48 protein-coding genes and 1 tRNA gene (1 of these 49 running past the window's edge) are annotated in these 57,671 nt (G+C 39.9%); 27 read left to right on the forward strand and 22 right to left on the reverse strand.

Annotated features, from left to right (window positions below; all coding sequences use genetic code 11):
• Positions 1–116: 116 nt before the first annotated feature.
• Positions 117–1,178 (reverse strand): LacI family DNA-binding transcriptional regulator, encoded by a 1,062-nt coding sequence (locus HQN86_RS10380; protein ID WP_172660910.1) that lies wholly within the window; start codon positions 1,176–1,178, stop codon positions 117–119.
• Positions 1,179–1,665: 487 nt separating this feature from the next.
• On the opposite strand from HQN86_RS10380, the gene HQN86_RS10385 reads away from it, so the two are divergent.
• Positions 1,666–2,883, forward strand: coding sequence for a TPR end-of-group domain-containing protein (locus tag HQN86_RS10385; protein ID WP_172660911.1), 1,218 nt, complete (start codon positions 1,666–1,668; stop codon positions 2,881–2,883).
• Between the two features lie 533 nt (positions 2,884–3,416).
• On the opposite strand, the gene HQN86_RS10390 is transcribed toward HQN86_RS10385, so the two are convergent.
• Both HQN86_RS10390 and HQN86_RS10395 read right to left on the reverse strand, forming a co-directional pair.
• Positions 3,417–4,715 carry an alpha/beta hydrolase family protein gene (locus HQN86_RS10390; protein WP_172660912.1) on the reverse strand — a complete coding sequence of 433 codons (1,299 nt, stop codon included), beginning with the start codon at positions 4,713–4,715 and terminating at the stop codon, positions 3,417–3,419.
• A gap of 153 nt (positions 4,716–4,868) precedes the next feature.
• Positions 4,869–6,254 carry a glycoside hydrolase 5 family protein gene (locus tag HQN86_RS10395; protein ID WP_172660913.1) on the reverse strand — a complete coding sequence of 462 codons (1,386 nt, stop codon included), beginning with the start codon at positions 6,252–6,254 and terminating at the stop codon, positions 4,869–4,871.
• 149 nt (positions 6,255–6,403) lie between these two features.
• On the opposite strand from HQN86_RS10395, the gene HQN86_RS10400 reads away from it, so the two are divergent.
• Positions 6,404–7,102 carry a hypothetical protein gene (locus HQN86_RS10400; RefSeq protein WP_172660914.1) on the forward strand — a complete coding sequence of 233 codons (699 nt, stop codon included), beginning with the start codon at positions 6,404–6,406 and terminating at the stop codon, positions 7,100–7,102.
• A gap of 305 nt (positions 7,103–7,407) precedes the next feature.
• Here HQN86_RS10400 and HQN86_RS10405 read toward each other — a convergent pair whose 3' ends face one another.
• The gene (locus tag HQN86_RS10405) at positions 7,408–8,529 is read right to left on the reverse strand and encodes an ATP-binding protein (RefSeq protein ID WP_172660915.1); all 1,122 of its coding nucleotides are present in this window, start codon (positions 8,527–8,529) and stop codon (positions 7,408–7,410) included.
• A gap of 724 nt (positions 8,530–9,253) precedes the next feature.
• Here HQN86_RS10405 and HQN86_RS10410 point away from each other — a divergent pair.
• Together HQN86_RS10410 and HQN86_RS10415 are read left to right on the forward strand one after the other, a co-directional pair.
• Positions 9,254–9,754, forward strand: coding sequence for a helix-turn-helix transcriptional regulator (locus HQN86_RS10410; RefSeq protein ID WP_172660916.1), 501 nt, complete (start codon positions 9,254–9,256; stop codon positions 9,752–9,754).
• 1 nt (position 9,755) lies between these two features.
• Positions 9,756–10,397, forward strand: a complete 642-nt coding sequence (locus HQN86_RS10415; RefSeq protein WP_172660917.1) for a nucleotidyl transferase AbiEii/AbiGii toxin family protein — start codon at positions 9,756–9,758, stop codon at positions 10,395–10,397.
• 359 nt (positions 10,398–10,756) lie between these two features.
• Here HQN86_RS10415 and HQN86_RS10420 read toward each other — a convergent pair whose 3' ends face one another.
• The 5 genes from HQN86_RS10420 to HQN86_RS10440 all read right to left on the reverse strand — a co-directional run bounded on the left by HQN86_RS10420 (position 10,757) and on the right by HQN86_RS10440 (position 18,295).
• Positions 10,757–12,331: a hypothetical protein gene (locus tag HQN86_RS10420; RefSeq protein ID WP_172660918.1), complete on the reverse strand. Its 1,575-nt coding sequence runs from the start codon at positions 12,329–12,331 to the stop codon at positions 10,757–10,759.
• Positions 12,332–13,087: 756 nt separating this feature from the next.
• Complete coding sequence (locus HQN86_RS10425) at positions 13,088–15,796, reverse strand: outer membrane beta-barrel protein (RefSeq protein ID WP_172660919.1); 2,709 nt, start codon at positions 15,794–15,796, stop codon at positions 13,088–13,090.
• A gap of 10 nt (positions 15,797–15,806) precedes the next feature.
• Positions 15,807–16,832, reverse strand: a complete 1,026-nt coding sequence (locus HQN86_RS10430) for a FecR family protein (protein ID WP_172660920.1) — start codon at positions 16,830–16,832, stop codon at positions 15,807–15,809.
• Between the two features lie 80 nt (positions 16,833–16,912).
• Positions 16,913–17,527, reverse strand: a complete 615-nt coding sequence (locus HQN86_RS10435; RefSeq protein WP_172660921.1) for an RNA polymerase sigma factor — start codon at positions 17,525–17,527, stop codon at positions 16,913–16,915.
• A 279-nt stretch (positions 17,528–17,806) separates the two neighbouring features.
• On the reverse strand, positions 17,807–18,295 hold the full coding sequence (locus HQN86_RS10440) for a DUF3592 domain-containing protein (protein WP_172660922.1): 489 nt from the start codon (positions 18,293–18,295) through the stop codon (positions 17,807–17,809).
• Between the two features lie 382 nt (positions 18,296–18,677).
• Here HQN86_RS10440 and HQN86_RS10445 point away from each other — a divergent pair, with 382 nt between their 5' ends.
• Positions 18,678–19,604, forward strand: coding sequence for a hypothetical protein (locus tag HQN86_RS10445; RefSeq protein ID WP_172660923.1), 927 nt, complete (start codon positions 18,678–18,680; stop codon positions 19,602–19,604).
• Here the strand turns inward: HQN86_RS10445 and HQN86_RS10450 are convergent.
• The 6 genes from HQN86_RS10450 to HQN86_RS10475 form a co-directional block, all read right to left on the reverse strand.
• A complete protein-coding gene (locus tag HQN86_RS10450) occupies positions 19,511–19,975 on the reverse strand; it encodes a mobile mystery protein B (protein ID WP_216854374.1) in 465 nt (154 codons plus the stop codon). The genes HQN86_RS10445 and HQN86_RS10450 overlap by 94 nt on opposite strands.
• Before the next feature lie 15 nt (positions 19,976–19,990).
• Positions 19,991–20,449 carry a mobile mystery protein A gene (locus tag HQN86_RS10455; RefSeq protein ID WP_172660924.1) on the reverse strand — a complete coding sequence of 153 codons (459 nt, stop codon included), beginning with the start codon at positions 20,447–20,449 and terminating at the stop codon, positions 19,991–19,993.
• Between the two features lie 686 nt (positions 20,450–21,135).
• Positions 21,136–23,433: a GAF domain-containing protein gene (locus HQN86_RS10460; protein ID WP_172660925.1), complete on the reverse strand. Its 2,298-nt coding sequence runs from the start codon at positions 23,431–23,433 to the stop codon at positions 21,136–21,138.
• 174 nt (positions 23,434–23,607) lie between these two features.
• On the reverse strand, positions 23,608–24,549 hold the full coding sequence (locus HQN86_RS10465; RefSeq protein ID WP_172660926.1) for an alpha/beta fold hydrolase: 942 nt from the start codon (positions 24,547–24,549) through the stop codon (positions 23,608–23,610).
• Positions 24,550–24,812: 263 nt separating this feature from the next.
• A complete protein-coding gene (locus HQN86_RS10470; RefSeq protein ID WP_172660927.1) occupies positions 24,813–25,859 on the reverse strand; it encodes an aldo/keto reductase in 1,047 nt (348 codons plus the stop codon).
• Positions 25,860–25,898: 39 nt separating this feature from the next.
• A complete protein-coding gene (locus HQN86_RS10475) occupies positions 25,899–26,477 on the reverse strand; it encodes a TetR/AcrR family transcriptional regulator (protein ID WP_172660928.1) in 579 nt (192 codons plus the stop codon).
• Positions 26,478–27,108: 631 nt separating this feature from the next.
• Between HQN86_RS10475 and HQN86_RS10480 the strand changes: the two genes are divergently transcribed.
• On the forward strand, positions 27,109–27,684 hold the full coding sequence (locus HQN86_RS10480) for a protoglobin domain-containing protein (protein WP_172660929.1): 576 nt from the start codon (positions 27,109–27,111) through the stop codon (positions 27,682–27,684).
• A gap of 83 nt (positions 27,685–27,767) precedes the next feature.
• On the opposite strand, the gene HQN86_RS10485 is transcribed toward HQN86_RS10480, so the two are convergent.
• Genes HQN86_RS10485 through HQN86_RS10495 form a run of 3 tightly spaced genes read right to left on the reverse strand, consistent with a single transcriptional unit; the run spans position 27,768 to position 29,365 of the window.
• Positions 27,768–28,553 (reverse strand): MBL fold metallo-hydrolase, encoded by a 786-nt coding sequence (locus HQN86_RS10485; protein WP_172660930.1) that lies wholly within the window; start codon positions 28,551–28,553, stop codon positions 27,768–27,770.
• A gap of 18 nt (positions 28,554–28,571) precedes the next feature.
• Positions 28,572–28,889 (reverse strand): hypothetical protein, encoded by a 318-nt coding sequence (locus tag HQN86_RS10490; protein ID WP_172660931.1) that lies wholly within the window; start codon positions 28,887–28,889, stop codon positions 28,572–28,574.
• 50 nt (positions 28,890–28,939) lie between these two features.
• The gene (locus HQN86_RS10495) at positions 28,940–29,365 is read right to left on the reverse strand and encodes an OsmC family peroxiredoxin (protein WP_172660932.1); all 426 of its coding nucleotides are present in this window, start codon (positions 29,363–29,365) and stop codon (positions 28,940–28,942) included.
• A gap of 555 nt (positions 29,366–29,920) precedes the next feature.
• On the opposite strand from HQN86_RS10495, the gene HQN86_RS10500 reads away from it, so the two are divergent.
• Genes HQN86_RS10500 through HQN86_RS10510 form a run of 3 tightly spaced genes read left to right on the forward strand, consistent with a single transcriptional unit; the run spans position 29,921 to position 31,932 of the window.
• Positions 29,921–30,772 (forward strand): alpha/beta fold hydrolase, encoded by an 852-nt coding sequence (locus tag HQN86_RS10500; RefSeq protein WP_172660933.1) that lies wholly within the window; start codon positions 29,921–29,923, stop codon positions 30,770–30,772.
• Positions 30,773–30,783: 11 nt separating this feature from the next.
• Positions 30,784–31,398, forward strand: coding sequence for an isochorismatase family cysteine hydrolase (locus tag HQN86_RS10505; protein WP_172660934.1), 615 nt, complete (start codon positions 30,784–30,786; stop codon positions 31,396–31,398).
• 3 nt (positions 31,399–31,401) lie between these two features.
• The gene (locus HQN86_RS10510; protein ID WP_172660935.1) at positions 31,402–31,932 is read left to right on the forward strand and encodes a hypothetical protein; all 531 of its coding nucleotides are present in this window, start codon (positions 31,402–31,404) and stop codon (positions 31,930–31,932) included.
• A 2-nt stretch (positions 31,933–31,934) separates the two neighbouring features.
• On the opposite strand, the gene HQN86_RS10515 is transcribed toward HQN86_RS10510, so the two are convergent.
• Positions 31,935–33,317, reverse strand: a complete 1,383-nt coding sequence (locus HQN86_RS10515) for a sigma-54-dependent transcriptional regulator (protein WP_172660936.1) — start codon at positions 33,315–33,317, stop codon at positions 31,935–31,937.
• Between the two features lie 359 nt (positions 33,318–33,676).
• Between HQN86_RS10515 and HQN86_RS10520 the strand changes: the two genes are divergently transcribed.
• From HQN86_RS10520 to HQN86_RS10535, 4 genes are all read left to right on the forward strand, one after another.
• Positions 33,677–34,741: an alpha/beta hydrolase gene (locus HQN86_RS10520; RefSeq protein ID WP_172660937.1), complete on the forward strand. Its 1,065-nt coding sequence runs from the start codon at positions 33,677–33,679 to the stop codon at positions 34,739–34,741.
• 237 nt (positions 34,742–34,978) lie between these two features.
• Entirely contained in the window at positions 34,979–35,356 is a 378-nt protein-coding gene (locus tag HQN86_RS10525; RefSeq protein ID WP_172660938.1) for a catalase-related domain-containing protein, read from the forward strand.
• A gap of 38 nt (positions 35,357–35,394) precedes the next feature.
• Entirely contained in the window at positions 35,395–36,177 is a 783-nt protein-coding gene (locus HQN86_RS10530; RefSeq protein ID WP_172660939.1) for an alpha/beta hydrolase, read from the forward strand.
• A 103-nt stretch (positions 36,178–36,280) separates the two neighbouring features.
• Positions 36,281–39,379 carry a histidine kinase dimerization/phosphoacceptor domain -containing protein gene (locus HQN86_RS10535; RefSeq protein ID WP_172660940.1) on the forward strand — a complete coding sequence of 1,033 codons (3,099 nt, stop codon included), beginning with the start codon at positions 36,281–36,283 and terminating at the stop codon, positions 39,377–39,379.
• Between the two features lie 229 nt (positions 39,380–39,608).
• Here HQN86_RS10535 and HQN86_RS10540 read toward each other — a convergent pair.
• The 3 genes from HQN86_RS10540 to HQN86_RS10550 form a co-directional block, all read right to left on the reverse strand.
• Positions 39,609–39,682: transfer RNA gene (locus HQN86_RS10540), tRNA-Arg, on the reverse strand.
• 112 nt (positions 39,683–39,794) lie between these two features.
• Positions 39,795–40,259 (reverse strand): redoxin domain-containing protein, encoded by a 465-nt coding sequence (locus HQN86_RS10545; RefSeq protein WP_172660941.1) that lies wholly within the window; start codon positions 40,257–40,259, stop codon positions 39,795–39,797.
• A gap of 92 nt (positions 40,260–40,351) precedes the next feature.
• The gene (locus HQN86_RS10550; RefSeq protein WP_172660942.1) at positions 40,352–41,254 is read right to left on the reverse strand and encodes an SDR family oxidoreductase; all 903 of its coding nucleotides are present in this window, start codon (positions 41,252–41,254) and stop codon (positions 40,352–40,354) included.
• Positions 41,255–41,493: 239 nt separating this feature from the next.
• Between HQN86_RS10550 and atpD the strand changes: the two genes are divergently transcribed.
• The 14 genes from atpD to HQN86_RS10620 all read left to right on the forward strand — a co-directional run.
• Positions 41,494–42,999: a F0F1 ATP synthase subunit beta gene (gene atpD / locus HQN86_RS10555; protein WP_048903946.1), complete on the forward strand. Its 1,506-nt coding sequence runs from the start codon at positions 41,494–41,496 to the stop codon at positions 42,997–42,999.
• A gap of 25 nt (positions 43,000–43,024) precedes the next feature.
• Positions 43,025–43,267: an ATP synthase F1 subunit epsilon gene (gene atpC / locus HQN86_RS10560; protein WP_048903945.1), complete on the forward strand. Its 243-nt coding sequence runs from the start codon at positions 43,025–43,027 to the stop codon at positions 43,265–43,267.
• 607 nt (positions 43,268–43,874) lie between these two features.
• Entirely contained in the window at positions 43,875–44,765 is an 891-nt protein-coding gene (locus HQN86_RS10565) for a branched-chain amino acid transaminase (RefSeq protein WP_172660943.1), read from the forward strand.
• Positions 44,766–44,815: 50 nt separating this feature from the next.
• Complete coding sequence (gene ilvD, locus HQN86_RS10570) at positions 44,816–46,513, forward strand: dihydroxy-acid dehydratase (RefSeq protein ID WP_172660944.1); 1,698 nt, start codon at positions 44,816–44,818, stop codon at positions 46,511–46,513.
• A 34-nt stretch (positions 46,514–46,547) separates the two neighbouring features.
• Positions 46,548–48,287, forward strand: coding sequence for a biosynthetic-type acetolactate synthase large subunit (gene ilvB / locus HQN86_RS10575; RefSeq protein WP_172660945.1), 1,740 nt, complete (start codon positions 46,548–46,550; stop codon positions 48,285–48,287).
• 9 nt (positions 48,288–48,296) lie between these two features.
• Positions 48,297–48,914, forward strand: coding sequence for an acetolactate synthase small subunit (ilvN, locus tag HQN86_RS10580; RefSeq protein WP_172660946.1), 618 nt, complete (start codon positions 48,297–48,299; stop codon positions 48,912–48,914).
• 37 nt (positions 48,915–48,951) lie between these two features.
• Positions 48,952–49,419: a DinB family protein gene (locus HQN86_RS10585; RefSeq protein ID WP_172660947.1), complete on the forward strand. Its 468-nt coding sequence runs from the start codon at positions 48,952–48,954 to the stop codon at positions 49,417–49,419.
• Positions 49,420–49,452: 33 nt separating this feature from the next.
• On the forward strand, positions 49,453–50,934 hold the full coding sequence (gene ilvC / locus HQN86_RS10590) for a ketol-acid reductoisomerase (RefSeq protein WP_048903939.1): 1,482 nt from the start codon (positions 49,453–49,455) through the stop codon (positions 50,932–50,934).
• A gap of 72 nt (positions 50,935–51,006) precedes the next feature.
• Entirely contained in the window at positions 51,007–52,413 is a 1,407-nt protein-coding gene (locus tag HQN86_RS10595; protein WP_317171692.1) for an ATP-binding cassette domain-containing protein, read from the forward strand.
• The gene (leuB, locus tag HQN86_RS10600; RefSeq protein WP_172660949.1) at positions 52,410–53,501 is read left to right on the forward strand and encodes a 3-isopropylmalate dehydrogenase; all 1,092 of its coding nucleotides are present in this window, start codon (positions 52,410–52,412) and stop codon (positions 53,499–53,501) included. The genes HQN86_RS10595 and leuB overlap by 4 nt, the downstream gene beginning before the upstream one ends.
• 11 nt (positions 53,502–53,512) lie before the next feature.
• Positions 53,513–54,676 (forward strand): 2-isopropylmalate synthase, encoded by a 1,164-nt coding sequence (locus HQN86_RS10605; protein WP_084498188.1) that lies wholly within the window; start codon positions 53,513–53,515, stop codon positions 54,674–54,676.
• Between the two features lie 42 nt (positions 54,677–54,718).
• Positions 54,719–56,125, forward strand: coding sequence for a 3-isopropylmalate dehydratase large subunit (leuC, locus tag HQN86_RS10610; RefSeq protein WP_048903936.1), 1,407 nt, complete (start codon positions 54,719–54,721; stop codon positions 56,123–56,125).
• Between the two features lie 19 nt (positions 56,126–56,144).
• Complete coding sequence (gene leuD, locus HQN86_RS10615; protein ID WP_172660950.1) at positions 56,145–56,741, forward strand: 3-isopropylmalate dehydratase small subunit; 597 nt, start codon at positions 56,145–56,147, stop codon at positions 56,739–56,741.
• A gap of 156 nt (positions 56,742–56,897) precedes the next feature.
• Positions 56,898–57,671: the 5' portion of an alpha-isopropylmalate synthase regulatory domain-containing protein gene (locus HQN86_RS10620; protein ID WP_172660951.1), read on the forward strand. The gene runs 744 nt beyond the window's last position; 774 of the gene's 1,518 nt are visible here — the first part of the coding sequence; the start codon lies at positions 56,898–56,900; the stop codon falls past the right edge of the window.

The following is a 57,671-nucleotide window of genomic DNA, read 5'->3' on the forward strand; positions in this document are numbered from 1 at the left end:
ACGTATGAGAATGATCAACGTTAACGTACACGAATAAACAAAACATTTTTTGGAATTCCAAATCAGGGTGGTGATATTGCTTTTTGAAAAAAAGTAATAATCAATGAAATAATGGCTTAATTGATGTAGAAGTCACAGTTCTCGCTTGTGATGATATCGATCGGCATAAAGTTATTTTTTTCACCAGTTTTGGAATGCACGACAAACTGATATAAGGCCATTAGCCCTTTGTACCCCTGCTCTCTGGGCTTCTGACAGATTAGAAAATCAATGTCCCCCTCCTTAAGGAAAGCAAGATTCTCTTTAGTATAATCAAATCCGATTAAAATTCTATGTTGATCTCCAGTCTTTGCCAAATATTTGGCAACGGTTGAAACCCTCGAATTGGTTGCGAAAATAGCAGCGATCTTATGGCTTTTTAACACCTGCTCAAGTGAGTTGCTTATATAGGTATAGTCAGTATGCTTGATATCAATTTTTACGATGACATTTTCAAGCTTATTATCGCTAAAATAGTTCCTGAATCCTTGCTCTTTACGCAATAGATGATGCTGGTTATCTATTTCTTGTGAAATGTTAACGATTAGAATCTTATCTTCCTTTTTAAGGAGGTATTTCATGAGGTGGGCAGAAAGGTAACCACTTTGATAAAGATCAGGACCGAAATAACTTAAGCTTTCGTGCCCCTGAATATCTGAATTGATGAATACATAAGGTATTTTTCTGATTTCAAGCTTCTTTACAAACTGTTCAGATTCTTCAATAAAACTTGGCGCCAAAAGAACACCCTTTACCAAGGAAAGATCTATAAGTTTGATCTGCTCAAGGAAGGAGTTTTTATCGTTGACATCATATAAATATTTCTGTAAGACAATGCCGTAAGGACTGATCTCTGCTCCCGCCTGGTCTATACCAAGAAGTGGTGCCTCCCAATAATTGGTTTCTTGTGAAATCTTTGGAATCAGAACAGCAAAAACGACCTGCTTTTTAGACGCCAACCTTCGCGCGAAGATATTAGGTTGATAATCGAGCTCTTTAATAATTGCATTAATCTTATCCTTGGTATTTTGCGATACCCCTTTGCGATCATGGATCACACGGTCTACTGTTCCAATTGAAACATTTGCCCTTCTTGCGATTTCCTTTACACCTGTTAATTCAATATCTTTTGCCGACATATGCTTAAAAAATTATATAAAGATAACAGATTCTATTTTCAAAAGTTCAAATTGTCTAGTCGTTCATACATTGCTCGTCATTGAAGCAAAGTAAAAATCAAAGCAAAAGAAACAAAGGCCTATTCTCTTGCATCACCAAAAGAACAAGATCCTGTGGCTTTGAAATTAAGAATACGATTTTTCAGATTAAACCCCGGCAACCTTATTAAAATCATCCACTTGGGAACAACAGGCTAACATTTCAGATAGAGTAAAAAAACTTCTTTATTAGTGAAATGAGTTTATGATAATCAGTCGTTAAGGTATCAGGATTTGGAAGTGTTAAAGAAGATATAACTCAAATATTTCTAGCCAGCTTATTTATCAAATATTGAGGGAATAATTGTTATACCTTTCTGTCAAAAAGTGTTAAACAACAGTTAGTCAGCTACATCGGCTTAAAAGTTTCGGGTTGTTTTGTTAGATTAGAACATTAAAAATATTTTGAATGAAAAAAGCATTACTCACAATATTGTTAATTGTGCCTATAATTAATTCAATTGCGCAGAAAAAACCTTCTGTCACAACAAAAAGCTTCAAAACATACACTTCTGCATTGGATAATAATCGGCGCATTGCTGCTGACAATAAGAACTACATTGAAGCAGTTAGTCTCATAAACGAGTGGTTGGTTAAATATGAAGAAGCTGCTGTAGATACCCAGGCTACTGTTAAAAACTGGTACCCGAGCATGTACTATAATCTTGCCTGTTATCAGAATTTGTTAGGAAGTACTACACAAGCCCTTGCTGCGTTTGACAAATGCGTAAAATTGGGATATAGCAATTATTACAACACCATACAAGATACAGATCTAAAAAGCCTCCATGGTAACAAACGCTTTGAAAAAGCCCTCTTAAGTATCCGGGAAAGGGGCGACATGAATTATATCTTAAAAACCTCACCCCCATATCTCAATGGTAAAGTAACGGCGTTGCCCCCTTTTATTTATCAATCTCCAGATTCAAAGGAGCTTGTGGACTTAAAAGTTAAATTTAATTTGGATTCAGTAGCAGGCAACGGTAACGAGATCAGCAAAATAAAAAGACTATTATTTTGGGCTTACAATATAGTGCCCCATCAAAACGGTGACAATCCACCTTCTAGAAATGCAAATGATATAATTGAGGTGTGCAAACGCGACAAACGGGGCGTGAATTGTCGAATGAAAGCTACCATTTTAAAGGATGCGTTGCACGCTGAGGGATTTAAATCCAGGATGGTTACATGTATGCCAAAAGATACTGCCGACACTGATTGCCATGTGATAAACGTTGTGTGGTCTAAAACCCTTAATAAATGGCTATGGATGGATCCAACTTTTAATGCCTATGTGAGTGATAATAAGGGTGAATTATTAAGCGTCGAAGAAGTGAGAACTCACTTAATTAATAATTCGGAACTCCTTTTAAATAAGGATGCATTTAGAAACAAGGAATTTTATCTTGATTTTTATATGTCAAAGAACCTTTATTGGTTACGCTGCCCTGTTAATAGTGTTTGGGATGTGGAGACTTACTCGAAGAATAATACTGTGGTTCAGTATGTTAATTTATATCCTGGTCGTTTTAATACTGTTAACTCGTCCAGAAAAACTTCAAGTGATACCAAGGTATTTGAAATTACCAATCCAAATTATTTCTGGCAAAAGCCTCTTGATAATTAATAGCATTTGGAAAAAGAAAAATAATGGCTCATTAGTTAAATAGACAACCTTGAGGTTGGCCATAAAGTACACGTTGGTTTTCTTGTTAAGGCAGGTAAGATGATTCCTCTGAGCAAACAGCTTTTGAAGAACCGGAACTGAGATTCGGGTCTTCAAAAACTTCGATAATATTACTTTAGGAATTGATATAGCAGGTAAATATAGATTTAATTGTCCATGAGCTAGGAAAAGCTACGCACGATACAAACTGTGAAAAACTGTCTCTTAGAAATAAACGTCAGCCCTGCAACAGAATTTAACTTTGTTCTTAGGCTGGCATCTCAGATTCAAATAAGGCCAATAAGTTTTGATAGGTTCCAATTATCAAAAAAAATGTGGAATAATGATAATGAGTTACACGAATACCTTCGTTTTTCTGTAATACAAATTTTAGACTTATATAAGATCTTTGTCTATATGTTAGTTCTAGCGAACGGTACCTTTAGCTTTTCGCTCAATTACCCCATCTTTTAATTCAATGGTTTCTTCGAGTTTTATTTTTTTATAAATTCAAATATTGAACTGAAAAATTCCTGAGGTTGTCTTTGCCATTGCCAATAAGTATATGGCCAATCCCAATCAGCACCATTCAGTTTACCCTTTGTTATCATGTCGTGTCCGCAATCTTTTATGGTAACAACTTTATAATCCACGCCTGCATTTTTCAGATAAGTTTCCATTTTATTTTTGTTTTCGGCTGGTGGCACTAATACATCATTCTCACCAAAAACACTCAATACCGGGCATTTTATTTTATTTAAGGCCTCTTTGGGGTCATACCGATTTTTTCTCCACCATAATATGTCGTCTCCAGTTTGCGATTGGGGTATATCAAGATAATCTATCCATTTTTTATCTTTAATTTTCGCGGCATATCCTTTAAGCGCATCCCAATCTTTTGTCTTCTTACCCTGAACATATTTGAAAAAAAGTGCAGAATAATGAAGTGCAGAGTCAATAGATTCTTTTGAATAACCTTCGTCAGTCAAGGTATATTGAACACGATTAATATCTTGCTCATAAAGAGAAACTGCAGGGCCAACTATTAAAATTGCGAAGCCACAGCCTGAGACTTTATTTGCAGCCAGCGGTGTTATCCATCCTCCCTGGCTTGCACCAAGAAAACCTATTTTGACATAATTCAAATCTTTTCTTTCTTTTAGATAATTAAAAGCGGAAACAGCATCATCTGCCAGATCATTGAAATCCGCAGATGAAAAGTTACCAGTTGATTTACCGGTTCCACGTTTATCATAAAGTAAAACGCCTATGCCCTTGCTCGCCAAATCGTAGGCTAACGAATGATACCACGGGGTATCTCTGTCTTCCCATCCTGATCGATGTACTAAAATCACATACGGAATAGGCTTTTCTGATTTTTTGGGTTTAAACAAAACTCCTGCAAGCGAAACATCTGCATTAGTAAATTTAATTTCTTCCTCTGAAAAGCTCTTTTCTTTCGCTAATGCTTTTTTCAGATGAATCCGGATTCTAGGATTTATATCCTTGCTTATACCTGTTACATCTCCTGTTTTGGGGTCTAAAAAACAATAGAAATCTCCGTTGAATATCTTCACATTCAAAGTGTCCTTGCTCCGAGATATTTTTTCTGTAGCCACATTCATATAGCCAATTTCAGGGATATCGTAAGTTGTTTTATCTATATGGAAATCGAATGAAATTAATTGAACGGATCCATCCCGTGTCAAGGCACCTTCATAATGTCCCTGCGGTGTTTGACCGTATGCGATTTGTGCTATTGTAAGCAAAAGAACTGTGTAGAAGGATTTCATAATTTTAAATGATAAATTTAAAAACCAAGGCCATTCATTGTGCCAACCTAAATAACAAGCTTTAGAAGTACAATTAAACTACTTATTTGGTATTACGAAAAACCCACCTGTTCATAAGTGAACAGGTATGCGCGAAATTGAACAGGAAAAAGCTTAATGTACCATAAAAGGAATATTTGCTGTAGCCACATGATTATGACCGTCACTCACATAAACAAACAAACGGTAAGCGCCAAGCTTTGCAGGTACGCTGAGCAATGCATTTGTCAGGGAAGTTGTCGTTACCATATTGGGGATTGGTGCAGGCCTGCTTTCCCTGTCACCACCCTGCCCAAGATCCGTTGCTTCAGGCAACAGCTCCCACCTGATCGTTAGTTTGTCTTTGTCCGGATCTGAAACAGAGATCACCACTAAATATTTCTCCTCGGGATTGAGATGAATAGAACTACGTGCACTTTTGCCATCTACGGTAAATAAACTGATATTGGGTGCTCGGTTTTGAGGCCATTTGCCACTCCATTCATATTGCATGACGTCAAATACTTCTGACGTTTCCCCCGCTTCTGTAAACAGACCATACCATGTAGGTGTACGCTCCTGTTTCTGCCCCCAGAGAAATACATAGGAACCCAGACAATTCTTATCTTTCAGGATGGATGCTTCGTATCGTGTTTTGTAGACTTCAGCTTTTTCCGAACTAGTTTCTTCAACCGGGGCACCCCATGATGTTTTCGGACATTCCCAATGCCCTGTGGGTCCCCACTCAGTGACCAGGTAAGGACCATCCCAGCCTGCGGTCTGTAGCTGATCAGGGACTTTGGCCAATCCGCCATATACCTGCACCGAAAGGAAATCAAGGTCTGGACATTTAGCTTTGATGTGGTCTATTTCTATTTGATTGATGCCTGCAAGCATAGTAGTGGCAGGATGGTTCGGATCTTCCTGATGGATCATTTTTGCAATGTCATTCACAGCACTCCAGACATTGGGGTTTTTATAGTCCAGGTTCAGTTCGTTTCCGATGCCCCAGGCGAGTAAAGCCGGATGGTCCTTATACTTCTGCACTTCTTTACGCAGGTGATCCAGTTGTTTCTTTACCGCAACTGCGTCATTGTAGTCAAAACCATGACGTTCACGTGCTACATTCAGCCCCATCGTAACAGTTAGTCCAAGTTTTTCTGCCTGCTCCAGATTTGCCGCTCCGTGTTCTGTATCCCAGGTTCGGAAAGAATTTCCTCCTGCAATTTTTATGGCTTCGGTTTCTGAAGTCCCGCCTGCCCCTTTTACAAAATAAGGTTGTCCGTTTCTGATGAACGTATAACCCGTCGCTGTTTTCTTAATTTCAACCTTTAGTGCTTTGCTGTTTTGTAGGCTTACATGAGTAGTCAATCCAGAACGAATCAATTTTGCATTATCTGCTTCAATTTTGTGTAGCGACCTGACATTTACTGACGCCGAGGATGACGCACTGAAACCCGCGGTCAGTAAACAGCTTATGCCTAAAATAAGGAGATTAATACAAATGATTTCTTTCTTCATAATGCAATATAATGAATCCGTCTCTGATTTTGACTTTGATAAAATGGAACGGGATATAGCAGATAATTTAAATTCATTGCTGTTCATTTGATTCCTTACTTTCATTATTATTGTAATACTTTGTAGCGGCTTTAAATTAGTAAGAAACCATGTATAGAAAGCACCTGATTATTCTTGTCCTTTGGCTAATCTCTGGAAGTACAGTCTTAAACGCTCAGGATTCCCTATCGGTGTGGAAAATCGAATACCAATACTTGTACAAGTCATCCGATACACTTATTAAGCGAGATGCAAAATTTGCCGATATAGCAAAATATGGAAAGGCAACACTCTATTATACAGATTCAGCCTACCGGCTCCAATACGCGGCAGATCACTGGGAAATTGGCGACTTCAGCGCCCCTCACCGCTATAGTATTTATGACAACCTGGCCAGAGAAGGACTTTCCGCCGCACAGCAAATGCCAGACCTTTATGAACTTTCAAATGATGAATTTCCGATCATTTTATGGGCTAATGACTATAAGGCGTTGAAAGCTGAAGGAAATTTTGAACTCTTGGGAATGACATGTAATAAGCTTGTTTTTCATCCTCAAAAAAAACTTGTGGATGCCGCATATGAGGTTTATGTATCGGAGAATATACCCAAAACTCCCTGGCACCTTTTTACATTCATTGATCAGGTACCCAACGGTTTTTTAGGTTTATATAAAAAAAATGCGGCCAACACATTATTTGAAGGCATGGAAGCAAAAGAAATCAAGCGGGTCAATGTCCCATTTGATTTTTTCCGCGTTCCCCAAACCATGAAAATTAAACGGATGATTGCTCCACCCAAGCTAAATTAGTATAGATTAAAGCAGGGGTTTTTATTTCTAAAACCTAAATGCTTTCAACGCTATTTTATTATAAATTAATGAGGGAATAGTGAGATTTTTTTATTGATGCGAGACTAACATTTTGCAACTTTAAGCTGTGACCGAATTATTGTATTTCTTTCCGCCCAAGTACAAACATAATTATAGAATAACAACCTCCTCCAGAATATGCCATTAAGCCCATTGCCTCTACTTCAGATGCACCACATAAAATACAAGAGTCCTTTTCAACATAAAAGTCGCCTTGTACATTTACCTAGTGTAAAAGTCATGACCTATAAAAACTCCCAGTAATTATCCCTGTTAATTGCAGATGACGTTTCAGGGCTGTATTTTTCCATAAACGAAGTGGGAAATTTTACTTTCACTTTAGAATTCCATTTAAGTTCAAAAGCACTTAGTTTATTGTCCTGCTCCTCTATGTAATCAATCTCGGCTTTATCCACTGTACGCCAAAAGTAGGTATTGCCATAAAAGCCGGTGTAAGCCAGATTCTTTTTGCGTTCACTAATAATAAAGTTTTCCCACAAAGCACCAATGTCATTACGCTGTGCAATAGGTGCAAAATTGTTAATGATGCTGTTCCTGATCCCATTGTCGTAAAAATAGATTTTGCGGGAAGTACTGATCTCATTGCGCAAATTTCTTGCAAGTGGATTTAAACGAAAGATAACAAAGGACTTTTGCAGCAAATCAATGTAATTATTAACTGTGGCCTTGTCTATACCCACAATCCCTGCAAGTTCATTATACGAAACTTCATTACCCACCTGCCATGCCAGTGCCTGTAAAAGTTTTAATAATGCTTCTGGCCTGCGGATGCCACCTGACTCTAAAATATCTTTATACAAATAGCTCCCAGCTAGGTTATTTAAGGTCTCAATTGCACTATCAGGATTGTTAATCACATCAGGGTACATTCCTGTTATTAAAAATTCTTCCAGCCTTGAATGAACTTTAGCAAAGGAATATTGGTCTTTTAATTCTCTCCAGGATAACGGATATAACCGATATTCCCATTTACGACCGGTGAGCGGCTCATTGATTTTACTGGCTATTTCCAATGCCGAGGATCCGGATATAAAAAGTTGTATATCTTTTTTCGCATCAATAATCATCTTAGCACTAAGGCCAATATTTTCAAGACGCTGCGCCTCATCAAATACAACTACTTTGTAACTGCCGATGTAATTATTGATAAAAGCCTGTGTAGGATTGTTCCACGCTGTTCGTGTAGCTGGATCATCTCCATTGATATAAAGATAATTCTCATTTAATGAAGCTGCTATCTTAGTAATCAGCGTAGTTTTCCCCACCTGCCTCGGCCCTAATATCACAATAGCTTTTTTAAAATCAACCTTACTTTCTAAGGTCTTTTGCAAGGCTCTTTTAATCATGACACAAATTCTATTCCCCAAATATAGCAATATTCAGGGAATATAACCCCCAAATATTGCCTTTTTTAGGGAATTTAAACATATTATCATAATGGGGTTATTGAATAACATACCCACAGTTCCTAAAAGGTTAACTTTCTGAAATTATTCATAACTCTAAAGCGAAGAAACAGTTCTTCCCATTTGGGAATCTGTACTAGCGGCAATTCCCAAATAGAATCAGATTACCTTGTGCAAGCATAGAACTCCTTATTCTGTTTTATCATAAGAAAATTGAATTCCGCAGCATCCAGAAAACTGTATAAGTGAAATTTGGGGTTAGCATATAGACCAATAAGGGTCAAAAAGTACTTAAACGCAAAAAAGCCCTAAATTTCTCTAAGGCTTTTCTCTAGTGCTGTCAGATATATTCCGGACACACCAATTTCTGCAAGATTTGAAGGTTGTTTCTGAAATGAAGAACTATATTCAAAACATGCGAAATACCCGCTTAAGGTTTCGACAAGGCTGATTTTAGCTTGTTTACTCTACAAGTTAATCATGAAATCCGACCTTCCCATGTGGGAATTTGTAATTTGGCCCATTTCCCACATGGGATCAGCTTTTTTTGAACTATTTTGAATATCAGTCGTAATCACTATAATAGATAAATTAAATTTAGCAAACAAAAATTAAGAGATATTGTACGATCTATTATATAATCATTTTTGTTTATATTTGTATTATGGAAACGGCACTTGAAAATTATAGAGGTATTCATCCTGGTATGATTCTAGCGCGTGAGCTAAAAAAGCGGAATCTTAAAAAACGTCCATTTGCATTATCTCTGCAGATATATCCACAGACAATTAATGATATAACGAAAGGCAAGCGAAGCATACCAACTGCATTGTCTTTAAAAATTGATAAAGCATTGGGATTGGAAGAAGGAACCATGCATTTATTGCAGGCATATTTTGAAATTGAGAAAGAAAAGCATAAGCAACAGGATCATCCGGATCTTTCTGTTATACGCAAAATCCTCTTCTGGGATACAGATTTCGATCAGATCAATTGGAAAGATCAATATAAATCAATAATTGAGCGCGTATTTGAGCGTGGGAATAATGAGGAAAAACAGGAAATCCTCAATTTTTATGGAAAAGAAAAAGTAAAATTCATTACTGGCAGCGATAAAATTGCAGGCAATAGCCTTCCTGTAATGAGGAATATAAAAACCAAATAGGATGTACTGGAATACTGTGAACAAAACCCTGAAAGACGGCTTGCTGTTGCTAATGAAAAAGGAAGAATTCGCGAGTTTCCGTCTTGTTGGAGGTACAGCATTGAGTCTTCATCTGGGACATAGGATGTCGGTAGATATTGACCTATTTACCGGGGAACCTTACCGATCCATAGACTTCGATGCCATTGAAGCATGTCTAAAAAACAGTTTCGCTTATGTGCATGGAGATTTTGGCGGCAATCAGGTTATGGGTAAATCTTATCTAGTTGGAACCGATCAAGATCATGTAGTCAAACTCGATGTATATTATTCCACGGATCCATTCTTCCAACCATACGTTGACTCAGATGGTGTTCGAATGGCTACGATAGAGGAGATTATTGCTATGAAAATAGATGTAATTCAGAGAGGTGGCCGTAAAAAAGATTTCTGGGACCTGCACGAGCTGCTGCCGCAATATCCAGTCAACACCATGATTGATTTACACCGTCAGCGTTTTGAGTGGACACATGATCCAAATCTGATCCGGAAAAATTTCTCGAATTTTGATAACGCCGATCCAGATCTCAATCCAATTTGCCTTCGCGGGAAGCAATGGGTCTTTATCAAAGAGGACCTGCTCGAAGCACTTGGTGCAGAATAAACTTCAAAAGAAGAAAAGGTATTGGGGGAGTTTCATATCCAAATTCACAATTCATGAATTGTGAATTCGCAAACACGTATCTTCAGAAACAAAAAGAGTCTGTATCATAAATCATGATTACAGACTTTTTTTGTTTAAGAGATTTTTTATTTTGCTGATTTCTAGGGTTTTGTAGTAATATTTTTGGGACTAATAGTTAAACCAAATTTAAAACCATAAAAACTAACTTAAAACACTTAAAATCAATACTATAAAAAACTTACTAAGTGAAAAAGAGCCTGATATCATGATTTATGATACAGGCTCCTCTCTATTCCATTTCTTAAATTAATTATCACTCAAAGCTAAGTCAAGCAACATTAAATACTTATTACATTGGCTTTAAATGTCTTAACTATGGTCTGTTTTGGGGACCCGTCTTTTGGAACTACATCAAAAGACACACGAACAGCGGCTTCAGCTGCGCTTGGTGGGTTACCAGGTAACACAGATAAATAAGATATTGTAACCGCTGTGGGATCAGAAGCAACTATTCCGTGCCCCAAAATATCTTCTTTATTTTGAGATGAAACACTAATGTCATTAAGAGTAGTATTATTGATAATAGATGTCATATCATATGCCAAAACTTCATATTTAATATTACTGATTGTAGCATCAGATAAGACTGCTGGATTAAAAACTAAATTAAAAGAATTTAGGTTAATAGTATATCTTCTTGTTGGAGCGTACCCTTTTGTTCTTCCATGCCAAGGGTCTGGCTCTCCAGGAGGCACTTGCGGAAGGATAACGCTTGGATTTGTAACTTCTTGGTACACTTGTGGTTTACCATCAACATAAAAAACCCCCATTGGTTGGTTATATGCTGGATAAAAAGGAACAGCTTGGTCATTATTTAATGTGCCTGGAATAGCGAAAACGTTGTCAAACAATTGACTGCTAACTGTAGAACTTCCATTAACAGTAATGTTAGTGTTAAGCGTTAATGAAACTTTTTCATTAATCGTAGTCCTTTTTGTAAAACCAAAAATGCCATTTAAAAACCCACTTATACTGCCTGCCAAACCATTTGTAATTGCTGTTGCTACCTTCGGTTTATCTGTACTGTCTAAAAAACTTATAGCTTGAGTCGCGTGTGATGATCCTACACCAAGAGCCGCATTGACAACAGTATTTGTTAAGGCTCCGAAAAAATTTGTTTTTGAAGAAGGGACAGCAATAGTTCCATTTAGGCTTCCTGTTTGCGTTCCGTTCAAAGTAATACTTGCAATACTATTGGGGTTTATTTGCCACTCCATTGTTGTTGTGGGATAAGCTGTACTAGCAGTATTTTCGTCATAAGCTAGTTCAAACTCGGAAGCATACCATGAACCGGTCGAGGAGACTTGAAAGGGTTGAAGCTGTGTAACGGCCGGTTGGTTTACACCATAATTTACAATATCGCTTCCTGAAAAATTTAATACAGGTGAGCTGGCAGCAGCCGATCCATTGATTGATAGTTCGGAAACAATATTATTGGAAGGATAATTCTGCCCGGGAGCAAAATAAAAATAAGTTCTCAAAACACCTCTATATTTATTGTAAAGCATAAAATAGGATGGATTGTAAACAACACTAGCATTAAAAGTATTGTAAACCAATTCCCACCCATCAGATTCGGCGTAATCTGAGATTATGTCTTGATTAATTTTTACCCCACCTAGCCCTGACTGCCAAGGTACAGGTATCGGTGTTACATTAGGAGGTACGGGCATAAACGAGATGTTTTCCCAATCTAACGGGAATGATGGTGTTCCTGTTAAGGTGCTAGCCGATACGCTCTTACTTTCTAAAGCTTTGTCATAGCTTAGGGATTGGTCTAAATTACTTTTCTTGCAGCTAAAATTTAGTAAAATTAGCATCATAGGTAGAGTGAGAGTTAGAGATTTTTTCATTTGATAATAGGGATTTTTGTGTATGATAGTCTAAAAATAATTCTTTTCTCAAAACAAAAGAGGACGTATCAATTATGATACGTCCTCCTTCTTTACTTTGGCTAATTTCTATTGTAAAACAATGAAGAGAATACAAGGTTAGCCATTTTTTCCAACTTCGCTAATTTTTCCTCTATGTTCACGAAGTTGGAAAAATTGATTTTGATACTTTCAGTCCACTTTTCAGTCCTCAACCTATTCAAAATATCACCTGTTGTATTTCTCGGTTTCACTATGTTCTTATACCATTTCGGTCCAGGTAAAGCTGTTTTATCCCCTTTTCCATAGAAATTGAATAAAATTATTGTTGCCAAAATGTTGACACAGAAAAATTAAACTTGAATTTGGGATTTTTGTAAAAAAACCCTTCTGGCTACCAAACCGAAGGGCTTTTATTTTTGAGTTTAACGGAAAAAATCCGTTTGTGCCCAACGATATACTCCGAACACACCAATTTCTTGATGATTTGAAGGTCGTTGCAGAGATGAAAAACTATATTGATGACATGAGGAATACACGTTTAACACCTCTCAAACGCTGATTTTTGTTTATCAATTAGAAGTAAATAACGTAAAAAAAAGGCATCCCATGTGGGAAATCACTAAGGTCGGATATTCCCATATGGGATAACCAAAATACAGTTATAAATAGATGTCGATCCATGCCATTCTAGCCAAACGTTTTCGACAAGTTATTGCAGAAGAAGACATTTTAGTTTTATAGCCTTTTTAGGGCATCTTCATTACCTAGTTTTGTATCGTTTTTCTGCACATGTGATTTTCCGAACTTATAGGTAAAGCCGACATAAACTCTTTTGCTATCAGTATTTATTCTCTCGGCTGATCGAAAAGTTCCGTAATTTCTCGTTATTAGGTAATCATTACGTTTAAATACCAATTCACTCCCTCCAAGCCTGAGCTGACCTTTGCCTTCCCATAAGTTGAGTAAAAAGGATGCGTCAACATTTTTATTTCCACTGTTATTTGAAAGATCCTGTACGTAATCAGTCCAGTAATAGGCATCGATCTGAAATTTGAGTCTGGTGGAAAATTTAAATATATGAGATGTTTTAAAATCAGAATGGAAAGCAGAAAGTTTATATTTCCGACCAAGGACCAGGCCTTCGGCTTTATTGTACCCTATTGGTGTACCACTGTTGATGGTTTCCCACCAATCATTTATCTGTAAAGGATAGAACAGGTAAAGGGAGATGTCTGAAGCACTTTTCAGGTTCTGTCTAGTATAGTAAGTGACCTTGGTTGCAAAATCTTGTTTTACCGGAAACAGTCCGATTAGCCCTTTGTTTTTTGTGTAACTTAGCGATAGGCTGAGTTTATAGACATTTGCATTTAATGAGTATATGTTATCAAATGCCGGAACCAATGCCGGATCACCTTGCTCAATGGTATACTGATTAATCGCGACCAAATAGGGCACCAGTTCATAGTAAGGTGCACGACTAATTGTCTTTTTATAGGAAGCCGAGACCTCAATGTCTTTATTCACGGTATGCTGGTATAAGAATGTTGGAAACAGATTTGTATAATGCTGGCGGAAGTGACCTGCAAAATCAGCTTTGGTATCTTCCAACCTCACTCCAGCCTGTAATTTAATATTTCTCCATCCTTTGGAGAGAATACCATAGGCTGCTCCAATGGATTCCTGAAGTGTATTATGACTGGAAAACTCCGGAACCTGTTGCATCTGTCCACTTCGGTCATCTTCATAATTTACGCTCGTTCTTGAATTGGTTTGCTGATACTTCAACCCTGTTTCAAGTTTCCAGCTTTTCTGGAATTGACGTGCATAATCTGCCTGTACAATATAAACGTCTATGGCCGCCTGATTCCGGTTTTGATATACGGGCGGAGTTTGGATCAGCTCACCCGAGGCATTATAGAGTGCCGATGGAAATTTCTGGAACATATTCCTCTTCCAGGGGGTAAAGGTTGTCAGAACCGTCAAGTCATGTTTACCCGAATCAGACAGTAAATGATAATTAAGGTTGTAGGTAGAAGACCAGACTGTCTGGTTAAAATCAGCATCGGTAATTAAAGCAGAATCTGGCCTCAGATTTTCTTTTCCAAATTCATTTCGCGTTCCCCATGGTCCTTTAAATTTATAGTGGTTAGCATCTGCGAACAACCCAAAGGTTTGATTTTCACTCAACTGAAAATCGATACTTCCTTGGAAGGAATACATATTATTATGGGAAAGACGCTTCCAGTTATTTGACATAAAATAGGAAGGATCAGCCGGATCCTGAAATCTGGTAGAAGTCACGCCGAAAAAATTGTCACCTTTAATGATCCCCCCGTTTGCATATATGGTTAAACGGTTGCGTTTATAGGTCCCTGAAAGATTTGTGCTACCGTTAGCATATTTTCCTGTAGAACCATCAAGTCTAAAATTTCCTTTAAAACCCTCGACTTGACTCTTTTTGGTTATGATGTTAATCACGGCGCCATAAGAAGCATCATATTTAGCTGATGGGTGGGTGATTAATTCAATTTTCTGAATATTTCCAGCAGGCATTGTTTGTAGTATGTTTTCGAGGGATACATCCGGCACAGGCTTACCATCAATTAAAATCATTGTTTTTTTTCCTTGCAGACTTACACTGTTGTCTGCACCAACTCGTACGAAAGGGGCCGATCGGAGCAACTGTAAAGAGTTACCGGCAGCCATTGCACTGTTTTCGACATTATAGATCAGCCTGTCCCCTTTGCTCTCTACCAGTTGTCTGGATGAAGTGATCTTGACTTCCTTTAAAGTTTCCTCAGAAGCCCGCATTGCAATGGGCTCCATAGCAGGCCTTACAGCTCCGCCAACAGTAAATGGTTTGGTGGTGTAAGGATATTTTCCAACTGCGGAAATCCTGATCTTATAGGTACCGGCTTTAATGGCTGTGAAAGTAAAATTGCCGGTGGTATCGGTCAAAGCATTTTGTACCAAAGTAGAATCTGCCGCGGTCAATAAGGTCACTTTAATATAAATCAGGGGCAGCTGATGCTCGTCCAATACTCGTCCCTGAACCTGGTCCCGTGCTAACGAATCCTGCGCCGGCAATTTTAAGGCTCCTATCTGTTGTGTATCCCCAACAGCCCGGGCAGGTTTTGGAAATATGGAATAATTCTGCTCATCAACTTTGTACCAGGAAAGATTTAACGGGCCTAATAAACTATTCAATACCTGACTGATTGATTTGCCTTTGTATAAGCTGGCATCATAATTTACTTTGTGAGGTTTGACATTAGCATCTTCGTATAGAAAGTTTACTTTAAATTGTGCAATTAATGCAGAGAGTACCTTGACCAGAGGCTGTGGTGTTACCGTGGGGTTTATTTGTCTGACCATAGCAACAGCGGGACTGAAAAGGATCATACAGACTAAATTAATGAGTCCTATTTTTAGATGCTTTCTCATAATGCCGCTCCTATTTAGCTTTAATAATGAGTTCACGGGATTCATTATTTCTGGTAATACTGATGTTTAACGTTATTGCAATTAACTCGAGTAAAACTTTATCATTTTTGGAACTTACTGTTCCTGAAAGTTTTCTTGTTAAAATGTGTGGATCGTCTACCCTGACTTTATAGCCGTAAATGTCTTCGAGGTAATTGAATATTTTAATAAGCGGAACGTTCCTGAAATAAAGCTTTCCGTCTTTCCACGAAGCATATTCAACGACGTTAATAGGCTTCTTGTCTAATTTTCCTCCTGTATATTCTACTATTTCCCCAGGGTTAAGAATTAATGTTTTATCCTTTTCGCTACGCAGACCCAGACTGATTTTTCCATCTAACAAGGCAACTTCTGTCCGACCCCTTCTATCATTGACATTAAAGGAGGTACCGAGTACTTCTACATTTAATGCACCTGTGTGTACTATAAAACGCTGATGATTTTTAACTGGTCCATTTTTATGAAGATGATTTACTTTCAAAAATGCTTCACCTTCAATCCATACTTCCCTGATTTTACTGTCGTCCCAGCTCCTATTATATTTGATATGGGAATTTGCATTTAGGGTCACCTGTGATCCATCTGGCAAAGTCATCGTTTGCAGTTGTCCGTAAGGCGTTTGAATAGATATCTGCTGGAAGCTTGAATAAAATAAACCAGCTGCGAAAAGTACACCAATTAAGATAGCTGCTGCAGCATACCGGAGCCAAAGACTGATTGATCTTTGTGGGTTGCCACTTAGGGTAGTTCTTGCAGCGATAGTATTCCAGATTTCTTGTTGTTCGTTTTTACCGAGTATTGCTGTTTCAAAACGCATAGACAGTATAATCTCTGTTGCCTCCCGGATAATTGGACTCAGGCCGGGATAAATTTGCTGGATGCTGCTCCATTTGAGGTCCAGTTCTTTAGTGGGTTGACTAACCCAAAGCATAAAAGATTTGTCATTGATCAGATCTTTCAGGGCATAGGATTGATAATCGCTTAATTGTTTCTCCATCTTCACTGTTTTGATCCTATTAGCTGACAAAGAAACATTTTACCCCATCAAAATGAATGTATTTTATATCAATCTGATTATCAGCTAAATAATTTTAAACTAAATATCAGATAAAGCAGCAGTAAATCTTCTTTAGATAGATTGTCACGCAAAAAATCCAATGATCTGGCCATTATTTTATAACTTGCTTTAACGGTGATTCCCATTATTTCTGCAATTTCTTCATAGGAAAGCTGTTCGTAGAATTTTAGAAAAATAGCTTCTCTTTGCCGGGCGGTAAGGCCGGAAATAGTTAATTGGAGCTGTTCACTGACTGCTTTGCGCCTTTCACCATCAATCAGTGCTTCTTCTACATCCAGACTAACATTAAATTCATAATTTTCAGTCTCATCAAAATCGCGATGTTTTTGTAACTGAGCGACTTTTTTAAGAATGAGATTTCTGTAAGATTTATAGAGGTAATTTTTAACGTGCGGTGGAATGCCAATTGAATTCCTTTTCGTCCAGAGCTGAACAAACAGTTCCTGGATACACTCTTTTATCAAATCCTTATCCATGGAAAATTTCGCTCCATAATTATACAATCCAGGGGAGTATTCTTGATAAAGAAAGGAAAAAGAGGCTGTATCGCCTGTTTTGAAGGCTTTCCAATGCAGGTTTTCTGATTCGCTGAAATTAGGATATGGAGTTTGCAAAGTGATCTATTTGCTGCTAAAATACAACTTTTAGGTTGTGTTCAAACAGAATGGCTTTGCAAAACACTCAGCAGTAGCTTCCTGCCCTTTTAAAATATGTTAGCTAATTAAGCAACTCAACAGTTTGTCATCGAAAATGGCCGCTCGTTCCATTTAAATTATTCTTCCCTACTTTTACAGAAATATACATCCCATACACTGTGGGTATTTCACCAAAAGTAACGAAAAACCACTATCTCCGAAATAAGCAATTAGGGAATTAGTCACTACAGATAATATTCAATTCCTTACTTCTTCGAATAAGTCTGGATCCATGGATGAATATTTTATAGGTAATGTATCTCCAACAGAAAATCGCCTGTCAGCTTCAACATCATCCATAATTGAATGATTATATATCCTTCCTCTTGAAGTATAAGTAAACTTAATTATTATTCCTGGGTAATTTTTGTGACCGCCCATGTATTTAACTGATGTAACTGTGGCATTAGCCTTTGTACCATACCTCTTAAGCTGATTATCAGCGTAGTTATTGTGAAGAATATTGAGCAATAGAAGTATAGATCCTGTTAAAAGGACGAAGATTAAGCCTTTGACTAAATAGTTCCCAGAAAACCGCAGCTGAATTAAAAAATAAATAGATAACGCAATAGCTAACTGATCAAGTCCATCGAGCTTTGAAAGCTTATGTGAATAATATATGTGGACATAGCCGCAAGCGACAATTCCTGTAGACAATATTAAAGTTATAATATTGATTTTTTTCATAGTGAAAAACTATCGTTTTAAAAAACGAAAATTCGTACATTAAAAGCAAGAATCCAAAGTAAGTTTTACGTTTGTACTTTTCACTGTTAGAGGTCGTCAGTTTAGTTAGCAAAAAGCATTCAGAATGCATTAATCATTATATCAATCTGTGTAATATTCGCTTGTTTATAAAAATAATACAAAAATCTTGATGCATATACTTATCGGATCTTTTTAACAAAGATTAACAACTCAGTCTTTTCACTTGTGCTTAATTTCGTTTGTATGAACGCAATCCGACTTAGGTCTTTCCTCAGTTTATTACTAATTTCTACCGCTAGTATCGTTTCAGCACAAACGCTCAAACAGAAAGAAAAGAACCTCAAAGCATTTACCGAACTACATGGCTATGTTCGCTTTTTCCACCCCTCAGACGAAGCAACTAAGACTAACTGGTTTTTATATTCACTATATGGGAGTCCATCAGGTAATGTCTGCCCAAAATGACCGACAGCTACTCAAAGAGTTGAAGGCGTTAATGTCACCAATTGCTCCATCGGTCATTATAGATAGTATTCCTATACCAAAACTTAGGAGTTTTAGTAAAATTATTCCTGAAAAGGCAATGAATTACAAGCTTGTAAATTGGGTTCACAGGGGTTTATCTTTGCCTAATGGTTCACCCGTCTATAAGAGTCAAAGAAATAACAGAGATACAGTTGAGACGAACTACATCGACTATCCTTTACCTACAATCAGATTAGACGCAACGATTGACGGTTGTTATGAATTTACTGTGGAAGTGACAGGGGATAAAACTGATTGTTACCAGGACAATTTATTTGTTGCGGCCTTTGATGGTTTTGAACGACTCATAAATAAGTCTAGTGAAAATATTATAACTGGAAAAACTATTCGGTACAGATTCCAGGGAAATCTTCCTAAAGGTGAGAAGAGTGTTAATTTTACGCTCAGAGTACCAAAATATAGGATTGTTAGGATAAATAAGCCTAACATTCAAGTTTTCACTGAAAAAAACAAGAGAACATTCGAATTTAAAGAGCCACTGGATGTGAAGAATGCGACTGTAAATATTATTTTGAGTATTGCAGAGGATAAAAAATTCTATTTGACAAAACCTGCCTCTATTTCAAATATAACTTCTTTAAAACTTGCTAAGAATGTATATGCCGCTATTCCACATACCCTCTATGCGACGAAAAGTGCCACTTATCCTCAGGTTGAAAATACATTCCCATTAAACATTTTTTCGATAATAATATTAGCCATCAGCCGGCTATGTCGTCCATTTCCATTTGAAAAACAGTGAATACTAACTATACGGTGTTTAAACCGAACTGCAATTTCATCAGGAGAAAAAACATCATTATCAATCCAAAATCTGGCATCGTCTAACAGCGACTTTAATTCAACAGCAACTTGCCATCTGTCAACGCCAATGTTCTTATTTGTTTTGCGGAAATCCCCTGCCCATGCCCAAACATTTCTATACATTCGTTTATGCACGTCCTTGACAAAAGCTTCTGTAAGGAGACTATTTCGTTTAAAATTTCTGCTCAAAGTCCATTGTATCGCTTCTTCGATATTCTGCTGTTCAAACTCATCCAGCTCTTCCCTGGTTGCAATGGCAGGGATTAGCAAACCTTCTTTTTTCCTCTTCGTCCAATGGGGTTTGTCCATCAATATAAACTATATCTAATCCCATAAAATTTTAGGCATGTTATTTTTTATATCTTCGGTTCTCTCCTTTATCGCTTTTTCAATTCTTTTCTTAGAATTCTCCTGATCTTCTAATTTCATGGTGTTTGATGTGCGTAAAACAATTTTCGAAGCTAGCTCCATTGCCTTTTTTTCTATTAAAGTATCTAACGAACCATCCTTTGGTATAAAGCCATAAACCAATTCCATATCTAATACCCTTCCTACCTCTCTTAAGGATTTTAGCGTGATCGAACCATCGTTTTCTCTTTTTTCAATATCCAAAATACCTTGTTTGGTAACCGACAATTTATTCCCCAATTGTTGCATTGACATACCTAAAGTAGTACGAATGGCTTTAATCCAACCAGTCGGTGGAACAGCAACCTGCTTTAAGGTAACAAAGCTTAGTAATTTATTATTAAGCTGTTGAATCATTAATGACTGTTTTCCCATATAAGTAAAGTTTTAACTTGACAATTCACCAATAAAAGTAAAGCTATAGCTTAACCTATTTTTATGCCTATATTTTAATTAATTACAAATGACTATTAATCAACTAGCCTCATGAAGTAACGGAATAGTGAGAACAACAAAAAATAGCATTTTAGGAATGCGCTTAAGCTTTTCTAAAAAAGAGTTAGAATAAGGTCATTATTAGTAGAACCAAAATTCGGATCGAACCGCTAGGATGAACCTGGCCTTCCAGCTTATCTACCACATTAACACAAATTAGAGGGCAAAAAAAAGGAGTTAGTCCCAAATTTAAGACTAACTCCAACCAAGTGCTCTCGGATATATTTCGAACACACCAATTCCTGCAAGATTTGAGGATAGTTGCAGACTTAAAAAAATATATAGAGGACATGACAAATACACACCCACAGTTTCAAAAAGGTTGCTTTTTTGATAATATCAGTAACTCTGACGCTAAGAAATAGCCCTTCCCATGTGGGAATTTGCACTAGTAGCAATTTCCCACATGGGATTTCACCGGAAGATCAAATAGCAACAAATTAATGTAGTAATAAGAATCATAGCTGTTATATTTTGAACCATCCACTAATAGTGATAGTTTAGCTTATCTGATACATTTCTAAGGACACGTTTGTAATCTACCAACTCTCCAAGCAAGAGTATATTCAAATTATCCCCACCCTAAGACCAATTAATCCGCTAAGACCCTGCAAATCTTCGATATCGAACTTTTGAAGATGGGCGTCAAGCAACTTTTCTGATTGCAACAGTTGCACATAACCGATGTACTCCTTTTCTTCCACTTTAGAAGTACAAACAATTGTAATTTTACCCGGTTGGGTAATGCGTTGCCGGGTGTTTTTTATATGGGCTTTATCGATTCTTTTCTTGACCATTTCAAAGCGGGCGTTGTACGTCCCGTCCACATCAAAGCGTTTTTCATCCATTCTAAAACGAATGGCAATCTCAGTATTATACACCAAAATCAATGAAGTTACCTCAAGCGGATATGGCAGGATATGAACTTCCTCTCTATGGGCAACTTCCATTTTACATACGGTCCTTAGCTGCCAAAGTCTCAAAGCGCTCAGCTTCGAAAAATCATATTGATGTTGCGGCTGGATGGACTGCCCTATATATAGATTATGCTCTACACCATCCGTCTTAAATCGTTCATAATAATGCGGAAAAATTTGCTGAGCTTCGCTCTGTGCAATATCCAACACATTGGCAAGGGTTTGGTTAATCCTGGAAATGGTTTGTTCGTATTTTCTCCGGTATCCATGAAACCTGCCGACATCCTTTTGACAAGCCAAAAAATAAAATTTAAGCTTGTTCCTGAGTTTTTTACTTGTGACACTTCTTAACCAGGGATGAACAGTACCGCTCAGGTAAGCATTGATTTCGTGTTCAGAACTGACCTGAAAGGCCGAACTGATCTTTCTTAACAGTGCCGTCACCTGAACTGTCAATTCGGCAATTTCATTGGGCACACTATCGCAATCTGCAGATTTTAACAACTGCAATACAGCGGTCAACTGATTTTTCAAGTCTTTTTTAGCACTGAGGTTTCGCACATGAGAAGACCCTTTAACATCTAGCTGTGCATACATGGGTATGATATTATCGAAGCAGATCTCTTCTGGCTGGTATTGATTCAGGCCATGCGATGATGCATTCAGATAAAGCTTTGCTTGCTCTCTGAACTTCCAGTTTACCGAGGGATGCAAGGTTGTAAATTTTAATTGTATAACCGCATTGATCTTACTCTCCATTTCCCTCACCATTCTCTCGAATTGATAGGCCAGGTCTGGCATCACCACTTCTAATTTAAGTGCATTAATGCTATTGAGTTCATCAGTCTTTGGCGAAACGACCTCCAGCACACCTAAAATAGAATTGTTTTTGGTTACCGGCGCCAGAATGATGCTTTTATAAGTGTCCGAATCGAACAAGGATGCAGATCTATGCCCCGAGTTAGCCCTGCAATATCGCTCTACATTGGAAATTGCCACATATCGCTGGTCTTTAATCATCGACCAATAATCATTCAGGATGATTGATTCGGACGCACTGTAATCACTATCCTGCAAGATAAGGCTGTGACTATCCTGAACGGTAGTTGCCTCATTGAAGGTGTCCCCATCATGGCAGAACACCACATACCCCACTCTGAGATTAGCGATACCGAAAATGGAACTGAATATGCCATCCAGATTTTGCATGAACTGTGCAGAATTAAAGTCCAGCAGGTTTCCTTTAAAAAGCGACACCGCATTTTCAATAGTTGCGTCAAACAGCGTCATGATTGCAAACCCTTTCAAAATATAACTGCCCGGAGGAATCTTACGCATCCACAAGTCCAGATCTTCGTAATTGTCTTTCAGCAGGTCGATATCCTCAACTGTCAATGGCACCGCTGATTCCGTGGGAATGATTTCCAGAAAATCAGCATTATACAAAATACGATAGTGTTTGATAATTCCATCGGCAGTTGGGATATCATAAAATAAGGGTTTACGGAAATCCAGCCTGGTACCATACAACATGTTGAGCACAATACAGGAACTCAAAACATACATCTGATGCTGATCAAAATCGCGAATACTAAATTCGAACTTTCGACCTGCCTGTTCCATTATCCTTTTGAAACGCGCAGTTAAATTAAAAGCAAAACTGACGTATGGCAAACCCACCGCTTTGATCTCGTTCTCGGTCAAATCTACCGGAAAATAGTTCTCTAGCAACCTGCCTATGAGTGGGGCTTGCTCATCAAAGATAGCCGCATCGGTTATCCCTGCTTTAAGCTCCGGAAATTCTCTGATTTGTTGCAGTAAACTGGTCGCTTCAGCAGAGCCAACGTGGCCGGAGGCTGCGCTTATCAATTCCAGTCTTTTGATGACCGGCTCAAAAGAAAACTCAATTAGAAACGGACTTACGGAATCAAGGTAAAGTGCTGACATCTTTTAATTCTTAATCTAAAATAACAATTAAAACAGACTTTTTTACAAAGTCTGAAACCCTATAATGTAGACACTAAACTATGAAAAGGATTCACCGTGGTGAATCCTTTATGCCTGCCTTCAGGTGCGAACTTGTGTGAAGAAAAACACCCTGCTGTAAAAGACCCCCGACTTCTACTTTACAGATAGGGCCGAATTTTGCTTGAGATTGGTTCCCTTAATAAACTCGGCTATATATCTGGCTGATAATTCCGGAAATTCATGTTGAGGACCATGACCCGAGTGAGGAAAAACCACCAACTGACCATTAGGAATTTTTCCAATCATCGGGTACCAGTTTTGAACCGGCACACTTAAATCATTGTCGCCGCAAACAATAAGCATAGGAATTTGCGTCCGTGTGAGTTGCTCTTTACGGTTTTCCTTATCTTCTCTGAATTTTTCATGCCCTTTGAGATACATCTGAAACAGTTCCATTGTTGCCGGAATTTTGTCCACAACCCCCTCTCTCGCATATATCCTTTCATGAGATGCTTTAGCAGCCTGTCTGCTTTGCGCTGAATTAGCTTCAAAGAAAAGGATCTCCTCATCTTCCAGCGAATTGATGGGTTTTAGGGCTCGCTCAACCCAGCGCTGCTGTACAGGGAATTCAGCATCACCAGGAGGGTTGGTACCGATCAAGACCGCTTGGGCGACACGTTCCGGATACTCCAAAACCATGGTCTGAGAAACATAACCACCCCAGGACCATCCGGCCATCGTCACTTTATCCAATTTCAAGGCTTTTGCAAATTCATTTACCACTTTAGCTACATCGCTAAAGTTGTCTGGCAGTACGCCGGTGGAATACCCGATGCCAGGATAGTCAAAATAAATGACGCGGTTGGTTTTAGCCAGTTCATCTAAAAACAATGGGTCCCAGGTATCAAGGGATCCTCTCATCCGGTTCGCCAATAATATTGGAGTGCCTTTCCCGAGTGAGCGATAGGCAATTTTTACTCCGTTTATTTCTGCATACTGATTTTTGGCGTTTGCCGCCGACTGGGCTTTAGCACTCAGGCTAACAATTACCAGGGTGAGCAATATGCTCAGCTGTTTAATGAATGCGTGTTTCATCTTTTTTTTGTTTAGTTTACAATACTTACTTTCTATAGTCCTAATGTTGAGGTAAGTGCAGGTCAAATTGAATTATGATTATGGACTTCCTCGTTTAAACCTTCATGACTAAAGGCGTACCAATATTGCAACTAGCTGATTAACAATAAATAACAACAAAGCAACTGTATTGTGGTTATCTTTATATCGACAATTGTTGAAAAAGTAACAGCATTGAGATCTTAATAAAGCTTCGTCGGTTGTTAGCCTGAATGTTAATGTGCCTACTGTTTCGTTTGCATCAGTGATGAGCCCGCTCCAAAAATACTCTCCTGTGTTGCCGCAATGATCTCATGAGGAAAGCCTAGCGCAATTAAACTAACCCCATTCAGGCGATCCAACTGCCCGGGGGTAAGATTCACTTTAAGGGAAGTAAGGTTATCAATCAGCTGTTGTTCAGTTCTCGGGCCTAAAATTGTAACGGTTGACAAAGCAGTTTGGGCGTGCTTCTGACGCACCCATGCCAGAGCCACATCCAGGGTCTTTACACCATTTTCTTCGGCTATCGCCTCCAGTGTATCTATAATAACAGTTTCCCTGGTGCTGCTTTCTGACTTTACCAGAGTTCCTCCCCAGGCTTTCTGTCTTGAAATACTTTCCTGAACCGGAGCGCGGTATTTTCCGGTAAGTGTGCCGCCGGCCAAGGGCGACCAGAATGCAACGCCAAGTCCCAGCGCTTCGGCCATAGGCAGAAGTTCCCTGTCTGCAGATCGCTCAATCAGGTTATATTCAATCTGAATGCCGGCTAAGGGTGTCCAGTTGTTTAGATCAGCAAGTGTAGCCGCTCTGGCTATCTGCCATGCCGGGAAGTTCGAAAATCCCGCGTAAAGAATTTTGCCCTCATGGGTCAAATCATCCAGCGCCCTCATCACTTCTTCAATTGGCGTCTGGCCGTCTGAAATATGTGCCCAATAAATGTCTAAATAATCGGTATTTAGGCGTTGCAAACTGTTCTCGATGGAAGTTTTTATATTTTTTCTGCTGTTGCCCGTGGTTAACAGCGTTTTTCCGCCAGTCGAAAATTTAGAAGACAATACCAGGTCCTGTCTTTTCCCCTTGATCAGCCCGGACAATATTTTTTCCGACTCACCACCCTGGTAACCATCAGCAGTATCTAAAAAGTTCCCACCCGCCTCGACATATCGGTTAAAGATTTTTTCTGAGGTTGCCGCATCAGCACCGTGTCCCCATCGTGTACCGAAATTTCCAGTGCCGAGTGCCAGCTCAGACACCCTCAATCCAGATTTTTTTCCAAAAATTTTGTAGTTCATAATGTTGTTTTATTGAATATGTTTAACTCGTGTAAAAGATTAGTCCAGTACCTGAAGGTTAACGGAGATGATCTCTCTAAGCTCACCATTGGTATAAAGTCTTCGGGAAAGGCTTATTCCGTTCCATAAATTTAAAAGAAGCTTTCCCACCAGCTCCGCATCAAGATGCTTGGCTGACCCGCGCCGCTGCGCACAGTTGATCCCCATGCTAAAAGTCTCTTGAAGTTCCGACAACAGCTTAGCTGCAACCTCTTTCAAGGTTTTATCCCTGGTTGACATTTCTGCCAAGGTATTCGCGATAAAACACCCCTTAAGCTTTTCCTCCTCTTCAGCCTCAGCTAAGCCAAAAAAGAATTTTCTTAAATCTCCTATAGGATCAAGACTCTCTGCGAGATTCTTCTTCAGGTCAAGCACTAAGTGTAAAGCATGTCTCTCCAGTGCTTTCTCAAATAGCTCTTTTTTACCCCCCTTAAATGAAAGATAGAAACTCCCCTTGCCTATTCCCATGGCTTTAAGCAGCTCCTCAGTAGAGGCTGCCTCGTATCCAATCTTCCAGAAGATTTCTCCTGCTTTAGCAATGATTTGTTCCTCATTAAATATTTTCGGTCTTCCAGCCATTTCAAATGAATTATAGCACAAATCTATAAATTGTACCGATTGGTACAAAATAACTTTTGCATCATGACAAATACTTAACAATATCAGGTCTGACCGTCCAAATCAGACGTATAGTCGGGACCGCTTGCGCACTGTGAATTAATTATCACGGCTGATGCATTCACTGCCAGATCAATTTGATAAGTGATATTGTAATATTTAAGCTAATTCAATAAGTATACCCATTACACAAACAATTAATTACCAGCACTTTGCATTGAAAAACTTTTTTAATCCTTTCGGGATTTCGGTAATTAGCGAAATAGATCGATAACAATATGTTCCATACCCTGGCAACATCAATCATGGATGACCTGAAGTCGTAAACAGATGAGCAATTCGGTTCAAACCTTCCGATCGTACCTGATTCAGATGGAACTCTGATTATGGAAAGCGAAGGTATTGCAGGCTATCATCACAGGTCCATATTATTGCGATATATCGGCAATTATCGGCATGACAGCTTAACAGAAGTCGACAACTCCTTTTAATCAACTGTGAATAAGGCACTTATTCAATTGGCATTTATTTAGCATTAATGAGCTATAGTTAAATAAACAACTGCAAGCCATTTTATTAAAATTAATTAAACATGTCAGAACAAATTAAAGGCTACACCTATGGACACGCCGGCCAGTCACCGGTCAGTTTAGCAGATCTGGATCTGCTGGAAAAAACTGTATTTTTCACCGAAAACGACGTTAAAAACCTGCAACTGGCAGGTGAAGTACTAAAAGATCAGACCAATGAAATTCTTGATGTGTGGTACGGATTTGTCGGCAGTCATGAACATCTGCTAAAGTACTTCTCTAAAGGGGATGCCCCTAACCCGAATTATCTTGCTGCCGTCAGAGAGCGTTTCAAACAATGGATTCTGGATCTTTGTAATAAATCATATGACCAGACCTGGCTGAACTATCAGCATGAAATCGCCTTAAGGCATTTGGTTAAAAAGAATGTGACTGATGGCGTTGATGCAGAGCCCTTTGTAAACTACCGGTACATGATTGCTTTTATCTATCCGATAACGATAACCATCAGAGGATTTTTAGCCAATGGCGGAAATGAGCAATCAGTGGTTGAAGACATGTATAATGCCTGGTTCAAAGCCATTGTACTTACCACCATTCTCTGGACATACCCCTATATTAAGGAAGATAAATTCTAAGAACCTGAATCCCTTCTCGAAAACAAGAATCCGGGTCTGCAATCCAAAAAAGCAGCCCGGTTTGTGATGTATTTTGCAAATCATCAATAAATACGGGTGCGCAAACCCGCCATTAAAAAGCAGGTTCTGTCTTTCGTGTCAGCATGATTTCGCAATGCCATTTTCAATGCTGATTCCTTCTGGTGAAAATGGCTCCATCCACTGGAATGTACCGGGTAAACCTTAGCGGGCTGCAGCACTTGTACAGCTTTAATCAATCCTTCCGCGTCCATCGTATAGAGTCCACCACCGGTGAGGTATTTGAACTGCACCCCGCCAACATTGAATACTCCGACATCAATTTTGAAGCGACGAGCCACCTCATAGATTCCTTTAAAAAAAACAGTGTCCCCCGCAATATAGATTACCCCATCCTTTTGGTCCCGGTAACTAATAATAAAGCCGATCACCTCTCCGGAAACGAATTCCGGTACCCACCAGGGACGATGCCGGGCCGGGGTAGCTGTAATCATTAGGCCGGGCACCCGCAAATCCTCCACTGAATAGCTTTCCCACACCCTGAGTCCGGTGATCCCTGGGATCGACCTGCTCGCTGAAACGGTAGACAAAATGCAACGAGTGGTGTCGAGATATTTTCTTCCTTCAATATCCAGATTGTCTTTATGCTGGTGATGACTGAGTAAAACAAGGTCAACATCCCCAAGATCCTCGCGAAGCATTCCCGGGCTACTAAGTTTCCTGGAAATTGCACCAAAGCCATGATGGTACAATTTTCCTGCCTGATCCAGGGTCGGATCTGTCAGTATGCGAAAACCGTTGAGCTCTAAAAGTACACAAGCGGTGTCAATATGAGTGATATGGAGTTCCATGATCTTATTTCTGATTGGTTAATAAGCTTGAAAAGTAGAGCATTGTAGTGGGCTTTCATCCCGAACCGCCTGTGGATAAATCAAGATGAGCTGTGCGCATTCGGACAACAACAAACCTCTGTCTCCTAATAATGTTTCAACGGTATGGATATACCTGAACTTTCTGCTCAGCTGATCAAAAGCTTGGTCTACCAGTATGACCACTACGCTTTCGGACGAAAAAATCCGGTTATCCTGGACGCAGGTTAGCTGGCCAGGTCGCTCCACAACAAAATCCAGTTCATAACCTATGTTGTGAAGATCGATTACCTTTCTGGCTAATAAACAGTTCATCATTTGCGTTCTCTATTTCGACTGAAGCGATTTCTGTCCAATTTGACCAATGATCAGTTGCCTCCGTAAATAACTGTTAAACTGATTGGCACGCTCAACGCTTTGGAGACAATGCAGTGGGCCTTAGCCTCCTCGGCAATCTTGATAAATAAATCTGCTGATACCCCTTCAATAGCATCTGCTTTAAGATTTAAAAGTATGCCGGTGATACTTAGTGCCCCCATATCCAGATCCAGGATTGCCTCGGTGTCCAGGTTACCTGCGACAAATCCAGCCTCTGTCAATGCTGCGCTGACCGCCATGGTAAAGCAGCCAGCGTCAGCCGCTGCGATGAGTTCTTCCGGATTGGTTCCGATCCCCTCCTGGAAGCGGGTTTTAAACGAGTATTGGGTAGCATCCAATACCTTACTTTGACTTGATAGGATTCCACTTCCTGAGGTAAGATCCCCATTCCAATGTGCATTTGCTGTTCTTTTCATGTTGTTTTTATTTGATGAATGATATGTAATTAATTGAGTTGCTTTAAATTAACCTGTATCAATTAAGGCTAAGGGCGCAGCCAGTTCAGGATATAATCCGCATTCTCTGTCCATGGGCTTGCTAATGGGAATACAAAAGCAAGCGATTTTGGCATATGCAGTCTGGTGAAATTCTTCATGTCTGGATACTTTGAGTGTCAATGAATCAGGTCATTTTCAATATTGATACCAAAACAACAACACACTGTATTTCAACGTCTTAAACATAATACAAGGAAAATTAATTGCCGATATTCCGCTAAATATTGAAGAAGACTGCTGACCATACATTTTCATCATTACCAGTTCGTGTAAAACCGGCTAGTTTAGCAAAAAAGCCATCCAGCATCTACAGCGACATGAACCATTCGCTGATGGATCAGCCGATCACATTATTCGGCAATTGCTGATATATCAATAGCGGACACGACTAATGTTATGCGCAAAAACCTGTAAATCAATAGATTGTTTAATTGGCCTTGTTATGGAATAGTAAGTTCAAAACAACTTCTCACTATGGCTATATCTTTAGAGGCTGCACTATCCGCACCAAATCAATTCGTAACCACCCAGAGTGGAAAAATCGCTTATCGCGTCCTAGGTGAAGGGAAACCGCTGGTATTGTGCAACCGCTTCCGGGGCACACTGGATACCTGGGATCCCAAATTCATTAGTCATCTGGCAAAAGAATACCAGGTTATACTGTTCGACTACCATGGGATAGGATTGTCTGAAGGGACACACCAAACTACCGCAGAAGCACTCAGCAAGGATTTGAAGCTTTTTATTGAATCCTTAAAGGTCGGCCAAGTAATCCTTGGTGGCTGGTCTTATGGGGGCTTGGTCGCCCAGTCCTTTGCTGTGATCTACCCAGAAATGATCACGCATCTGTTAGTGATAGGATCAAATCCGCCTGGCAATAATCCCGTACCACCGGAACAGATTTTCTTTGATACGGCGCTAAAACCCGTTAATGATTTTCAGGATGAGCTCATCCTCTTTTTCGAGCCGGCATCACCGGTCAGCGTTGCGTTGGCGGAAGCATCACACCAACGAATTGCTTTAAGAACATCTGACCTAGACGTCTCGGTGAAGCCCGAACAGTTCAACAATTATTTCTTGGGCGGGGCATCCTTTAAAGAAGACCTGCTTAACACCCGGCAAAACCTGTATCAATCAAATCTTCCCGTCCTGGTGGTGATGGGAGACCATGATCCCAGTTTTCCTGTCGAGAATTGGTTTCCCATGGTTAAAAATTCAGAAAACATGCAACTGGTTATTTTGTCCAGGACCGGCCATGGCCCGCAGCATCAATATCCTAGACTCGTCGCCGGGTACATCAGGAAGTTTATCGACAACGCTAAATAAAAAACATCATCATGACAAATACAGCAAAAAAAACCGCACTGATTTTAGTTGACCCCTTTAATGATTTTTTATCCGAAGGTGGGAAATTATGGGAAAGTGCCCGGGAGACTGTCCAGGGAAACAATTTAGTAGATAATATTAAAAAGTTGTTGTCAGCTGCCCGAGCAGCAGGTATCCAGGTCATTTATGCCCCTCATCACCACACCACTGTTAGCGATTACCAAAACTGGCGCATACTCTCCCCATCACATCAGGGAAGCAAAAACCTTATGCTTTTTGAGAAAGGAAGCTGGGGAGCCGAGTTTCACCCTGAGCTGATTCCTGAAGAAGGTGACCTGATCGCACAAAACCATTGGACAGCGAGTGGATTCGCTAATACAGACCTCGATTTCCTGTTGAAACAGCACGGTATCGAGGCCGTTATTATCACCGGGATGCGGGCTAATACCTGCATCGACTCCACCGCGAGATACGCGGTGGAGCTGGGCTACCATGTAACCCTGATCAGTGATGCCATAGCGGCGTTCAACTGGCAGGAGGTTAAGGCAGTAGTAGAAATCACTTTTCCGAATTATGGACATTCGTTAATGACTACAGATCTTTTCGTAGACTCTATAAACCGCTAACCCATGGAGATCATCACACAAAGTAGCGCCACGGCAACGATAAATGCCCCTGCAGCTGCAATAGATATTACCGATTGGCTTTTTAAGTTATCAGATTTGGAGTACCAGGCATGCTCAAAGGCACATGTAGCCTGCGGGTCGACCATGGATATAAACGGAAAACGTGTATCTATTAATGTAGAAAATGTCGCAGGAAACTTACTGGTGCAACATTATCAGGAAGAAATCAGTGAGCGGTCCAATTGCAGGGTAAATTCGATCTCCGATTCATTTTCGGAACTTGGAGTCACCAAACTTGGAATTACCTGGGAACTGACCATCAACAGGTTAACAGAGAAAACCAGCGAACTGGAAAACAAGGTGACCATCCTTATTACGGATGAGTTTGGAGCATTACTCAAACGGAACGATACCCAGGTTACAGACGCAATCAAATTAGGAATGTCAAAAAATGTCGCTGAGCATAATCTGGAAGAAACCCCTCTTTTTGCTAAAGATATCGAACGCAAGGCCTTATCAGGACAATGGGCCTAAGGTTAGGGATTGTAGATCTGAGCTTTGGTAATGCCATATTTTTTTATCCTTGAAGTCAGCGTAGAGTAAGGGAGGTCCAATATTTCAGCAGCACCCCCAGGCCCTGAGAGTTTGCCATTACAACGTTTGAGCACAGCAACGATATGGTCAATTTCGTTTTGCCGGATCGTCTTTAGTCCCTCAGCTTCCCTGAGATCAATCATCGAAGCCGAGGGAATATTGGATAGAAAGACCTCGGTAATCACCTCACCTTTATTCAACAATACACTTCTTTCAATCATATGTTCCAGTTCTCGGATGTTACCCGGCCAGGAATAATCCAGCATCTGCTCCGCTACCCGATCCGAGATTCCGATAAACTTTTTACCCATGATCCTACTGTATTGCTGTAAAAAATGCAGGGCGAGTAATGGCACATCTTCCTTTCGTTCCCTTAATGCAGGCATATGGATCGGAAAGACATTTAACCGGTAGTAAAGGTCTATCCGGAACCTCCCTTCGGCCACTTCTTTTTCCAGATTCCTGTTGGTAGCAGCAATAAACCTCACATTTATTTTAATCGAACCCCTTCCCCCGATTCTGTCAATCTCTTTTTCCTGGAGCACGCGCAGCAACTTGGCCTGAAGGTCAAGCGGCAGTTCTCCAATTTCATCCAAAAAAATAGTGCCGTCCTGTGCAAGCTCAAATTTACCGATCCTCGTTTCGTTTGCTCCCGAAAAAGATCCCTTCTCAAAACCGAACAATTCTGATTCAATCAACGTAGCCGGCAATACCGCGCAATTCACCTTGATCAATGGCTTGTTCCTCCTGGAGGAATGTTCGTGGATACACTCCACAATTCTTTCTTTCCCAGTGCCGCTTTCACCACTAATCAACACTGAGGTATCTGCAGGTGCAACGATCCTGACCAGTTCCAGCGCTTTCGCCAATTGTTTACTTTCCCCCACAATACCCCGAAAATCAGCGATTTCCTTGCTTTTATGCACTTTGCTTTCCTGACGCTGGATAGTCAGCTTTTGCTCATGCAGGTATTGTGCGATGTCAAGAGTAGCCAGGACATCCTTTTCCCTGAACGGCTTGACCAGGAATCCATAAGGCTGGGTCTCTTTTGCAGAAGCGAAAATCGCCTTATTGGAGTTCGCTGATAGATACACAAATGCGATGTTCTTTTCCCTTAACACCTTTGCCAGGTCTATTCCGGTTTGTTTGCCTTTCAGAAAAATATCGAGGAGCACAAGTGCAGGTCGTTCCTGTTTGACTACTTCCAGAGCAAGGCCAAAGGAATTTGCAATTGTACACACGTGATAACCATTACGCTCCAATATCATTTGCAGGTTATTGGCCTCTATAAATTCATCTTCTACAATGAGTATGCGTTTTTCCATTTTTACACGAGTTACACTTACCGCTGCCCAGCAAAAGCCCTGCCTTGAATTCCCGGCCAGTGATAAAGCCTGTTAAGAGCTTTAAATTAAGAAAAAAGGACGATATTCACTAATCATCGCCAATTCCATAACTATTCAAATTAGCGACATATCGCTAAATACTAAGCGATTGCCCCGCATATTAGCAGCCTCGGTAAGCACCTCAACTTCCAGCATAGCTTAATCAATTGTCGATATATCGTCAGTAAAAAACACAAATTACAATTAAACAACTGATTTACAAATAGTTAAAAACATGGCACCAGCTTTGAAATCATACGCTCAGTACAACTGCATTCTCTTCTTAAACTTTAAATCAAATGAAAACAATTAACAACTACTTCTTGATCAGTGCCAAAAGGATTCTGGTACTGATCACAATCTTTTTACTTGCATTAACAGGCTTTCCGTCTTTTGCACAGGTAAAAGACTGGTCAACTGATGACCGAATCAGTAGCGGTACCAAAGAATTTCTGAAAATCCTGAATAACGGCGGGCCCGCCCTTGAGTCCCTCTCTACAGATCAAATGCGTCTTGTTCTGGTTAATGCCCAAAAAGCAGTAAAAGTAGATCTTTCCGGCGTCACTACCAGTGAAAAAACAATCAGTTCAGATGGGTACAAGATCCTGATCCATATTGTTAAACCCATCGGTGCAAAACCGGGGATTCCGGTCTTTGTGTTTACCCATGGCGGTGGATGGATCCTCGGTGACTTCCCAACCCATCAACGCATGGTACGGGATCTGGTAGTCAGGTCTGGCGTTGCAGCAGTATTTGTCAATTATACCAGGACCCCGGAAGCAAAATATCCACAGGCACTGAACGAAAGTTATGCGGTAACTAAATGGGTCGCCGAACATGGTACCGAAATTGGAGTTAACGGTAAAAATCTCGCTATTGTCGGCAATAGTGTCGGGGGAAACCTGGCTACAGCCACCGCCCTGATGGCAAAAGCTAAAAACGGCCCGAAAATAAAGCTGCAAATACTGATGTGGCCAACCATCGACACCGACTACAACAGGGAATCCTATCAGCAATTTGCAACGGACAGGTTCCTGACCGCTTCACTGATGAAGTTTATGTATGACCTGTACAGCACAGATCCTAATGTGCGTCAGGACATTTATTACTCACCCTTGAAGGCAAGTACCTCAGCACTTAGTGGAATGCCCCCGACACTGATACAGGTCGCGGAGAACGATATTCTAAGGGATGAAGGTGAAGCTTATGGGCGCAAGCTTGACCAGGCAGGAGTAAAAACTACAACCCTTCGATATGATGGAATGATCCATGATTTTGGTCTGCTCAATGGCCTAGCCGAACTTCAGCAGACCAAAGCACTCTTCGACCATGCCGCGCTAGCACTAAAGACCTATTTGAAATAAAGAAAATGGCGCTAAGATCTTCGCTGCAAAAAACAATAATCAATCCACATTAATTCACGGCGCATGCTTTGACTTTAAACCAAAAAGACCTAAAACAGATGAATATGAAATCCTTCAACTTAAAACCCCATGTTAAACATTCACTACTTCGAATGGTATTGATCGGACTCGTCATGATCTTGCTACTGGTCACCAGCTTTCATTCCTTCGCCCGGTTCAACTAAATTTCAACACATCATGGAAAAATCAACAACAGCATCAGGCATTCCTTATTTTCATCACCAGGGCCCCCTTACTGCAGACCCCAGAGCGCCGGTACTGCGTGAGGACTTTATCCTGCACGAAAAAATGGCATATTTCAATTGGGAACGTATCCCCGAGTGGGAGGATGACCATTACAGTCAACCGGGCGAACTCTTCAAAGAAATAATGAACGACAGTGAAAGGCAGCGGCTAGTGGAGAACCTCACCGCAGCAATGACTCAAATCAGCGGATCCAAGCGGCAGGAAATCAATGGCCCGCAGCTTTGCCATTTCTTCAGGGCTGATGCCGGACTGGGTAATGCCCTGGCAAATGGTTTAAAAACAGAGTTAGCTCAAATGACTTCCCGGTAAGAACTAACATAACCCCATATACTTAAAATCTCAACACGATGAAAACCATCGAATCAAAAACCATCCTGCTGGTTACCGGCTGCTTTGTCAGCTATATCGGCTGGAACACCTGGAAAACCTATTTTGAAAGCAAGGGCTACACCGTCATTGCCCCGCCCTGGCCAAATAAAGAGGCCTCCCCGTCGGTATTACGTGCCAGGCATCCCGATCCCGCCATTGCCGGATTGAACCTAAAAAAGCTCGTCGATCACCATGCAGAACTGATTAGCAAACTGCCGGAAAAACCGATTATCATTGGCCATTCCTTTGGAGGGCTCATCACCCAGCTCCTGGTTCAAAGAGGGCTGGCCGCAGCAGCTGTGGCTTACCATTCGGTAGCACCGCAAGGGGTATTGTCCTTCAAATGGTCTTTTATCAGATCCGTTACTCCGGCTCTGGGGCTGTTTACCTCCAGAAATACCACCTATCTGATGTCCTTCAAACATTGGCAATATACCTTTACCAACGGCATGCTGCTGAATGAGCAGCAGGAAACCTATAACCGGCTGGTTGTTCCCGAATCCAAGAACGTATCCTGGGATGGTTTGGGTAAGCACGCCAGAGTAGATTTCAAAAGGCCTCATGCCCCCTTGCTGTTTGTCAGTGGAACCGATGATCACATCATGCCGGCTTCCCTAAATTACGACAACTATAAAAAATATAAGGACAAAGGATCGGTTACAGATTACAAGGAATTTCCTGGACGAAACCATCTGGCTATGGGACAGCCTACCTGGCAACAGGATGCAGACTATATCCTAGACTGGTTAAACAATCAGTAGCTAAAAACAAAGGGTCGCTTAAGATATTTAAGCGGCCTTTTCGGCAGCTTTCGCAAAACTTATTTTGTATCTTAGTGGACAAGTAGTTGCCCTTAAGGCCGGTATGAAACGTCAACCAGCTGATCCGCATTTAATAAAAAACCACATGCTACTTCACAGGTACAAGTTTTTACTTTTTTACGTAGCTAAAATGATGCTATTTGCGGTCATTCTGGCATCGCTTCCCCTTACAGGCTACGGTCAGTATTTCAGAACCAATAAGGCCAGCAATCCTGCTGAGATTACGGTCCTGCTGTCCAGGATCCAGGGGAAAAAACCTGACAGAAGTTATGTAAAGAACCTGCTTAGGCTGAGCAGCATTTATATTTATCGTCCGGGTAGTGCTCAAACGCATTTGGACAGTGCCTATCAATTCGCCCAAGAAGCTAAAACGATAAGTAAAAAAATCAAGTACGCGCCCGGTTACAATGAGGCATTGCTGCTCACGGCTGCCGTATACATCGATCGTAACCAATGGCTACCAGCTAAAGAAATGGTTAAACAGACCACTGATACCACCCGTGTCAAGCTGTTATCGGCACTTTGTGACTACTATTGGTATAGTGTATGGATGAAATGGGAACCTATAAATGTCCGTAGGATGGATACCGCAATAATATTGGGCCGGCAGGCGTTCCACGGCAGTCTCGTAAGCAAACGCAGGGATTTAATTTCTTTAGCTACCAAAAGCGTTATCGAGGTCGCCAATACCTTGCTAACGGAAAAAAAAAACATTCAGGCAGACAAACTAATTAATGAAGTATTGTCCTATTCCAGGCACATTCCCCCACCTGAACGCAACGGCCTGCTTGAACTGCAGGCGAGGATTAATACCGAGAACCGTGCCTTTTACCGGACCACCAACCCATTTGTCGAAAACAAACCTGCTAATGTAGAGCAGCTACAAACCCTGCTTCGGCTCGCTGAAGCTTACCTTCACCGGCCTGGTGAACACCAGAAAGATCTTGACCAGGCACTGGAATACATTTTAAAAGTGGTCAGTCTTAACAAATCACTTAAAAACCATAACGCAGACCAGCAGGCAAAGGCTCTGTTGGCAGAAATATATTTAGAAAAAAGAAACATGGCCGCCGCCCTGCAGTTGATGAACCAAACCACTGGGATGTACCGGATAAAAACACTGACCGTCTTCGCCGATCATTATAGTTTCGATTCTGACTACGGCAGAAATAGCAAAAAAGTGAAACTCGACAGTGCGGTTATTTTTTCCAGACAGGCCTTGGACCTGAGTTTCTCATTAAAAGATTCGGTTCAGATAAAACAGCAAATCGCACGCTTCATTCAAATGGCCTGGTATTACCGGTATAACGAGTACCTGACAGATGCCGAGCAGCTTTATACGCAACTGCAAATACGCTCAGTACACGAAAAGCAAATACCAAAGGTCAAGATTCTCTTCGAATTAGGGTCGATCAATTTTCAAAGAGCCGATTACTATAAGGCGACGTTTTATGCCTTACAAGCAGAAAAGCACCTTAATAGTCAAACCCCGGTTGAACACCTGGGATCTTTATATTTTCTTTTTGGCATGATTTACACCGAGACGCTCAATTACAAACAGGCAAACGTTTACTTTTCGAAAATCATTTCCCAACCGGAAAAATTCGGCCCGGCGATCTCGCTTTATAATACTTTGAATTACTATTGCGCCAGTCTGATTAAATCCGGTCAGAAGGACCAAGCTTTAGGTGCTATTCAGTCGGTCCATAACCGCTACCCCCCAAAGAATGACTCGGACCTGCTTTTTTATTACTGGTCTCTTGGGGACTATTACAAGGAACTGAAAAGAGATGATCGCGCCGAAAAATACTATTTGATGGCTTTAGGCATATCACAGGGAACTAATAACGATTATATATCCAACGAGAAACTGGGTCAGCTTTATTTACGCAGCGGAAATTACAACAAAGCCTGGACCCATCTCAAAGTCGCAGAATCTGGATTTGCGGACTCACATGCCGCATATAAGGTTAGCGTCTACCGGCTGCTTGCCGAGGCCGGATATGCACTTGGGGATTATAAATCTGCCATAGACTATATGCTTAAACAACAGAATTCAAGTGATTCCATTTTCAATTCAGGCAAAGAAAAACACATGCAGGAACTCGCTTTTCAATACCAGACCCAAAAAAAAGAAGCAGATTTAAAAATTAAAGAAGCCAGAATCAGTTCACTGAGTCAGCAGGCACTGCTGCTTACACAAAAAACCATCCTTTTAGACCAGGCCGCGGGAATCCAGCAGATCAAGTTAGACAAGGCAAGACTCATCGCCGAGAAAGAAGAAACCGACAACAAACTTCATAAGAAAAACATACAATTGCTCCACCAGAATGCCAACTCACAGCAGGAAGAGTTGCAGCGGGCCAAACAGGTCAGAAATATAACCATAATAGTAATTTTACTATTCATTCTGATTGTAATTCTGCTCTACCGGCAGTCTGTACAAAAGCAGCAATCCAGCATACTTATCCTACGAAAAAACGCGATGCTAGAAAAACTACTGAAAGAAAAGGAATGGCTGCTGAAAGAAGTTCATCACCGGGTAAAGAACAACTTACAAACGGTAATCAGCCTGCTGGAATCCCAAGCAGCTTACCTCAAAGACGACGCTTTGAAGGCAATGGAACAATGCCAGCACAGGATCTATGTCATGTCCCTGATCCACCAAAAGCTTTATCAGTCTGATGAGGTAAAGACCATCAACATGCCCCTATACATTGCTGAATTCATAGGCTACCTTACCGATTGCTTTGATGTTGCCAACAAGATCAGGTTCGAGCAGCACATACAGGAAATTGAACTCAGTATCGCTCAGTCCATACCCCTGGCACTAATTATCAATGAGGCAGTGACCAATTCAATAAAGTATGCCTTTCCGGGAGAAAAGATCGGAATTGTAATCCTGGAGTTAAAAGAAGAAAACGGCAAGGTCCACCTGGTCATCAGTGATAATGGCATCGGTATTCCGGCTAATACTCAGCTTAAACCAAATGCCACTTTAGGTCTTAAACTCATGAAAGGACTTTGCCAGGATCTGGATGCCACATTTCATCTGGAAAACACCAATGGTACGCTGATCAGTATAGCATTTACCGCTCATGAATTCAGTGATGAAAGGCGTCTGCTGGCGCTTCAAAATTGATGGATTGACTCACATGTTAAGTATGATACCTTTACAAACAGTTAACTTAAGCTCATTCGGGTATCTCCCTTTAATAAGACTCAACCCCTGGCATTTTATTTTTCCCATATGGGAAGATTTCAATTTGTCTTAGGACAACAAACGGAAATAAAAAATGTCTTCAGACACTCCACAAAGGCTCTTAATAAGAGAATTTTTAAAAATCTTTCCCATATGGGAAAGATTTTTGTGCACTTGTAGGGATTCGAACCCCAAACCTTCTCATCCGTAGTGAGATGCTCTATCCAATTGAGCTACAAATGCGTTTTTTTGTTATAACTCCGTTTCGTTAACGGACTGCAAAAGTAATGCTTGAAATTCAAAATAGCAATATTTTTTATAAAATTATTCAGAGCATTACTCTTGCAGAACTGTATTATGCTTCTACTGCTTTCTTAATCGCATCAAAATCAGGCATATTACCAGCATCTTCTAAAACTTCTGAATGGATAATTTTTCCTTCTTCGTTCAAAACAAACGCTGCTCTTTTAGAAACGCCCTTTAAATTGAAGACAAAATCTTCGTAAAATGCACCGTAAGCCTGAGATATTTCTTTATTAAAATCAGAAAGTAACGGAAATTGGTAAGCTTGATCTTCTTTGAATTTAGCGAGGGTAAAAGGAGAATCAACAGAAATGCCAACAACAGCAGCATTCATTCCTTCATAATAGCCAAAGCTATCTCTCATTGTACATAACTGAGCAGTACAAACACCTGTAAATGCCATAGGAAAAAAATGAACAACTACTTTTTTCCCTTGATAATCTGAAAGAGACACCTCTTTCAACTCAGAACTAAATAATTTAAAATCCGGGGCTTTATCGCCAACTTGTAATGCCATAGTATAATTAAGTTTATTGTTCAAATATAAATTTGTGATCCTCTTCTTTCAAATCAAATACTAAAGATGAGAAAACACTGACCCCTCTGCCCCTACTTCTTTAATTGCCGGTCCAGAATTATCAGCCCTTCTTCAAAACTGTGTGGATTATAACCCAGGTCCCGAATAGTCTTGTCTAAAACAAAACCTGTTCTTACAGGTCTTTTTGCTGTTTGATTAAGTGTTTCTGCACTGATCTCATTGATCATGCTTTTATCAAGCTTCCAATAATCAGCTACTCTTGCTACCAGTTCAGAAATACTCATCATATCCTTCCCCGAAGCATTGTATATCCCCTGTGCATCCTTCTCAACTGCAAGCAGGCAGCAATCAGCCAAATCCTCTGCAAGTGTAGGCATGCGCCATTGATCATTAACCACGTTTATTGGTGAACCTTTTTCTAAAGCTCCCTTTGCCCATAGTACGATATTACTGCGGCTCATATCACTTACTATACCATATACTAATATAGTACGCAAAATTGCCCATCTGCAATTAGACGCTTTAATAATGTTCTCTGCCTCGACCTTCGTTTGTCCATAATAACTTAAAGGATTTGGGTCAGCCTCTTCATCGTAAGGGCCTTTTGCCCCATCAAAAATAAAATCGGTCGACAAATGCACCAACTGGATATCATGTTCTTCGCAAACTGAGATCAGTGTTTTTACCGATTCCACATTCAACTGATAAGCCAATTCCTTTTGATCTTCGCAAGTATCCACGTTGGTCATGGCAGCAGTATGAATGATGGCATCAGGCTTATAATGCCCGACAACTTCCTTCACATTCTGCGGATCCATAATGTCCATTTCGGCATACGTATATCCATCTTTAACAGGAAAACGATCAGCCCCTTTTGATGTTGCAATTAACTTAAATTGCTTCGTAGCAGATAACCGCTCTGTTATTTTCTGACCCAAAAGGCCATTACTTCCTGTAACTAGTATGGTTTTCATTAATGTTTATTTACAATTTTCAACAGCTGCCAATGCAGCAAAAATCACTATTTAATGCTTTAAAAGGCATAATTAAAGCCTCAATAATACCGGCTAAATTATTGATTAAAAAACTGTGGAAAAACTTTTTATTTATATATGTATTTCTTGTATAAAAATTTTAACTTTGCAAACCGAATTGTAGGCCCATAAAACAGCCTTTAACAAATTGATATTTATAATTTTACCCAAAACAATATATGCCTAACATTGGAAAAATAGCGCAGATTATAGGACCGGTAGTTGACGTGAGTTTTGCTGACGATGCTCATTTACCTCAAATTTTCTCTGCATTAGAGATTGAAAAAGAAAACGGACAGAAAGTCGTTTTAGAAGTTCAACAACATCTTGGTGAAGACCGCGTACGTGCAATTGCAATGGACTCGACCGATGGTTTGGTTCGTGGAATGAAAGCATTAGATACTGGTGCTCCTATTCAAATGCCAGTTGGTGATCAAATTAAAGGTCGCTTATTCAATGTTGTTGGTGAAGCTATCGATGGTATTAATACTGTTAGCAAAACCGGTGGCAGACCAATCCACAATGCTCCTCCTAGATTTGATGAGTTATCAACTGAAACTGAAGTACTTTTTACAGGTATTAAAGTAATCGATTTATTAGAGCCTTATGCAAAAGGTGGTAAAATCGGTTTGTTCGGTGGTGCTGGGGTAGGTAAAACGGTATTGATCATGGAATTGGTAAACAACATTGCGAAAGCATATGCTGGTTTATCTGTATTCGCTGGTGTAGGTGAGCGTACTCGTGAAGGTAATGACCTTTTACGTGAGTTTATCGAGTCTGGTGTAATCAACTACGGTGAAGACTTCCTTCATTCAATGGAAAAAGGCGGATGGGATTTGAGTAAAGTTGATACTGAAAAATTAAAAGAATCAAAAGCAACATTGGTATTCGGTCAAATGAACGAGCCTCCTGGTGCACGTGCTCGTGTAGCATTATCAGGATTAACAGTTGCTGAATATTTCCGTGATGGTGATGGCGAAGGCGCTGGAAAAGATATCCTTTTCTTCGTTGACAACATCTTCCGTTTCACTCAGGCTGGTTCTGAGGTATCTGCACTATTAGGCCGTATGCCTTCTGCTGTAGGTTACCAACCAACCCTTGCTACTGAGATGGGTTTAATGCAAGAGCGTATTACTTCAACTAAACGCGGTTCAATTACTTCTGTACAGGCTGTTTATGTACCTGCGGATGATTTAACTGACCCGGCTCCGGCTACAACTTTCGCCCACTTAGATGCTACAACAGTATTATCCCGTAAAATTGCTGAGCTAGGTATCTACCCTGCGGTGGATCCATTGGATTCTACCTCACGTATCTTATCTCCGGCTGTTCTAGGTGATGAGCACTACAACACAGCTCAACGTGTTAAAGAAACATTACAACGCTACAAAGAATTACAAGATATCATTGCAATCCTTGGTATGGACGAGTTATCTGAAGAAGATAAATTAGTTGTATCACGTGCACGTCGTGTTCAGCGTTTCTTGTCTCAGCCATTCCACGTTGCTGAGCAATTTACAGGCTTGAAAGGCGTATTGGTTGACATTAAAGATACCATCAAAGGATTTAACATGATCATGGATGGTGAAGTTGATGAATATCCTGAAGCTGCATTTAACTTAGTTGGAAGCATTGAAGAGGCTATTGAAAAAGGTAAAAAACTATTAGCTGAAGCAAACGCTTAATTTTTAAAGCGTACATAATATATATATGACATTAGAAATATTAACCCCAGATAAGAAAGTTTTTGAAGGTGACGTAACTGCAGTTACTGTTCCTGGTACCATGGGATCTTTTCAGATACTACATGACCATGCACCTATTATTTCAACTTTAGAAGATGGACCTGTAATTATTAAATGCAAAACTGGCGATCAAACCTTTACTATTAAAGGCGGTGTAGTTGAAGTTTTAAAAAACAAAATTATTGTGTTAGCCGAAGGGGTTGCTTAATATTTAATCATGCAATATTCTAAAAGCCCTTTGAAATTTCAAAGGGCTTTTTTTTATTTATAGTTCCGTCATCCTGAACTTATTTCAGGATGACAATACTAACCTCTCAGAATGACCATCGCTTTATGAAAAATCCCTCTAAAAAAAACAAAATTTCAACCAACTTTTTTAAGGTTTTCCACATTTTAAGAAGAATTTGCGCAAATTTATAATGCTAGCATAACACCTATACCGAATACCGATTTCATATTTGGTATAGCGACCACCATGTTAAGATATGAATTTTACATATATTTAAGAATTATATTCTTAAATATATGTAAAATAAAGAATTATATTTTTTTTCATTTATTTTCATTCACCTATTGATAGTTTAACCGCCAAGAGGTAAATTGGATTCTATAAAACAACAAGAAATTAAACAACGATATGAACCTTTCAGTCAACGTCTTATTTACTGTAATTGTCAACCTAATTCTCCTACTGATTATTCAGAAGGATAAGGCGCTATAAAGGAATATTGAATACTTAAAATATACTAGAGCGCCACCACAAGTGGCGCTTTTTTAATGAAACATCTAAAATACAAAAACATACCTGACAAAAAATGCAATATTTCAATTCAAATACCATACTTTACTTAAACGGGCGGTTCGAAAAAGCGGCCGATTCAAACGCCGATTTGTATGGTCAGTCGTTACACTACGGCTATGCAGTTTTTGAAGGAATAAGGGCCTACTCCACTCACAATGGCACCCGTATTTTTAAGGCAAGAGAACATTTCGAAAGATTAAAACGCTCTGCAGAATTAGTTCATATTCCATTTACATGGGACATAAATAAATTAATTAAACAAACCTACAGGTTATTAGAAATCAACAATTTAAAGGATGCTTATATCCGTCCTTTAATATATTGTCCACCTGCTATGTCATTGGTTGCTGCAAAAGAAGCTTCAATCATGATCTGCGTGTGGGATTGGGAAGCTTATCTTGGACATAAACTGCTTAAAGTTTGCGTATCAAGTTTTGAACGTCCAAATCCTAAATCAACTCCTATTGAGGCTAAGGTTAGCGGCAACTATGTTAACTCCATACTAGCCACTACAGAGGCCAAACGTAAAGGATTTGATGAGGCCTTGTTGCTTGATATGTATGGCAACGTTGCTGAAGCCCCGGGTGCAAATATCTTTATCGAAAAAAATGGCAGGTTATACACCCCTCCTCTTGGAAACATTTTACCAGGTATTACCCGGGCTACAGTAATTGAACTATGCCATATTTTAGATATAGAAATTATTGAGAAACATTTATCAGTAAAAGACCTGAAACATGCGGATAGCGCATTTTTCTGTGGTACAGCTACTGAAATTGCAGGAATAGGATCGGTAGACGAATATACTTTCCCATTAAAATGGACCGATAGCGTTGGTGCAACCATACAGCGTACCTATAAATCCCTGGTATTAGAAAAACAGAACTACGAAGTAATCATATAACTACTACATAATATAATAAGTAAATAACAAAAAAGACCTAACCACATAATATGTCACAAACACCAGAAATCAATCGCTACAGTAAAACTTTTACACAAGACCCAACACAACCGGCTGCACAAGCAATGTTGTACGGAATTGGTTTAACTAAAGCAGATATGGATAAAGCTCAGGTTGGTATTGCCAGCATGGGATATGATGGAAACACCTGCAACATGCATTTAAATGATTTAGCCAAAATCGTTAAAGATGGTGTATGGAAAAATGACATGGTCGGTTTAACATTCAGCACTATTGGTGTTAGTGATGGTATGTCTAACGGAACAGATGGAATGCGTTATTCCTTAGTTTCAAGAGATGTTATTGCCGATTCAATTGAGACCATTTGTGGTGGGCAATACTACGATGGATTGATCACTATACCTGGCTGCGACAAAAATATGCCGGGATCTATCATGGCAATGGGCCGTTTAAATCGCCCTTCTATCATGGTTTACGGTGGAAGTATCCACTCTGGGAACTACAAGGGTAAAGCATTAAACATTGTGTCTGCTTTTGAGGCATTGGGTCAAAAACTTGCAGGTAACTTAGAAGAAGAGGATTTTCAGGGTGTAATCAGAAATGCTTGTCCTGGTGCAGGTGCTTGCGGAGGTATGTATACAGCTAACACTATGGCTTCTGCTATTGAAGCGTTAGGTATGAGTTTGCCTTACAGCTCCTCATATCCTGCATTAAGCGAAGAAAAAAGAAATGAATGCTTAGAAGCCGGTAAAGCAATTAGAATTCTATTGGAAAGAAATATCCTTCCTTCAGATATCATGACAGAAAGGTCATTCCACAATGCTATCGTTACTGTTATGGTTTTAGGTGGTTCTACCAATGCAGTATTGCACTTAATTGCAATGGCTAAATCGGTAGGCTTAAATTTACAACTTAGTGATTTCCAAAAAATCAGCGACAGCACTCCGGTACTTGGTGATCTAAAACCAAGCGGAACTTACCTGATGGAAGATCTGCATGAAATTGGCGGTGTACCTGCGGTTTTAAAGTACCTGATAAAAGTTGGTTTAGTTCATGGCGACTGTATCACTGTTACTGGTAAAACATTGGCAGAAAACGTAGCAGATGCTGTAGATCTTGACTTCGATAAACAAAAAATTATATTCCCTGTAACAGAACCGATTAAAGAAACCGGTCACTTACAAATGCTTTACGGGAACCTTGCAACTAAAGGTGCTGTAGCTAAAATCAGTGGTAAAGAAGGCGAAAAATTTGTAGGCCCTGCCCGCGTGTTTGACGGAGAGCAGAAGCTGATTGCAGGAATTCAAAGTGGAAAAGTAAAGAGCGGAGACGTAGTAGTAATCAGACAGGTTGGTCCTAAAGGAGCTCCGGGTATGCCTGAAATGCTAAAGCCAACTTCGGTTATTATAGGTGCAGGATTAGGTAAAACTGTGGCTTTAATTACAGATGGTCGTTTTTCGGGTGGTACTCATGGTTTTGTAGTAGGCCACATCACTCCTGAAGCATGGGATGGCGGAAACATCGCATTAGTTCATGATGATGACATCATCACTATTGATGCAGTAAACAATTCAATTGATGTTCATTTAACTGAAGAGCAGCTGGCTACCCGCCGAGCGGTTTGGAAACAGTTGCCACCACCCGTCACAAAAGGAGTGCTCTATAAATACCTTAAACAAGTAAGCAATGCCAGCGAAGGCTGCGTTACTGATGCCTACAATGATTAATTAATTAGAAAACCTATACCCTAAACATACAACAATGGATACAGCACACGAGGAAACAACAACCTTAACAGAACCTAAAAAAACAACAACTGTTTCAGGCTCTGTGGCTTTATTGGAAGGATTAATAGCTGAGGGTACCGATACCATTTTTGGTTACCCGGGCGGCGCCATCATGCCAATTTATGATGCGCTATACGATTACAAAGAAAAATTACAACATATTCTAGTACGTCATGAGCAAGGCGGCACACACGCTGGCCAGGGTTATGCACGTACTTCAGGCAAAGTCGGTGTTGTTTTTGCAACCAGCGGTCCTGGCGCAACAAACCTGGTAACAGGTTTGGCTGATGCTCAGATAGACAGTACTCCTATGGTTTGCATCACAGGCCAGGTTTTTGCACACCTTTTAGGAACAGATGCTTTCCAGGAAACTGATGTAATTAACATCACCACTCCGGTTACAAAATGGAACTATCAGGTAACTGATGCCAATGAAATTCCTAGTGTTCTTGCAAAAGCTTTTTATATCGCACGCAGTGGAAGACCAGGTCCGGTTTTAATTGACATTACCAAAAATGCGCAGTTACAAATGTTCGAATACGAAGGATATACTCCTTGCGAACACATCCGTAGCTACCGCCCTAAACCTTTGATCAGAAAAGAATATATTGAGGAGGCTGCAGCGTTAATTAACGGAGCAAAAAAACCTTTCATCCTATTCGGACAAGGTGTTTTATTAGGTAATGCAGAACAAGAATTTAAAGCTTTTGTAGAGAAAAGCGGTATTCCGGCAGCATGGACAATACTAGGTGCCGGTGCCATCCCTACAGATCATCCGTTAAATGTTGGTATGCTTGGTATGCATGGTAACTATGGCCCTAACGTACAAACTAACGCTTGCGATGTTTTAATTGCAATAGGAATGCGTTTCGACGACCGTGTTACAGGCCGCTTAGATAAGTATGCAAAACAGGCAAAGGTTATCCATTTGGATATTGACCCGGCCGAAATTGATAAAAACGTAAAAGCAGACGTTCCTGTTTGGGGCGATTGTAAAGAAACTTTACCATTGTTAACTGCTTTGGTTGATCAGAAATCGCATACCGAATGGGTAGAGGAATTCAGGGCTTTTGATAAAACTGAGCAAGAAACCGTAATACAAAAAGAACTAAACCCGGAAAGCGGAGAGCTTACCATGGGCGAGGTTATCAATAAATTAAATGAGCTGACCAAAGGTGATGCTGTTATTGTTACCGATGTTGGCCAACATCAAATGGTTGCTTGCCGCTATGCCAAGTTTAACCAAACAAGAAGCAATATTACCAGCGGTGGTTTAGGTACTATGGGCTTTGGTTTACCGGCTGCAATTGGTGCTAAATTCGGTGCTCCGGAGCGTACAGTAGTTGCCATTATTGGTGATGGTGGTTTCCAGATGACTTGCCAGGAATTAGGAACCATTATGCAAAGTGGCATCGACGTTAAAATCATGATTTTGAACAACAGATTCTTGGGAATGGTTCGTCAGTGGCAGCAGTTATTCCACGAAAAACGTTATTCTTTTGTAGACATTACCAGTCCTGATTTTGTAAAACTTGCTGATTCTTACTACATCGCAGGCAAAAAAGTTTCAGAGCGTGAAGACCTTGTTGCAGCATTACAAGAAATGTTAGACCACAAAGGTTCTTACCTTTTAGAAGTAATGGTTGCCAAAGAACATAATGTGTTCCCTATGGTTCCACAAGGAAGTAGTGTAAGCGAAATCAGACTTAAATAATTAAAGATCATGAGCAATTCCAACGATATAGAAATAACCGGAAAACAGGAATTTACGATTACTGCATATACCGAAAATAGAATCGGCATACTTAACCGTATAGCCATCATCTTCTCCAGAAGAAAAATTAACATTGAAAGTTTAAACACCTCTCCTTCAGAAATTGAACACATTCACCGTTTCAATATTCTGATCCATGAAACGGAAGAGGTGGTTCGTAAACTGGCCCGTCAGATAGAAAAGCAGGTAGAGGTATTGAAAGTATATTACAATACTAACGAAGACATCATCTGGCAGGAAATGGCTTTGTATAAAGTGCCTACTGATACGATTGCAGAAAAAGTATCGGTAGAGCGTTTGCTTCGCGAATATGGCGCAAGAGCAGTAGTGATCCGTAAAGACTATACTGTTTTTGAAACCACCGGACACAGAGAAGAAACTGATAAACTGATTGAGGTGCTACAACCTCACGGACTAATTGAGTTTGTAAGAAGTGCAAGGGTTGCCATTATTAAAGACAGTGAAGGTTTTAACCGCAAGCTTAGAGAATTTGAGCGCAGAGAACCAGGCGAGGATGTGATTGAAAATGAATTCCTTGATAAAGAGAAGAATGTATTTAGCATGTAATTCATAGCAGGCGAATAGGCATTACAGAACTAATAAAATGGAAAACACTCTTTTTAAAACGATTATACAAACCAGGAAAAACTTTATTGAGTTGATAGAAACATCAACGATTGAAGAGGTAAATGAGGTGCCCGCAGGCTTTAACAACAATATAATTTGGAACTTTGGCCATATTATAAGCAGTCAGCAGATACTTTGTTATAAACTGGCCAATGTTGCCCCTGTTATAGAGGCTCAGTATATTCTGGATTATCAAAAAGGAACAAAGCCGGAAAAGTTCATTGAAGCCGAAGAAATAAACATTTTAAAAGACCTGGCGCTTAGCACTATTGATAAGCTGGCAGAAGATCTGAACAACAATGTTTTTGTAAGTTACAATGTGCGTACTACAAGCTATGGAATAGAACTAAAAAGCACAATTGAAGCAGTACAGTTTTTTCCGATACATGATGCTTACCACTATGGCTGTGCATCATCGATTAAGAAAGCATTAAATAAAAAGTAAATAAGAACCTTATAACAAAAAACCGATAAAACGATGTCAAATTATTTTAACACATTACCTCTTAGAGAAAAATTAAACCAATTAGGTGTTTGCGATTTCATGGACAGTTCAGAATTTCTTGATGGCGTAAATGCACTAAAAGGAAAAAAACTGGTAATTGTAGGTTGTGGAGCACAAGGCCTTAACCAAGGTTTAAATTTAAGAGATAGTGGTTTAAATGTTGCCTATACTTTAAGAAAAGAAGCTATTGAAGGCAAAAGAGATTCATGGAAAAATGCTACAGAAAACAACTTTACTGTTGGCACTTACGAAGAATTAATTCCTACAGCTGATGTAGTAATTAACCTTACTCCTGACAAACAACATACTGCAGTTGTAACTGCAATTATGCCGCTAATGAAACAAGGTGCTACTTTATTGTACTCGCACGGTTTTAACATTGTGGAAGAAGGAATGCAGATCCGTAAAGATATTACGGTGATCATGGTAGCACCTAAATGCCCGGGAAGTGAAGTAAGAGCTGAGTATGTAAGAGGTTTTGGTGTACCTACCCTAATCGCTGTACACCCTGAGAACGATCCGGAAGGAAAAGGTTTAGCACAAGCTAAAGCTTACTGCGTTGGAACTGGTGGCCACAGAGCTGGTGTTTTAAAATCATCTTTTGTTGCTGAAGTAAAATCAGATTTAATGGGCGAGCAAACTATCCTTTGTGGTTTGTTACAAACTGGCTCAATCCTTTCATTCGACAAAATGATTGAAAAAGGAATCGATGCTGGTTATGCTTCTAAACTTGTTCAGTACGGTGTTGAAGTAATTACTGAAGCATTAAAACATGGCGGTGTTTCTGGCATGATGGACAGATTAAGCAATGTAGCTAAAGTTAAAGCTTTTGAAATTTCAGAAGAATTGAAAGACATTATGCGTCCGCTATTCCAAAAACATCAGGATGATATCATGAGCGGTGAATTTAGCCGTACAATGATGGAAGACTGGGCTGCTGGTGACAAAAACTTATTGGCATGGCGTGCAGCTACAGGAGAAACTGCTTTTGAAAAAACTCCTGCCGGCGATGTAAAAATCGGCGAACAAGAATATTTTGACAACTATACTTTAATGGTTGCTTTTGTTAGAGCAGGTGTTGAATTGGCTTTCGAAACAATGGTTCAGGCTGGTATTAAACCAGAATCAGCTTACTATGAGTCGTTACACGAAACACCACTTATTGCCAATACCATTGCGCGTAAAAAGTTATTCGAAATGAATCGTGTGATCTCTGACACTGCTGAATATGGTTGTTACTTATTTGATTATGCTTGTAAACCTTTACTAGCTGATTTCATGACTAAAGTAGATACCGATTTAGTAGGTAAAAACTTTAACGAAGGTAAAGATGGTTCGGTTGATAACAGAACGTTAATTGCAATTAATGAGGCGCTTCGTTCTCATGAAGTTGAAATAGTTGGCGCTAGATTAAGAAAAGCGATGACTGCAATGAAATCTATAAAAACAGCATAATAATATTAAATGTCACAGCCCGTCGTCCATATCACAAAACTAAATTTAAAGTATCGGCACAAACCCGTGTTAATGGATTTGAACTGGACTATAAATCGTAACGAGAATTGGTTGTTGTGTGGAACAAGCGGGAGTGGCAAAACATCATTAGCTAAAGCTATGGCCGGTATAGGCCATAGCTACAGTAATATTGAAATCAACTTTAATCCTCAAAGCAGTTTACCTGCTATGGCCTATTATGTGGCCAATTGGTTTCAATTTAAAGACTTGGAAGGCCAGTCTAATTTCTATTATCAGCAGCGTTACAATAAGCAATCAACAGAAACTACAGCCACAGTAAAAGCTGAATTGGAAAGTTTCGGCAAAAAACATTCACTTTCAATTCATGAAGTAGATAGGGTTCTAGCCGCACTAGGGTTTTCGGAATTAAAATACTCCACACTTATCCAGTTATCCAGCGGAGAACATAAAAAATTACAATTGGTTAAGGCCTTATGGTTAAAACCGCAGTTGTTAATACTTGATCTTCCTTACAACGGATTGGATGTACTTTCCCGTAAAAACTTAAACGCTTTACTTGAAGAAATTTCTGAAGTAGGAACACAGTTGATCTTAATCAGCAACGAAGCCGAGCTACCTGGCTGCATCAATCGCATTGCGACAATTGAGGAAGGCAAATTAGTCGAAATTTCTGGTGATGAACGTACCTGGAATGATATAGAAGCGTCTGATAAACCTGTTCCTACATTTTTGAGTGAATCGGTTGTAAATGCTTCATCTGCAGAGATCATTAGAATGATCAATGTAAATATCAGCTACGGCGAAAAACAGGTGTTAAAAAACATCAACTGGGAAGTTAAAGCGGGTGAAAAATGGGTGTTGCATGGCCATAACGGCTCTGGAAAATCAACTTTGTTAAGTTTAATCTGTGGCGATCATCCTCAGGCATACGCCAATGATTTTCATTTATTTGGAAACAAAAGAGGAAGCGGAGAAAGCATCTGGGAGATTAAAGAACGAATTGGTTTAATATCACCAGAATTGCACTGGTATTTTGATCCTTCAGCAACTGTTTGGCAAAGTATTGTTTCTGGCTTTTATGATAGTTCAGGCTTATTTTGTGATCCGGGATATTCAAAAAAGGCTAAAACCGATGAATTAATTCATTATTTCGGCCTGGATGAATATAAAAATACCTTGATGAACGAACTTCCTCTTGGTAAACAAAGACTGGCATTATTGGCCCGTACCATTGTAAAAAACCCGGAGCTATTGATATTGGATGAACCTTGCCAGGGATTAGACCAGCAACAAACATTGCATTTTAACAAACTGGTAGATGAATTGTGCAAAAATGGTACAACATTGATTTATGTTGGTCATTTTGAATCACAGATACCGGGCTGTATTGAGAAAAGAATTTTATTAGAAAACGGTGAAGTAAAATCCGTCGAAACCTTATTAGAGAGCGTACTATGAAGAAGAATATCTTAGTAATACCCGGCGATGGCATCGGGCCTGAAGTAACCACATGGGGGAAAGCCATTTTAGAACAAATAGCCGAAGATTTTGGCCATGAGTTTACCTTTGACGAAGCTTTAATGGGTCATGCTGCTATTGAAGCAACAGGCAGCCCATTGCCAGATGAGACCCTGGAAAAAGCCAAACAAAGTGATGCAATCCTCTTTGGAGCTGTAGGGCATGCCTTGTATGATAACGATCCTTCGCTTAAAGTACGCCCGGAGCAAGGTTTACTTAAGATCCGTAAAGAATTGGGTCTTTATGCCAACCTACGCCCTATTTTATTGTTTGATGAATTGTTAAATGCATCAAGCATTAAACCAAGTATACTAAAGGGTACAGATATTTTATTTTTCAGAGAGCTGACAGGCGACGTTTATTTCGGAGAGAAAACACTTTCTGAGGATAGAAATACCGCGTCGGATTTAATGATCTATCACCGATACGAAATAGAACGAATAGCACACAAAGCTTTTCAGGCTGCAATGCAGCGTAACAAAAGGTTATGTTCGGTAGATAAAGCTAACGTACTTGAAAGCTCCAGGTTATGGAGGGCAACCGTACAGGCTATCGCTAAAGAATACCCTGAGGTTGAAACCGAACATATGTTTATAGACAATGCCGCAATGCAACTGATCAAAGATCCTAAGCGCTTTGACGTAGTACTAACTGCCAATTTATTTGGTGATATCCTTACAGATGAAGCTTCGCAGATTGCAGGCTCAATGGGGATGTTAGCCTCGGCCTCAATTGGTGATGGTACTGGTTTCTTTGAACCAATTCATGGCTCTGCACATGATATCACCGGGAAAGACCTGGCCAACCCGCTGGCTTCTATCCTATCCGTAGCGTTAATGCTCGAAATAGGTTTTGGACTAAAAGAAGAAGCCAAAACAGTAGTTGCTGCAGTTGACAAAGTACTCAAAGAAGGCTTCAGAACTAATGACATTGCCGACGGCACCACAAATCCTTATAAAGTATTAGGTACTAAGGAAATGGGTAAACTCGTCTTAAAATATATTACACAAAAAACCTATACTAACTAAAAACGAAAATTATGTTACACGATCCAAATAGAGTTTATGTGTTTGACACCACGTTGCGTGATGGTGAACAAGTGCCGGGTTGTCAATTAACAACCCCAGAGAAAATAGAAATTGCCAAAGAATTGGAAGCTCTTGGCGTGGATATTATTGAAGCAGGTTTTCCTATTTCAAGTCCAGGTGATTTCCAAAGCGTTGTAGAGCTTTCTAAAGCGGTATCTGAGCCGATCATTTGTGCACTTACACGTGCAAATAAAGGTGATATTGATTCTGCTGTTGCTGCATTGAAATTTGCAAAACGTCCGCGAATCCATACTGGTATCGGCTCGTCTGATATGCACATCAAACATAAATTTAACAGTACAAGAGAAGATATTTTAGCACGTGCAGTTGAAGCCGTTAAATATGCCAAGCAATTTGTAGAGGATATTGAATTCTATGCAGAAGATGCTGGTCGTGCCGATGTACATTTTCTTGCCCAGATGGTAGAAGCGGTTATTGCAGCCGGCGCTACTGTAGTAAACATACCAGATACAAATGGTTATTGCCTACCAGATCAGTACGGAAGCAAAATCAAGTTTTTGAAAGAGAACGTAAAAAACATTGACAATGCCATTATATCTGTGCATTGCCATAATGATTTAGGTTTAGCTACCGCAAATTCAATTGCAGGCTTACAAAACGGTGCCCGTCAAATTGAAGGTACTATTAATGGTATCGGAGAACGTGCAGGTAACACCTCTATTGAAGAGGTCGTCATGATTTTAAAAACGCACCAGACATTAGGTTTGCATACCAACATCAACACTAAAAACTTTTATGAGTTGAGCCGTATGGTAAGTTCGCAAATGCGCATGCCGGTACAACCAAATAAAGCAATTGTTGGAAGCAATGCCTTTGCACACAGCTCAGGTATCCACCAGGATGGTTTCTTAAAAAACCGCGAAAATTACGAAATTATACGCCCGGAAGATGTTGGTTTCCCTGATGCAAGTATTGTACTTACCGCACGCAGTGGCCGGCATGCTTTAAAGTTCCATTTGGAGCGCTTAGGCTTTAATTTAAGTAAAGAAGAATTGGGCGAAGCCTACCATCGCTTCCTTACAGTGGCAGATAGTAAATTAGATATTAATGATGATGATCTTTTGTTAATGATGGGCAAGCAACAATTAGCTTAACCTTTATCTCACAAAAAGAATTCATAATAAAAAAAGAAAAAAATGAGCAAAACATTATTTGATAAGGTGTGGGACACTCACGTGGTACGTAAAATAGAAGGTGGCCCCGATGTGCTTTTTATTGATCGCCACCTTATCCACGAAGTTACCAGCCCTGTTGCCTTTTTAGGTTTAAAAAGCAGAGGAATAAAAGTTTTATACCCTGAACGTACATTTGCTACGGCAGATCATAACACCCCAACAATTAACCAGCATTTGCCGGTTGCAGATCCGCTTTCGGCTAACCAGTTAAAGGCATTAGAGTCTAACTCTAATGAATATGGTATCAGCCACTGGGGACTAGGCCATCAAAAAAATGGTATCGTACACGTTGTAGGTCCTGAGTATGGAATCACACAACCGGGTGCTACTATTGTTTGTGGCGATTCACATACATCTACGCATGGTGCTTTTGGTGCTATCGCTTTTGGTATTGGTACTTCTGAAGTAGAAATGGTACTTTCTACACAGTGCATTATGCAGCCAAAACCTAAAAAAATGCGCATCAATGTTAATGGTAAATTAGGTGTAGGTGTTACGCCTAAAGATGTTGCATTGTTCATCATCTCTCAGCTTACAACTTCTGGCGCAACCGGATATTTTGTTGAATATGCTGGTGATGTTTTTGAAAACATGACTATGGAAGGCCGTATGACGGTTTGTAACCTAAGTATTGAAATGGGTGCCCGTGGCGGTATGATCGCTCCTGATGAAACTACTATCAATTACGTAAAAGGTCGTGAGTTTAGCCCTAAAGGCGAAGCGTGGGATAGAGCATTAGCGTATTACAAAACGTTAAAAACTGATGCCGATGCTGTTTTTGATAAAGAATTGACTTTCGACGGTTCTTCAATTGAGCCAATGATCACATATGGTACAAACCCTGGAATGGGAATGGGAATTTCTCATGATATCCCTGACGCTGCTCACGCAGAAGGTGGTGCTGCAACCTATGCTAAATCATTAGGTTATATGGGCTTCTCTGAAGGCGAATCTATGATCGGTAAGAAAATAGATTTCGTTTTTGTTGGTAGCTGTACCAATGGACGTATCGAAGATTTCAGAGCATTTACTTCTATCGTAAAAGGCAGACATAAAGCTGACGATGTAACCGTTTGGTTGGTTCCGGGTTCTCATATTGTTGAGGCTCAAATCAAAGAAGAAGGCTTACTGGATATTTTAACCGAAGCTGGCTTTGAATTACGCCAACCTGGTTGTTCTGCATGTTTAGCAATGAACGACGATAAGATACCTGCTGGAAAATATGCGGTAAGTACCTCGAACAGAAATTTTGAAGGAAGACAAGGTCCTGGTTCAAGAACTATGTTAGCCAGTCCGCTAGTTGCTGCAGCTGCAGCTGTTACCGGCGTGGTTACAGACCCAAGAACATTAATTGAAGAACTTGTCTAAACACACTTAAAAGATTAAAATGGCCTACGATAAATTTAATATACTAAAAAGCACCGCGGTTCCACTTCCAATAGAAAATGTGGATACCGATCAGTTAATTCCTGCACGCTTTTTAAAAGCTACAGAACGCGTTGGGTTTGGCGACAACCTTTTCCGCGACTGGAGATATAACCCAGATAATACACCCAAAAAAGACTTTGTATTAAACAACCCTGTTTACAGTGGTAAAATACTTGTTGGTGGTAAAAACTTTGGTTCAGGCTCATCAAGAGAGCATGCTGCCTGGGCGGTTTATGATTATGGATTCAGATGTGTAGTATCAAGCTTTTTTGCTGATATCTTCAGAAACAACTGCCTAAACATTGGTGTATTACCAGTTCAGGTTAGTCCCGAGTTTTCTGAAAAGATCTTTGCTGCAATTTTTGCTGATCCTAATACAGAACTGGAAGTAAACTTACCGGAACAAACCATTACGCTTTTAGCAACAGGTGAAAAAGAGAAATTCGAAATCAGTTCGTATAAAAAAGACAATATGCTGAATGGTTTTGATGACATCGACTACCTGCAAAGCATAAAACCGGAAATCGAAGAGTTTGCGTTGCAGCTTCCTCTTTAAGAAATTACCCGTCATCCTGAGCTATTGCCTGTCGTGAGACTAAGCATTAAAAAAAGTAATGATGACAAATAATCGTCATGCTATAGCACACCTATAGCACCCCTCGTCATCGCGACGATGACGGATAATTAGTATAAAAAAAGTAAGACCCGATACATGGAAAGAAGGAAAATAGAGATAATGGATACTACACTCCGCGATGGAGAACAAACATCGGGTGTGTCTTTTTCCATTTCAGAAAAGTTAACCATAGCCCAGTTATTATTGGAAGAACTCCATGTTGACCGGGCTGAAATTGCTTCTGCACGTGTATCTGACGGAGAGTTTCAGGCAGTAAAAGCAGTTTTAAATTGGGCGGAAGCAAACGGATATGCAGATCGTATAGAAGTATTATCTTTTGTAGACAACGGTGTTTCTATCGACTGGATGTTAAAAGCAGGTGTTAAAGTTCAGAACCTGCTCACCAAAGGTTCTCTAAACCATTTAACGCACCAGCTTAAAAAAACACCAGAACAACATTTTGCAGAAATTAAGCATGTTATTGATCTGGCAATTGCCAACAACATCGCCACCAATGTTTATTTAGAAGATTGGAGTAATGGCATGCGTAACTCTCCGGAGTATGTGCTTCAATATTTAGATTTTCTGACTACACAGCCCATAAAAAGAATATTATTACCGGATACACTGGGCATTTTAACACCTGGCGAAACCTTTAAATTTATTACTGAGCTTAAATCAAAATATCCGGATACCCATTTCGATTTCCACGCACATAACGATTATGACCTTGGTACAGCCAATGTATTAGAATCTGTAAAAGCTGGAATAAGTGGTTTGCATTTAACAGTAAACGGGATGGGCGAAAGAGCAGGAAATGCAGCAATGGCTAGTGCTATTGCCGTAATTAATGATTTTGCGCCTGAGGTT

Origin of the sequence: Pedobacter panaciterrae (assembly GCF_013204795.1) — a bacterium.
In the GTDB taxonomy this organism is placed as follows: Bacteria; Bacteroidota; Bacteroidia; order Sphingobacteriales; family Sphingobacteriaceae; genus Pedobacter; species Pedobacter panaciterrae.

Coding starts and splice junctions, on each gene's coding strand:
- HQN86_RS10395 (WP_172660913.1), bottom strand. CDS start 6,254: ATGAAGAAAGAAATCATTTGTATTAATCTCCTTATTTTAGGCATAAGC.
- HQN86_RS10545 (WP_172660941.1), bottom strand. CDS start 40,259: ATGGCATTACAAGTTGGCGATAAAGCCCCGGATTTTAAATTATTTAGT.
- HQN86_RS10550 (WP_172660942.1), bottom strand. CDS start 41,254: ATGAAAACCATACTAGTTACAGGAAGTAATGGCCTTTTGGGTCAGAAA.
- HQN86_RS10490 (WP_172660931.1), bottom strand. CDS start 28,889: ATGATGAACTGTTTATTAGCCAGAAAGGTAATCGATCTTCACAACATA.
- HQN86_RS10390 (WP_172660912.1), bottom strand. CDS start 4,715: ATGAAATCCTTCTACACAGTTCTTTTGCTTACAATAGCACAAATCGCA.
- HQN86_RS10480 (WP_172660929.1), top strand. CDS start 27,109: ATGTCAGAACAAATTAAAGGCTACACCTATGGACACGCCGGCCAGTCA.
- HQN86_RS10500 (WP_172660933.1), top strand. CDS start 29,921: ATGGCTATATCTTTAGAGGCTGCACTATCCGCACCAAATCAATTCGTA.
- HQN86_RS10485 (WP_172660930.1), bottom strand. CDS start 28,553: ATGGAACTCCATATCACTCATATTGACACCGCTTGTGTACTTTTAGAG.
- ilvD (WP_172660944.1), top strand. CDS start 44,816: ATGTCACAAACACCAGAAATCAATCGCTACAGTAAAACTTTTACACAA.
- HQN86_RS10420 (WP_172660918.1), bottom strand. CDS start 12,331: ATGAAAAAATCTCTAACTCTCACTCTACCTATGATGCTAATTTTACTA.
- atpC (WP_048903945.1), top strand. CDS start 43,025: ATGACATTAGAAATATTAACCCCAGATAAGAAAGTTTTTGAAGGTGAC.
- HQN86_RS10465 (WP_172660926.1), bottom strand. CDS start 24,549: ATGAAACACGCATTCATTAAACAGCTGAGCATATTGCTCACCCTGGTA.
- HQN86_RS10605 (WP_084498188.1), top strand. CDS start 53,513: ATGTTACACGATCCAAATAGAGTTTATGTGTTTGACACCACGTTGCGT.
- HQN86_RS10450 (WP_216854374.1), bottom strand. CDS start 19,975: ATGGACAAACCCCATTGGACGAAGAGGAAAAAAGAAGGTTTGCTAATC.
- HQN86_RS10585 (WP_172660947.1), top strand. CDS start 48,952: ATGGAAAACACTCTTTTTAAAACGATTATACAAACCAGGAAAAACTTT.
- ilvC (WP_048903939.1), top strand. CDS start 49,453: ATGTCAAATTATTTTAACACATTACCTCTTAGAGAAAAATTAAACCAA.
- atpD (WP_048903946.1), top strand. CDS start 41,494: ATGCCTAACATTGGAAAAATAGCGCAGATTATAGGACCGGTAGTTGAC.
- HQN86_RS10475 (WP_172660928.1), bottom strand. CDS start 26,477: ATGGCTGGAAGACCGAAAATATTTAATGAGGAACAAATCATTGCTAAA.
- leuB (WP_172660949.1), top strand. CDS start 52,410: ATGAAGAAGAATATCTTAGTAATACCCGGCGATGGCATCGGGCCTGAA.
- HQN86_RS10455 (WP_172660924.1), bottom strand. CDS start 20,449: ATGGGAAAACAGTCATTAATGATTCAACAGCTTAATAATAAATTACTA.
- HQN86_RS10525 (WP_172660938.1), top strand. CDS start 34,979: ATGGAAAAATCAACAACAGCATCAGGCATTCCTTATTTTCATCACCAG.
- leuC (WP_048903936.1), top strand. CDS start 54,719: ATGAGCAAAACATTATTTGATAAGGTGTGGGACACTCACGTGGTACGT.
- HQN86_RS10460 (WP_172660925.1), bottom strand. CDS start 23,433: ATGTCAGCACTTTACCTTGATTCCGTAAGTCCGTTTCTAATTGAGTTT.
- HQN86_RS10535 (WP_172660940.1), top strand. CDS start 36,281: ATGAAACGTCAACCAGCTGATCCGCATTTAATAAAAAACCACATGCTA.
- HQN86_RS10505 (WP_172660934.1), top strand. CDS start 30,784: ATGACAAATACAGCAAAAAAAACCGCACTGATTTTAGTTGACCCCTTT.
- HQN86_RS10410 (WP_172660916.1), top strand. CDS start 9,254: ATGGAAACGGCACTTGAAAATTATAGAGGTATTCATCCTGGTATGATT.
- HQN86_RS10520 (WP_172660937.1), top strand. CDS start 33,677: ATGAAAACAATTAACAACTACTTCTTGATCAGTGCCAAAAGGATTCTG.
- HQN86_RS10415 (WP_172660917.1), top strand. CDS start 9,756: ATGTACTGGAATACTGTGAACAAAACCCTGAAAGACGGCTTGCTGTTG.
- HQN86_RS10565 (WP_172660943.1), top strand. CDS start 43,875: ATGCAATATTTCAATTCAAATACCATACTTTACTTAAACGGGCGGTTC.
- HQN86_RS10425 (WP_172660919.1), bottom strand. CDS start 15,796: ATGAGAAAGCATCTAAAAATAGGACTCATTAATTTAGTCTGTATGATC.
- HQN86_RS10515 (WP_172660936.1), bottom strand. CDS start 33,317: ATGGAAAAACGCATACTCATTGTAGAAGATGAATTTATAGAGGCCAAT.
- ilvB (WP_172660945.1), top strand. CDS start 46,548: ATGGATACAGCACACGAGGAAACAACAACCTTAACAGAACCTAAAAAA.
- HQN86_RS10400 (WP_172660914.1), top strand. CDS start 6,404: ATGTATAGAAAGCACCTGATTATTCTTGTCCTTTGGCTAATCTCTGGA.
- HQN86_RS10470 (WP_172660927.1), bottom strand. CDS start 25,859: ATGAACTACAAAATTTTTGGAAAAAAATCTGGATTGAGGGTGTCTGAG.
- HQN86_RS10595 (WP_317171692.1), top strand. CDS start 51,007: ATGGATTTGAACTGGACTATAAATCGTAACGAGAATTGGTTGTTGTGT.
- leuD (WP_172660950.1), top strand. CDS start 56,145: ATGGCCTACGATAAATTTAATATACTAAAAAGCACCGCGGTTCCACTT.
- HQN86_RS10405 (WP_172660915.1), bottom strand. CDS start 8,529: ATGATTAAAAGAGCCTTGCAAAAGACCTTAGAAAGTAAGGTTGATTTT.
- HQN86_RS10510 (WP_172660935.1), top strand. CDS start 31,402: ATGGAGATCATCACACAAAGTAGCGCCACGGCAACGATAAATGCCCCT.
- ilvN (WP_172660946.1), top strand. CDS start 48,297: ATGAGCAATTCCAACGATATAGAAATAACCGGAAAACAGGAATTTACG.
- HQN86_RS10440 (WP_172660922.1), bottom strand. CDS start 18,295: ATGAAAAAAATCAATATTATAACTTTAATATTGTCTACAGGAATTGTC.
- HQN86_RS10380 (WP_172660910.1), bottom strand. CDS start 1,178: ATGTCGGCAAAAGATATTGAATTAACAGGTGTAAAGGAAATCGCAAGA.
- HQN86_RS10530 (WP_172660939.1), top strand. CDS start 35,395: ATGAAAACCATCGAATCAAAAACCATCCTGCTGGTTACCGGCTGCTTT.
- HQN86_RS10495 (WP_172660932.1), bottom strand. CDS start 29,365: ATGAAAAGAACAGCAAATGCACATTGGAATGGGGATCTTACCTCAGGA.
- HQN86_RS10430 (WP_172660920.1), bottom strand. CDS start 16,832: ATGGAGAAACAATTAAGCGATTATCAATCCTATGCCCTGAAAGATCTG.
- HQN86_RS10385 (WP_172660911.1), top strand. CDS start 1,666: ATGAAAAAAGCATTACTCACAATATTGTTAATTGTGCCTATAATTAAT.
- HQN86_RS10445 (WP_172660923.1), top strand. CDS start 18,678: ATGGCTATGTTCGCTTTTTCCACCCCTCAGACGAAGCAACTAAGACTA.